This window comes from Arcicella aquatica, from assembly GCF_034928825.1.
Classification (GTDB): domain Bacteria; phylum Bacteroidota; class Bacteroidia; order Cytophagales; family Spirosomataceae; genus Arcicella; species Arcicella aquatica.
On the sequence record NZ_JAYFUL010000017.1, the window covers coordinates 1 to 57,671 of the forward strand.

Annotated in this window: 57 protein-coding genes and 1 riboswitch (1 of these 58 running past the window's edge); of the genes, 26 read left to right on the forward strand and 31 right to left on the reverse strand. The window is 35.2% G+C overall.

Annotation, left to right across the window (positions count from 1 at the left end; translation table 11 throughout):
• The first annotated feature begins 131 nt into the window (after window positions 1–131).
• Window positions 132–590, forward strand: coding sequence for a DoxX family protein (locus VB264_RS11595; RefSeq protein ID WP_323249520.1), 459 nt, complete (start codon window positions 132–134; stop codon window positions 588–590).
• A gap of 260 nt (window positions 591–850) precedes the next feature.
• Here VB264_RS11595 and VB264_RS11600 read toward each other — a convergent pair whose 3' ends face one another.
• From VB264_RS11600 to VB264_RS11655, 12 genes are all read right to left on the reverse strand, one after another.
• Entirely contained in the window at window positions 851–2,194 is a 1,344-nt protein-coding gene (locus tag VB264_RS11600) for a transposase (protein ID WP_323249522.1), read from the reverse strand.
• A 186-nt stretch (window positions 2,195–2,380) separates the two neighbouring features.
• Window positions 2,381–2,890 (reverse strand): NADH-quinone oxidoreductase subunit J family protein, encoded by a 510-nt coding sequence (locus VB264_RS11605; protein WP_323249523.1) that lies wholly within the window; start codon window positions 2,888–2,890, stop codon window positions 2,381–2,383.
• Between the two features lie 51 nt (window positions 2,891–2,941).
• Window positions 2,942–3,460, reverse strand: a complete 519-nt coding sequence (locus VB264_RS11610) for a NuoI/complex I 23 kDa subunit family protein (RefSeq protein ID WP_323249524.1) — start codon at window positions 3,458–3,460, stop codon at window positions 2,942–2,944.
• 66 nt (window positions 3,461–3,526) lie between these two features.
• Entirely contained in the window at window positions 3,527–4,720 is a 1,194-nt protein-coding gene (nuoH, locus tag VB264_RS11615) for an NADH-quinone oxidoreductase subunit NuoH (RefSeq protein ID WP_323249525.1), read from the reverse strand.
• Between the two features lie 38 nt (window positions 4,721–4,758).
• On the reverse strand, window positions 4,759–5,775 hold the full coding sequence (locus tag VB264_RS11620; RefSeq protein ID WP_323249526.1) for a 2Fe-2S iron-sulfur cluster-binding protein: 1,017 nt from the start codon (window positions 5,773–5,775) through the stop codon (window positions 4,759–4,761).
• A gap of 95 nt (window positions 5,776–5,870) precedes the next feature.
• Complete coding sequence (locus VB264_RS11625; protein ID WP_323249527.1) at window positions 5,871–7,061, reverse strand: glycosyltransferase family 4 protein; 1,191 nt, start codon at window positions 7,059–7,061, stop codon at window positions 5,871–5,873.
• Between the two features lie 10 nt (window positions 7,062–7,071).
• Complete coding sequence (nuoF, locus tag VB264_RS11630) at window positions 7,072–8,412, reverse strand: NADH-quinone oxidoreductase subunit NuoF (protein ID WP_323249528.1); 1,341 nt, start codon at window positions 8,410–8,412, stop codon at window positions 7,072–7,074.
• Window positions 8,413–8,566: 154 nt separating this feature from the next.
• Entirely contained in the window at window positions 8,567–9,061 is a 495-nt protein-coding gene (locus VB264_RS11635; RefSeq protein ID WP_323249531.1) for an NADH-quinone oxidoreductase subunit NuoE family protein, read from the reverse strand.
• Between the two features lie 24 nt (window positions 9,062–9,085).
• Window positions 9,086–10,321, reverse strand: a complete 1,236-nt coding sequence (gene nuoD / locus VB264_RS11640) for an NADH dehydrogenase (quinone) subunit D (protein ID WP_323249533.1) — start codon at window positions 10,319–10,321, stop codon at window positions 9,086–9,088.
• Window positions 10,322–10,333: 12 nt separating this feature from the next.
• Window positions 10,334–10,834, reverse strand: coding sequence for an NADH-quinone oxidoreductase subunit C (locus tag VB264_RS11645; protein WP_323249535.1), 501 nt, complete (start codon window positions 10,832–10,834; stop codon window positions 10,334–10,336).
• Between the two features lie 53 nt (window positions 10,835–10,887).
• Complete coding sequence (locus tag VB264_RS11650; RefSeq protein WP_309915287.1) at window positions 10,888–11,436, reverse strand: NADH-quinone oxidoreductase subunit B; 549 nt, start codon at window positions 11,434–11,436, stop codon at window positions 10,888–10,890.
• 152 nt (window positions 11,437–11,588) lie between these two features.
• Window positions 11,589–11,978, reverse strand: coding sequence for an NADH-quinone oxidoreductase subunit A (locus VB264_RS11655; RefSeq protein WP_309915291.1), 390 nt, complete (start codon window positions 11,976–11,978; stop codon window positions 11,589–11,591).
• A 392-nt stretch (window positions 11,979–12,370) separates the two neighbouring features.
• Between VB264_RS11655 and VB264_RS11660 the strand changes: the two genes are divergently transcribed.
• Window positions 12,371–12,847 (forward strand): nucleoside deaminase, encoded by a 477-nt coding sequence (locus VB264_RS11660; protein WP_309915295.1) that lies wholly within the window; start codon window positions 12,371–12,373, stop codon window positions 12,845–12,847.
• A gap of 39 nt (window positions 12,848–12,886) precedes the next feature.
• On the forward strand, window positions 12,887–13,756 hold the full coding sequence (locus VB264_RS11665) for an SMP-30/gluconolactonase/LRE family protein (RefSeq protein ID WP_323249538.1): 870 nt from the start codon (window positions 12,887–12,889) through the stop codon (window positions 13,754–13,756).
• A gap of 129 nt (window positions 13,757–13,885) precedes the next feature.
• On the opposite strand, the gene VB264_RS11670 is transcribed toward VB264_RS11665, so the two are convergent.
• The 4 genes from VB264_RS11670 to VB264_RS11685 form a co-directional block, all read right to left on the reverse strand.
• Window positions 13,886–14,407, reverse strand: a complete 522-nt coding sequence (locus VB264_RS11670) for an acyl-CoA thioesterase (protein ID WP_323249540.1) — start codon at window positions 14,405–14,407, stop codon at window positions 13,886–13,888.
• A gap of 212 nt (window positions 14,408–14,619) precedes the next feature.
• Window positions 14,620–14,931, reverse strand: a complete 312-nt coding sequence (gene nuoK / locus VB264_RS11675) for an NADH-quinone oxidoreductase subunit NuoK (protein ID WP_309915304.1) — start codon at window positions 14,929–14,931, stop codon at window positions 14,620–14,622.
• Between the two features lie 30 nt (window positions 14,932–14,961).
• Window positions 14,962–15,483, reverse strand: a complete 522-nt coding sequence (locus VB264_RS11680; protein WP_323249542.1) for an NADH-quinone oxidoreductase subunit J family protein — start codon at window positions 15,481–15,483, stop codon at window positions 14,962–14,964.
• Window positions 15,480–17,510 (reverse strand): 4Fe-4S dicluster domain-containing protein, encoded by a 2,031-nt coding sequence (locus VB264_RS11685; protein WP_323249544.1) that lies wholly within the window; start codon window positions 17,508–17,510, stop codon window positions 15,480–15,482. The genes VB264_RS11680 and VB264_RS11685 overlap by 4 nt, the downstream gene beginning before the upstream one ends.
• Window positions 17,511–17,994: 484 nt before the next feature.
• Between VB264_RS11685 and rplM the strand changes: the two genes are divergently transcribed.
• The 14 genes from rplM (at window position 17,995) to VB264_RS11755 (ending at window position 32,877) form a co-directional block, all read left to right on the forward strand.
• On the forward strand, window positions 17,995–18,438 hold the full coding sequence (gene rplM, locus VB264_RS11690) for a 50S ribosomal protein L13 (protein ID WP_184129674.1): 444 nt from the start codon (window positions 17,995–17,997) through the stop codon (window positions 18,436–18,438).
• An 84-nt stretch (window positions 18,439–18,522) separates the two neighbouring features.
• Window positions 18,523–18,912: a 30S ribosomal protein S9 gene (gene rpsI / locus VB264_RS11695; RefSeq protein ID WP_184129677.1), complete on the forward strand. Its 390-nt coding sequence runs from the start codon at window positions 18,523–18,525 to the stop codon at window positions 18,910–18,912.
• A gap of 272 nt (window positions 18,913–19,184) precedes the next feature.
• The gene (gene rpsB, locus VB264_RS11700; RefSeq protein ID WP_323249546.1) at window positions 19,185–19,988 is read left to right on the forward strand and encodes a 30S ribosomal protein S2; all 804 of its coding nucleotides are present in this window, start codon (window positions 19,185–19,187) and stop codon (window positions 19,986–19,988) included.
• A 221-nt stretch (window positions 19,989–20,209) separates the two neighbouring features.
• Window positions 20,210–21,043, forward strand: coding sequence for a translation elongation factor Ts (gene tsf, locus VB264_RS11705; protein WP_323249547.1), 834 nt, complete (start codon window positions 20,210–20,212; stop codon window positions 21,041–21,043).
• Between the two features lie 211 nt (window positions 21,044–21,254).
• Window positions 21,255–21,863: a PepSY-like domain-containing protein gene (locus VB264_RS11710; protein WP_323249550.1), complete on the forward strand. Its 609-nt coding sequence runs from the start codon at window positions 21,255–21,257 to the stop codon at window positions 21,861–21,863.
• 347 nt (window positions 21,864–22,210) lie between these two features.
• Window positions 22,211–23,260, forward strand: a complete 1,050-nt coding sequence (locus VB264_RS11715) for a hypothetical protein (RefSeq protein ID WP_323249552.1) — start codon at window positions 22,211–22,213, stop codon at window positions 23,258–23,260.
• The gene (locus VB264_RS11720) at window positions 23,257–23,796 is read left to right on the forward strand and encodes an SdpA family antimicrobial peptide system protein (protein ID WP_323249554.1); all 540 of its coding nucleotides are present in this window, start codon (window positions 23,257–23,259) and stop codon (window positions 23,794–23,796) included. The genes VB264_RS11715 and VB264_RS11720 overlap by 4 nt, the downstream gene beginning before the upstream one ends.
• Complete coding sequence (locus VB264_RS11725; RefSeq protein WP_323249555.1) at window positions 23,781–24,713, forward strand: sporulation-delaying protein SdpB family protein; 933 nt, start codon at window positions 23,781–23,783, stop codon at window positions 24,711–24,713. Before VB264_RS11720 ends, VB264_RS11725 begins: the two co-directional genes overlap by 16 nt.
• A 151-nt stretch (window positions 24,714–24,864) precedes the next feature.
• Window positions 24,865–26,067, forward strand: coding sequence for an exonuclease subunit SbcD (sbcD, locus tag VB264_RS11730; RefSeq protein WP_323249557.1), 1,203 nt, complete (start codon window positions 24,865–24,867; stop codon window positions 26,065–26,067).
• Between the two features lie 3 nt (window positions 26,068–26,070).
• The gene (locus VB264_RS11735; protein ID WP_323249559.1) at window positions 26,071–29,130 is read left to right on the forward strand and encodes an AAA family ATPase; all 3,060 of its coding nucleotides are present in this window, start codon (window positions 26,071–26,073) and stop codon (window positions 29,128–29,130) included.
• A gap of 48 nt (window positions 29,131–29,178) precedes the next feature.
• Window positions 29,179–30,141, forward strand: a complete 963-nt coding sequence (locus VB264_RS11740) for a hypothetical protein (protein ID WP_323249560.1) — start codon at window positions 29,179–29,181, stop codon at window positions 30,139–30,141.
• A gap of 2 nt (window positions 30,142–30,143) precedes the next feature.
• Complete coding sequence (locus tag VB264_RS11745; protein ID WP_323249562.1) at window positions 30,144–31,013, forward strand: hypothetical protein; 870 nt, start codon at window positions 30,144–30,146, stop codon at window positions 31,011–31,013.
• A gap of 9 nt (window positions 31,014–31,022) precedes the next feature.
• Window positions 31,023–32,000: a glycosyltransferase gene (locus VB264_RS11750; RefSeq protein WP_323249563.1), complete on the forward strand. Its 978-nt coding sequence runs from the start codon at window positions 31,023–31,025 to the stop codon at window positions 31,998–32,000.
• Window positions 32,001–32,004: 4 nt separating this feature from the next.
• Complete coding sequence (locus tag VB264_RS11755; RefSeq protein WP_323249565.1) at window positions 32,005–32,877, forward strand: glycosyltransferase family protein; 873 nt, start codon at window positions 32,005–32,007, stop codon at window positions 32,875–32,877.
• Here the strand turns inward: VB264_RS11755 and VB264_RS11760 are convergent, their stop codons facing one another.
• The 8 genes from VB264_RS11760 to VB264_RS11795 form a co-directional block, all read right to left on the reverse strand.
• Window positions 32,878–33,531 (reverse strand): hypothetical protein, encoded by a 654-nt coding sequence (locus VB264_RS11760; protein WP_323249567.1) that lies wholly within the window; start codon window positions 33,529–33,531, stop codon window positions 32,878–32,880.
• Entirely contained in the window at window positions 33,522–34,841 is a 1,320-nt protein-coding gene (locus tag VB264_RS11765) for an AAA family ATPase (RefSeq protein WP_323249569.1), read from the reverse strand. The genes VB264_RS11760 and VB264_RS11765 overlap by 10 nt, the downstream gene beginning before the upstream one ends.
• Window positions 34,842–35,101: 260 nt before the next feature.
• The gene (locus VB264_RS11770) at window positions 35,102–36,037 is read right to left on the reverse strand and encodes an ABC transporter substrate-binding protein (protein ID WP_323249571.1); all 936 of its coding nucleotides are present in this window, start codon (window positions 36,035–36,037) and stop codon (window positions 35,102–35,104) included.
• Window positions 36,038–36,115: 78 nt separating this feature from the next.
• On the reverse strand, window positions 36,116–36,703 hold the full coding sequence (locus VB264_RS11775; RefSeq protein WP_323249573.1) for a DUF6580 family putative transport protein: 588 nt from the start codon (window positions 36,701–36,703) through the stop codon (window positions 36,116–36,118).
• A 60-nt stretch (window positions 36,704–36,763) separates the two neighbouring features.
• The gene (locus tag VB264_RS11780) at window positions 36,764–37,870 is read right to left on the reverse strand and encodes a YncE family protein (RefSeq protein ID WP_323249575.1); all 1,107 of its coding nucleotides are present in this window, start codon (window positions 37,868–37,870) and stop codon (window positions 36,764–36,766) included.
• Between the two features lie 121 nt (window positions 37,871–37,991).
• The gene (locus VB264_RS11785; protein WP_323249577.1) at window positions 37,992–39,941 is read right to left on the reverse strand and encodes a TonB-dependent receptor plug domain-containing protein; all 1,950 of its coding nucleotides are present in this window, start codon (window positions 39,939–39,941) and stop codon (window positions 37,992–37,994) included.
• Window positions 39,942–40,051: 110 nt separating this feature from the next.
• Window positions 40,052–40,368: riboswitch (cobalamin riboswitch) on the reverse strand.
• A gap of 103 nt (window positions 40,369–40,471) precedes the next feature.
• The gene (locus tag VB264_RS11790) at window positions 40,472–40,858 is read right to left on the reverse strand and encodes a response regulator (RefSeq protein WP_323249579.1); all 387 of its coding nucleotides are present in this window, start codon (window positions 40,856–40,858) and stop codon (window positions 40,472–40,474) included.
• Entirely contained in the window at window positions 40,845–43,850 is a 3,006-nt protein-coding gene (locus VB264_RS11795) for a PAS domain-containing sensor histidine kinase (protein ID WP_323249581.1), read from the reverse strand. Before VB264_RS11795 ends, VB264_RS11790 begins: the two co-directional genes overlap by 14 nt.
• Window positions 43,851–44,284: 434 nt before the next feature.
• Between VB264_RS11795 and VB264_RS11800 the strand changes: the two genes are divergently transcribed.
• The 3 genes from VB264_RS11800 (at window position 44,285) to VB264_RS11810 (ending at window position 49,561) form a co-directional block, all read left to right on the forward strand.
• Entirely contained in the window at window positions 44,285–47,134 is a 2,850-nt protein-coding gene (locus VB264_RS11800) for a TonB-dependent receptor (RefSeq protein ID WP_323249583.1), read from the forward strand.
• A 59-nt stretch (window positions 47,135–47,193) separates the two neighbouring features.
• A complete protein-coding gene (locus VB264_RS11805) occupies window positions 47,194–48,927 on the forward strand; it encodes an Ig-like domain repeat protein (protein ID WP_323249585.1) in 1,734 nt (577 codons plus the stop codon).
• A gap of 85 nt (window positions 48,928–49,012) precedes the next feature.
• Window positions 49,013–49,561, forward strand: a complete 549-nt coding sequence (locus VB264_RS11810) for a hypothetical protein (protein ID WP_323249587.1) — start codon at window positions 49,013–49,015, stop codon at window positions 49,559–49,561.
• Between the two features lie 95 nt (window positions 49,562–49,656).
• On the opposite strand, the gene VB264_RS11815 is transcribed toward VB264_RS11810, so the two are convergent.
• Window positions 49,657–50,169, reverse strand: coding sequence for a hypothetical protein (locus VB264_RS11815; RefSeq protein ID WP_323249589.1), 513 nt, complete (start codon window positions 50,167–50,169; stop codon window positions 49,657–49,659).
• A gap of 231 nt (window positions 50,170–50,400) precedes the next feature.
• On the opposite strand from VB264_RS11815, the gene VB264_RS11820 reads away from it, so the two are divergent.
• Entirely contained in the window at window positions 50,401–51,186 is a 786-nt protein-coding gene (locus VB264_RS11820; protein WP_323249591.1) for a DUF3050 domain-containing protein, read from the forward strand.
• A gap of 100 nt (window positions 51,187–51,286) precedes the next feature.
• On the opposite strand, the gene VB264_RS11825 is transcribed toward VB264_RS11820, so the two are convergent.
• On the reverse strand, window positions 51,287–51,733 hold the full coding sequence (locus VB264_RS11825) for a DoxX family protein (RefSeq protein WP_309915391.1): 447 nt from the start codon (window positions 51,731–51,733) through the stop codon (window positions 51,287–51,289).
• 165 nt (window positions 51,734–51,898) lie between these two features.
• Between VB264_RS11825 and VB264_RS11830 the strand changes: the two genes are divergently transcribed.
• From VB264_RS11830 to VB264_RS11840, 3 genes are read left to right on the forward strand one after another with little or no spacing between them, the layout of a single operon-like run.
• Window positions 51,899–52,354, forward strand: coding sequence for a YHS domain-containing (seleno)protein (locus tag VB264_RS11830; protein WP_323249593.1), 456 nt, complete (start codon window positions 51,899–51,901; stop codon window positions 52,352–52,354).
• Between the two features lie 4 nt (window positions 52,355–52,358).
• The gene (locus VB264_RS11835) at window positions 52,359–52,754 is read left to right on the forward strand and encodes a DoxX family protein (protein ID WP_323249595.1); all 396 of its coding nucleotides are present in this window, start codon (window positions 52,359–52,361) and stop codon (window positions 52,752–52,754) included.
• A 9-nt stretch (window positions 52,755–52,763) separates the two neighbouring features.
• The gene (locus tag VB264_RS11840; RefSeq protein WP_323249597.1) at window positions 52,764–53,447 is read left to right on the forward strand and encodes a Crp/Fnr family transcriptional regulator; all 684 of its coding nucleotides are present in this window, start codon (window positions 52,764–52,766) and stop codon (window positions 53,445–53,447) included.
• On the opposite strand, the gene VB264_RS11845 is transcribed toward VB264_RS11840, so the two are convergent.
• Window positions 53,444–54,079: a LysE family translocator gene (locus VB264_RS11845; RefSeq protein WP_323249599.1), complete on the reverse strand. Its 636-nt coding sequence runs from the start codon at window positions 54,077–54,079 to the stop codon at window positions 53,444–53,446. The two genes, VB264_RS11840 and VB264_RS11845, sit on opposite strands and share 4 nt — an antisense overlap.
• Before the next feature lie 180 nt (window positions 54,080–54,259).
• Here VB264_RS11845 and VB264_RS11850 point away from each other — a divergent pair, with 180 nt between their 5' ends.
• Both VB264_RS11850 and VB264_RS11855 read left to right on the forward strand, forming a co-directional pair.
• Window positions 54,260–54,643 carry a RidA family protein gene (locus tag VB264_RS11850; RefSeq protein ID WP_323249601.1) on the forward strand — a complete coding sequence of 128 codons (384 nt, stop codon included), beginning with the start codon at window positions 54,260–54,262 and terminating at the stop codon, window positions 54,641–54,643.
• Window positions 54,644–54,787: 144 nt separating this feature from the next.
• A complete protein-coding gene (locus VB264_RS11855; RefSeq protein WP_323249603.1) occupies window positions 54,788–55,096 on the forward strand; it encodes a hypothetical protein in 309 nt (102 codons plus the stop codon).
• Between the two features lie 125 nt (window positions 55,097–55,221).
• Here the strand turns inward: VB264_RS11855 and VB264_RS11860 are convergent, their stop codons facing one another.
• The 4 genes from VB264_RS11860 to VB264_RS11875 form a co-directional block, all read right to left on the reverse strand.
• Complete coding sequence (locus VB264_RS11860; RefSeq protein WP_323249605.1) at window positions 55,222–55,674, reverse strand: GNAT family N-acetyltransferase; 453 nt, start codon at window positions 55,672–55,674, stop codon at window positions 55,222–55,224.
• An 18-nt stretch (window positions 55,675–55,692) separates the two neighbouring features.
• Window positions 55,693–56,676 (reverse strand): bifunctional heptose 7-phosphate kinase/heptose 1-phosphate adenyltransferase, encoded by a 984-nt coding sequence (locus VB264_RS11865; protein ID WP_323249607.1) that lies wholly within the window; start codon window positions 56,674–56,676, stop codon window positions 55,693–55,695.
• A 93-nt stretch (window positions 56,677–56,769) separates the two neighbouring features.
• Window positions 56,770–57,384, reverse strand: coding sequence for a hypothetical protein (locus tag VB264_RS11870; RefSeq protein ID WP_323249609.1), 615 nt, complete (start codon window positions 57,382–57,384; stop codon window positions 56,770–56,772).
• Window positions 57,384–57,671 carry the end of a DNA-binding transcriptional response regulator gene (locus tag VB264_RS11875; protein WP_323249611.1) on the reverse strand. 312 nt of this gene lie beyond the right edge of the window, so 288 of the gene's 600 nt are visible here — the last part of the coding sequence; its start codon lies off the right edge, out of view — the gene reads right to left on this strand; the stop codon is at window positions 57,384–57,386. Before VB264_RS11875 ends, VB264_RS11870 begins: the two co-directional genes overlap by 1 nt.

Genomic DNA, 57,671 nt, shown 5'->3' on the forward strand with positions numbered 1-57,671 from the left:
CTATAAAACAATAAATTGCAATCGTAAAATCTTTCATTGAGGATAAATTGAGTTGGCAAACCAAATTTAAGCCAATATTGAAAGGTTTTACTTTTTATAATACTACGCAACTTACATTATTTATTATAAAATTGAATAGATGGCAAAAAAGTCAGAAAGAAAATTCAACCATAAACAATTTCAAAAATGCTAAAAAACTACTAAATTCAATTCCACAAACCGATTACGGGTTATTGATTTTACGAATCGGTATTTCATTTTTTATGGCTCGGCATGGCTACGATAAACAGCAGAATTTATTGGCAGATTCAACAGATTTTCCAGACCCACTGCACATAGGAGGGCAATTATCTTTGGCACTAAGGTTTTTTGCAGAATTTTTCTATTCTATCCTATTGGCTCTGGGGCTTTTTACTCGCCTCGCCCTCATTCCGTTGATAATTTGTATGGTAGTGATTGTGTTTGTAGTCAGTGCCAAAGAATCTTTGGATGATAAAGAACACGCTTTACTTTATTTGGTAGCATATCTTGTGTTGTTCTGTACGGGGGCAGGGAAGTTTTCGGGAGATGATTTGATAGCACGCAGATAACACAGATTTTTTTATCAGCCATGGGTACAACTGACTAAAAAAAGTAAAAGCCTTCGGCTTTCCTTGAAAATTGTTTTTCGATATTCATTTATAATAAAATCCACTCATGTTCTGGGTGGATTTTTCATTTCATGCGATTTATTTGAAAAACACAATTTTATTCATATTGTGACTAAGCCGTTGATTTTCCTTAAAGACTGGTCAACGTTTTACCATACCAGCTCGTTGAGTGGTTATTTATTGTCCTTTAATATTTATTGTTAGGTTGCTATTTTCTGAACCTGTTGACTGTGTTCTTGCCTTCGATTGGTAATCCTGACAGCATTGGCTGTATATACGCCGAAGAATAACCAGACGAGTTCCGTCTTTTGATTTCTTGCCTTTATCTTACGAAGCAAATAGTGTTCCTTTTCCGTACCAAAACTGCCCTCTAGACGTGTACTCCTCTCTTTGTTGAGGATACCTTTCATTTGTTTAGTTGCTTTATCATCTTTGCCTCTACCTTTTCTACAAAAGTTATGTTGTATCCTTTGTTCTCTTAAAAATGTACGATTCTCATTGGTGGGATAAATGCCATCTGCGGCTACATGTGTGCATTCTCCAATCATTGTTTCATGTCTTATTACACTCTCTTTCAATCTCTTGCACTCATTGAAAGCATTGTAACTTGCATGCTCAATGATATTAATTCCACCAACTTGATTGATGTGAGCCTTGATTCCGTATTCGACAGGCTTGTTCTCTTTTCCTCTAACAATAGGTCTAATGTAAGGTTTAAAAATACTTACAATTTGGTTGCTAACCTTTACTACAGGAATTTCAAAAAGTTTTTTTTGTTGTTCATAAACTACTTTTATGGTTTGAAAAACTCCTACATCTTTTTCTGAAAATCCCTTAGATTTAACTTTTTCTAAGAGTTCATTAAGTGTTAAAATACCTTTATGTAGTAGCTTTAAAAGCGAGCGTTTTCTGGAGTAGGTCTTTCGATGAATCTTCTTCCTTAGTTTACTGTAAGTCAACTGTTTTATCTTTTGGTCTTTGAATTTAGACCGTGGTAGTTTGATTTTATTGCTTGTACACAATACTGGAATCTGTTTCTCCCAGAGCCAAGTACAAGCTTCCCAAAGTAGCTTCACGTGAGTAGGTATCCTAAGATAAACTTCGTAACAAGTAGCATCCATTAGCAAGATATTTTTATCAGGAATCTCTGCCTTCCAGCTATTAATCATCACACTTTGGAATAGGTTCAAATCTAAATGGGCTCCTAAATAAGACCTAACTCTTGAAACAAATGCATTATCTTTAATTCTTTCATTATCAGCAAGTAAAGTTCCACAGAACATTTGAATTGCCCAATTTGTGTGAAATTGCTCCAATAGTTTTTCATCACTTAAACCAGTATGGTGTTTTAAGAACATGAGAGCAAAAAGACCTCTACTGGGCAACCATGAAGGTGCTCCAACAATTGTAGTTCTATAGGGTAAAAGCTTTTCAAGAGAGTCCCAATCAATAGTTTGGTGAATTTTTCCGAGAACGGTTGTATTCTTAAATAAATACAATTTTGAGAAATTTGGAGAATCTAAGTCTATGAGTGTATATTGCATCTGTATTTATATTTTTTAGCAGAAACAAAATACAGAAAAAACCCGAAAATTGCCAATATTGACACTTTTTCGGGGTTGTTTTATTTGTAATATATTGATAATTAAACTTTTACAACATTCAAGGAAAGCCGCCTTCCTTTTGAAGTTAATTTCACAAGGAAGGCTTTTCTATATAATTATACTAAATCAAAAATTCCTCTCTCCAGCTTCTCTCTTTCCTAACATTACTGCACCTACCATCGCTACAAAAAAGAGTACTGAAACCAATTCGAAAGGAAGTACATAATCACGGTATAATATTTGTCCTAAGCCCTCAACCATTCCAGTTTGAGCATCGTATGCTTTTACTCCTACAGCGTTCTTTAAATCCATTTTACGGGATGCTGCAATGATGATTACCAATATCGTTCCGCCGAGTATCACACCTGCTAGTTTAGTCAATGTATTTTTTGAATCAGGAGCATTTTTACTTAAATCCATCATCATAATTACAAAGAGGAATAAAACCATAATGGCTCCTGCATACACCACAATATTAACTGCCATCAAAAACTGAGCATTCAATAACACATAATGGCCAGAAATACAGAAGAAAGTGAATACCAAATACAATACACTATGTATTGGGTTTTTAGATAATACCACCATCGAAGCACTTAGGAGTGTCAAAGCAGTTAGAAAGTACCAAAAGTTCATATTTTTAATGAATCGTTATCAGATATTACAAATAATTTATTTACAAAATGGTTATTTCCAACCTTCTCTTAAATAGCGGTTATCCATTTTTTCAACCAATTTATCTTTTCCAAAAATCACTTCAGAGCGGTCTTCAAAAACAGGAACCATTTTGTCGTGTTGTAGATAGATAGCTTGTTTAGGACAAGCTTCTTCGCATAAACCACAGAAAATACAACGAAGCATATTGATTTCATACACGCTTGCATATTTTTCTTCACGATATAAATTCTCTTCGCCTTTTTTACGTTCAGAGGCAACCATCGAAATCGCTTCTGCTGGACAAGCTACTGCACATAGTCCGCAGGCAGTACAACGTTCAGCGCCTTCTTCATCACGTTTTAGGATATGATGTCCACGAAAGACAGGACCTAAATAACGTTTTTCTTCTGGATAACGAATGGTTACTTTTTTAGAAAAGAAGTGCTTTAGCGTAGTCAACATACCTCCGGCGATAGCTGGTAGATAAATGCGTTCTGCAAAAGTCATTTCTTCTTGCTCTAAGACTTTGGATTTATTTGATAATTTCATAATAGTCTTCAAACCTTAAAGGAAAGATTTTAAATTTTATTTGAAAGCCTGCTTGTATTAATCAAACTAAGCTGTTGCTAATTTTGCTGATTTCTTTTTCTTGTATTTCATTTCGCTGAAAGCAAATGTTACTATCAGCATAATGAAAACACCTGCCCACGATGCGGCAGCTGTCCACCAGTTTGAACCACCTTCGTTTACAGTAAACAACATCGATGCACCTGTCAATACAACATTGAACATTGATAATGGAATTAAACCTGTCCATCCTAAGCCCATTAATTGGTCATAACGGAAACGAGGTAAAGTCCAACGAACCCACATAAATACAAAAACAAATAATAATGCTTTTCCGATTAATGCACCTACACCTACTAAGGTAGCGATGTTTGCTCCAACAGTAGCACCGAATTTTTCTGAGGCAAAAGAAGCTACGAAGTCATGCCCAGGATAATCATAACCACCAAAATATAAAGTAGCCATTACTGCACCAGAAATAAACATATTGATGTATTCTGCGAATAAATAGAAGCCTAATTTCATTGATGAATATTCAGTGTGGTATCCACCAATCAATTCAGTTTCACATTCAGGTAAATCGAAAGGCGTACGGTTACATTCTGCAAAAGCACAGATGATGAATATTATAAAACCAAGTGGTTGGTAGAAGATGTTCCAATGTCCATTTTGCTGAGTCTCTACAATAGATTTTGTAGACAAAGAACCCGAAAGCATCAAGATAGCGATGATAGAAAGTCCCATTGCCAGTTCATAAGAAATGTTCTGTGAAGCCGCACGTATAGCACCAATCAATGAATACTTATTGTTTGAAGCCCATCCACCAATTAATACACCATAAACGCCTAAAGAAACAATACCAAATACCCAAAGGATACCGACGTTAACATCAATTCCCTGTAGGTCTAAGATGATGCCGTCTCCTAAATCCAATTTATCTCCAAATGGTACTACTGCTGATGTCATCAATGCCGTAAGCATTGAGATACATGGGCCAGCAATAAAGAGCCACTTGTTAGATTGTGCAGGGATGAAATCTTCTTTCATAAACATTTTTACAGCATCAGCAAGAGGCTGTAAAATACCAAATGGACCTGCTCTGTCTGGTCCTACGCGGTCTTGCATAAAAGCAGCAATGATACGCTCAAAGTAAGTAGAATAGGCCGCTACACCAAGGGTGATAGCGAAGATAATTCCTACATAAATGGCTTTGGCCTTAAATAATATTGATGTAATTTCCATATATCTAAATATGTAAATAGTAAACTATCTACAATCAATTAATTTAATTGCTTTTGTGGGGCTAAAAATGAACGATCACGGTTATCGTCAATCTTTTTATACTGTTCTGCTGCTTGTTTCAATGGAAATGCTGGCGTTATTTTGTTCGCACCATATTTATTCGCAGAAATTACTGAATTGTGTGCTATTTGGGTTGGTCCTTCGATAGTCCAATCAGAAGTCTTTTTACGTTCAAAACGGCATGTATTACAGATGAATTCTTTTACTTCACCCCATTCGTTTTTGCGCGCCGTTACCCTGATTACCTCGTCGCCTCTGTACCAAAGTGTTACTTTTCCTGAGCATTTTCCACAATCGCAACTTGCATCTACTGGTTTCGAGAACCACACACGGCTTTTGAAACGATACGTTTTATCAGTTAAAGCTCCTACTGGACAAACATCAATGATGTTTCCAGAGAAATCGTTATCAATTGCTTTTTCAATATAGGTACTAATCTCAGCATGGTCACCACGATTCATTACACCATGCACACGTCCGTCTGTAATTTGGTCAGCTGTGTACACACAACGGTAACACAAAATACAACGATTCATGTTTAGTTTAATATTTGGCCCTAAATCTACAGGGTCAAATGTATTTCTTTCTTCTACCGTACGTGTTTTAGATACACCGTGTTCAAAAGTGAAGTTTTGCAAATCACATTCCCCAGCTTGGTCACAAATTGGGCAATCTAACGGGTGATTTAACAATAAAAACTCTACAATGCCTTTTCTTACCTCTAATACTTGCTCGTTGATTGTATTTTCTACAACCATACCTTCTTGAATTTGAGTAATACAAGCAGGGACTAGTTTTGGCATCGGACGCGGGTCTTTTTCAGAACCAGCTGTTACTTTAACCAAACAACCACGGCATTTACCACCCGAAGCCTTTAGTGGTTCGTAATAACACATGGCAGGAGGTGCTATATGGGGCCCAATTTGACGAGCCGCCTGCATAATGGTTGTACCTGGGGCTACGTCAACGGTGATGTTATCTATTGTAACTTTCATATAAAAGCTTAATATTTAATTTTGTCGATTAAAACACGGTTTTTCCTAAGAGCAACCTAATTATTAACGATTTGAAGAGTACCTTATCTCAACAATTAGGCAATACTTTCATGCTCGTTTATTTCTTCTAAAATTTGTAATATCTGCGGAGTTATCACAGAAGCATCATAATTTAAGGCTTTCTGATACATTTTTTGCCCAATTTCTTCTCTGAGTAATTTATTCTCAATCAGGGTAATCAATTTATTTTTAGCACTCACGATGCTTCCGTAAGGAATGATTACTCTTTCATCTTTATCCACATATTCAGGAGCACCACCAGCTTTGTCAAAACACACGACAGGGATTTTATTCAAACTTGCTTCAATCATCACCAATGGATGAGGGTCTTCTCTTGAAGAAAGAAAGAATATATCAAAACAAGCCATGTAATCGATGTTGTCTCTGGTAGGAGCAATGACATGCACATGATTTTCAATACCCATTTTTTCCAAATCATACAAAATGTTTTGGTGTTCAACAGAGTTTTTTTGAATACCTATCCACAAAAAGTGAACATCTTTCTTTTCACTAAAAACGGCATTGGCTACTGACAAAAATGTATCAACGCCTTTTCTCCATTCAAAATTTCCGCATCCTCCAATCACTAAAGCATCACTAGGAATATTCAAGCGTTTTCTGATACCTGTTCTGTTTGCATAATGCAACTTATTGAGAATACCATTTACTGAGATAAATGGATTCACAACCGTTATTCTATCTTCAGCAATTTGATGGTTTTTAAACAGATTACTTTTAATCTCTTTTGAGGCGGCTAAAAAATGAGTACAGTTTTGTACTTGATATTCCAAATCCTCTGGTAACGTATATTTCTGTATAGAATTTTCAAGTTCATGTACATATACTACAAAGGGACATTTCAAAAACTCTAGACTTCGCAATAAGCCACCATTGGCAATGGTATTCGAAAAAATCAAATCAAACTTTAGCTCGGCTAACTCTTTGTGTTTTTCCTGATAAAAGTTCAGTTTACGGATTTTGTTTAATTTAAAAACTTTATCGTAAATGATTCTTGAATAAGGGTTTCTTCTTGAGGATTCTTCATTATATTCCCAAAGAATCACATTAGCGACTTTATTAAATTCAGCCAATAAAGTCCCACCTTTTGCTAATAAAAGATATATTTCTAACCCTTGATTTTTTAAAGATTTAAGTAAATCAAGTAGTACATATTGTGCACCCGCAACATTGGCGTCGTGACCAATAAATAATATCTTTTTTTGCATATCCTTTAAATTATAAACTCCAACTTGCCCCTTCACGCATAAATACTGCTCCTTTTTGTGTGGCTTTTTCAGGGAATTTAATGTGCCATTCGAACTCATCACGGAAATGACGAATAGCAGCGGCTACTGGCCAAGAGGCAGCTTCACCTAATGGGCAAATCGTATTACCTTCAATTTTCTTAGCTACATCTACTAATAAATCAACATCTTCCTGACGGCCCTTTCCATGTTCTATTCTATAAAGGACTTTGTCCATCCAGCCCGTTCCTTCACGACATGGCGAACATTGTCCGCATGATTCATGGTGATAAAAACGACCAAAAGTAAGTGTATTGTGAACAATGCAAGTAGTTTCGTCCATTACAACAAAACCACCAGACCCTAGCATAGTTCCCGTAACAAAACCACCATCAGAAAGCGATTCGTAAGTCATCAAACGATTTTCACCATTTACTGTTTTTAGAATCAACTCTGCTGGAAGAATAGGTACTGAAGAACCACCCGCTACGACAGCCTTTAATTGATGTCCGTCTCTAATACCTCCGCACCATTCGTCTGCATAGATAAAATCTTCAACGGTAATACCCAATGGAATTTCGTACACACCCGGCTTACGAACATGACCAGAGGCCGATATTAATTTAGTTCCTGTACTTCTACCGATACCAATTTTAGCGTACTCATCGCCACCATTGTTAATAATCCAAGAAGTAGCAGAAATAGATTCCACATTGTTAACCACAGTAGGGCATTGCCACAAACCTTTTACCGCTGGAAATGGAGGCTTGTTACGAGGATTTCCACGTTTACCTTCCAAAGATTCCAACAAGGCAGTTTCTTCTCCACAGATGTATGCACCACCACCAGGCTGAACAAAAAGGTCAAGATCATATCCAGAACCCAAAATGTTTTTACCTAACAATCCTTTGTCATATGCCTCTTGAATAGCTTTTTCTAGGATATTGACAACATACATTAATTCTCCTCTTACATAAATATAAGAAGTATTTGCTCCTAAAGCATACGACGATACAATCATTCCCTCAATTAAAGTATGAGGCGACTTCATCATCAAATAGTGGTCTTTGAAAGTACCGGGTTCTGATTCATCCGCATTACAAACTAAATAACGAGGAACACCCTCTGGTTTAGCCAAAAAGGACCATTTCATACCCATCGGAAAACCAGCACCGCCACGTCCGCGAATACCTGATTTTTTTACCTCTTCAGTAACCTCATCAGGAGTCATCGTTTTCAAAGCTTTCTCTACTGCTCTATATCCACCATTTTTACGAAAAACATCAATAGTGTCAATGCCTTGTACGTCAATATGTTCAGTTAATATTTTCATTTTTCTATTAAATTTGATTAGCGATACTTCGCATCGAATTCAGATAAAGTATATCAATAAATTACTTTTAAAAGTAGGTATAAGTAGCTTATGTGAATTAAAGAGATGTTAAAACTCACAACTCATCATTCACAACGCTTACTTTGTATCATTACTATTTTGACAACTCATCAATGATTTCATCAACCTTCTCGTTGGTCAAATTCATATAATATTTTTCTCGAATTTGAAACACAGGTCCCCAACCACAGGCTGCTAAGCATTCTACTTCTTTGATGGTAAACTTGCCGTCTGGCGTAGTTTCACCAGTTTCAATTCCTAGTTTTTGCTTTAAGTGGTCGTATACTTCAACGCCGCCCATTAAACAACAAGGCCCCGTACGACAATACTCTATTACGTGTTCACCTACTGGCTCAAGGTGAAACATCGTATAAAATGAAGCCACTTCATAAACTTCAACAGGCTTTATTTTTAGCAAATTAGCCACATAATCCATTACTTCTGAACTACACCATCTCCACTCTGCTTGAGCCAAATGTAAAATTGGAAGCAAAGCTGATTTTTGCTTACCTTCTGGGTAACGTTTAATGATTCTATGAACTAACTCCAACGTATCAGCTGGAAACTGTATGGTTTGTGTATTTGTCATGTTTTATTCTGAATTAAGCAAAAATTACGCGTCTAATTCCCCTGCAATCACATTCATTGACGACATCGTAACGATGGCATCAGAAAGTGTTGAACCTTTAATCATTTCAGGGAATGCTTGATAATAAATATAGCAAGGGCGACGGAATTTTAAACGATATGGTGCACGGCCACCATCTGAGACTAAATAAAAACCAAGTTCGCCGTTACCACCTTCTACAGAATGATATACTTCTCCGACAGGAGCATCAATTTCGCCCATTACAATTTTGAAATGGTAAATCAATGCTTCCATATTGTTATAAACCTCTTTTTTCTCAGGTAAATAATAATGCGGAGCATCTGCGTGGAATGGGCCTTCAGGCAAATTATCTAAGGCTTGTTTAATGATTTTTAAACTCTGCCACATTTCTTCACCACGAACCAAGAAACGGTCATAAGTATCTCCTTTGGTTCCTACTGGAACTTCAAAATCAAAATCTTCATACGACGAATATGGATTCATGGCACGAACGTCATAATCAACACCCGCAGCACGTAGGTTCGGACCCGTAAATCCATAATTTAAAGCACGTTCAGCCGAAATAGCCCCTACATCTATGGTTCTATCCATAAAGATACGGTTTCGTTTTACTAGGCTTTCAAATTCACGAAGTACAGGAGGGAAATCATCAAGGAGTACTTGAATTTTACGGATAGCTTCTTTAGAAAGGTCTCTTTCCATACCTCCACAACGACCCATATTGGTCGTTAGTCGAGCACCACACATTTCTTCGTAGATTTCGTAAATGTGCTCTCTCCACTGCATAACATACAAGAAACCTGTTAAAGCACCTGTATCAACAGCAAGGATAGAATTACAAATGATGTGGTCAGCAACACGCGCTAATTCCATCATGATTACACGGATATATTGTGCTCTTTTAGGTACTTCAACACCCAACAGTTTTTCTACCGTCATGTGCCAACCCATATTATTGATTGGTGATGAACAGTAGTTCATACGGTCTGTAAGCGTTGTGATTTGATAAAGAGGACGACGCTCAGCAATTTTCTCGAATGCACGGTGAATATACCCTACTGTCTGTTCTGCATCAATAATGGTTTCTCCGTCCATCGTCAAGATGTTTTGAAAAATACCATGTGTGGCAGGGTGAGTTGGCCCTAAGTTTAGGGTAGTCAACTCATTGACATACTTTTTATCTATTTGTGCTTTCTCTAAGCCTACGAAAGGGCTTGATACTAATGCGATTTCAGACATATTTTTATAAATTTATCTACCAAATAAGGCATCAATTTTGTCTTGACGAGTGGCGTCTTCTAATGGATATTCTTTACGCATCGGATGATAATCCATTTCTTCGTCGTTCAGAACACGTTCCATTTTGGGATGTCCTAAAAACATAATTCCAAAGAAATCAAAGGCTTCTCTTTCCATCCAATTGGCACATGCATACAAGCCTGTGAGGGTTGGTACTACGATGTTTTCTCTAGTAACGTACAATTTAATAATCAATCTTACATTGTTTTCTAAACTATGTAGGTGATAAATAACGCCAAATTCATGGCTCGGAACGTCTGGAAAATGGATACCGCCTAAATCTGTTAAAAATTGGAATTTGAAGGTCGGATGTTGATATAAGTAATGCATCAACGGCACAATGGTGTCGGTTGTAGTTGTTACGTTCAATAAACCGTAATTTTCTACAATTCCAAAAATATTATCTTCGCCAAATTGTGCGACTAAATCTTGTGCTATTTGTTCGTTTGTCATTGTTAGCTTATCTGTTAATCGTCGTTACTAAAACTTAGTAAAACGGATAACTGTTACTCTATTCCGTAAGATGCTAAAAGTGCTTTGTATTCAGGAGATTCTCTACGACGGCGTTGCTCTGACTTCGCAATTTCTTGAATTTGCATAAAGCCATCCAATATTTGTTCAGGACGAGGTGGGCAGCCTGGTACATAAACATCAACAGGAATGATGCGGTCTATACCTTGTAAAACAGAGTAAGTATCAAAAATTCCACCCGAACATGCACATGCACCTACTGAAAGCACCCAACGAGGCTCTGCCATTTGAAGATACACTTGTTTAAGAACTGGCCCCATTTTTTTAGAGATAGTTCCCATAACCATTAAGATGTCGGCTTGACGGGCTGAAAAAGACATACGTTCAGACCCAAATCTTGAGATGTCGTAGTGTGAGGCCATTGTAGCCATGAACTCGATACCGCAACATGAAGTAGCGAAGGGAAGTGGCCAAAGTGAATTTGCACGAGCAAGACCCACGAGATCATCTAATTTGCCAGCGAAGAAACCTTGTCCTTCAATTCCTTCTGGAGCATCAACTGTTTTTATTATTCTATCGCTCATTGTATCTATTTGTGAATCCAATTACCAGAAAAGTCATTCGAGACCATCTATTCAATAGTCAGAAACACAATATATTATATATTCAACTTATGTGATAACACTGTGAATGAGGAAAGGTTTGTTTATAGAAAAACCTATTCTATTCAACGATACTATTTCTCCCAAGTCAAAACACCCTTCTTGATAACATAGATAAAGCCTACTAATAATAATCCCATAAATACTAACATTTCAAGAAACATAGTAATGGCTACATCAGAAGACGATTTTACCCATCCCATAAAGTTTACAGCCCAAGGATACATAAAAATAATCTCTACATCAAATAACACAAAAAGAATGGCTACAAGGAAGTATTTAACAGAGATAGGCGTGCGGGCATCACCAACTGATTCGATACCACATTCAAACGCATCATCTTTAAGTACACTATGACGTTTAGGTCCTAGCCAGTGTGTTGCAAGCATTGTTGCAACAATAAATGCTAAAGCAGCCCCTAATTGAACAAGTATTGGAAGGTAATCTGACGGTTGATAGTTCATTGTTGATTTTTTGAGTTTTAGGTTTTGATTTTCAGATGTTTACATCTTCTTCTCCAAACCGATACGTTATTTGACTAGTATCTTTTCAAAATTTATCTGCAATTTACTGATAAAATTTTGTTTGCGACATTTTTTTAATGCTAAAATTAGAGGGAAATGCCAAAGAGAATACAGAAAGCCATGTTATAATCTGTTATATGGATTCATACTAAATAAGACATCCGTGTTTTAACATTTAATAGCTTTATATGAATCAGTATCAGAAGCATATCTGCTCGTTAATTTCTGATTTTTTACGCCTAAAAATTTTATTGAAAAACAAATGCAAGGCTAAGATGATGTTAGTCGTTAGAGTTTTGATTGTGTTTATTAACTTGCTAAAAATATTCATCATGGAACAAGACAACATAAAATTTATGAAGAGAGCCATCGAATTATCTATCAAAGGAAGTTCGGATGGAAAAGGAGGGCCTTTTGGAGCAGTGATTGTGAAAAATGGAGAAATTGTGGGGGAAGGTTATAATCAAGTGACCTCTACGAACGACCCAACGGCTCATGCGGAGGTAATGGCTATCAGAGATGCTTGCAAAAACTTGAATACTTTCCAATTGGCAGATTGTGAGCTGTATACTTCATGCGAGCCATGTCCGATGTGTCTGGGAGCAATCTACTGGGCACGTCCTTCAAAAGTATATTTTGGCAACACGCGCGACGATGCCGCTAAAGTGGGTTTTGATGATGCCTTTATTTATGACGAAATTCCCTTGCCCATTTCTGAACGCCAAATCCAGATGATTCCTTTGGGAAGAGAGGAAGCTCAACAAGCTTTTGATTTGTGGCAAAACATGAATAACAAGATTGATTACTGAATCCAATTTAATTTTATATACTATTTCCAATTAATATTCATGAAAAAAACAATGACACGCTACTCGTTGAATCTTGTAGCCCTTTCCTTACTCTCGTATCAAATTTCTGCTCAGCAAAAAACTAAAGTAGAAGATTTTACGGCAGAGAACCTATTTACCAATAATATCGAAGGCCCTAATTTTGACAAAGCAGGGAATTTATATGTAGTTAACTTTAAAGAAGATGGCACAATTGGTAAAGTGAAACCTGATGGTACTTGTGAATTGTTCCTGACTTTGCCGAAAGGGAGTACCGCCAATGCCATTCAGTTTGATAAAGCAGGTAATATGTTATTAGCCGATTTTTCTGGTCATAATATATTAAAGGTGAATATGAAGAATAAGGCAATCTCTACGTATTGCCATAATGATGCCTTCAATCAGCCCAATGATATTTGTATTACCCAAAAAGATGTCATTTTCGCCTCAGACCCTAATTGGAAAAACTCAACGGGAAAAATTTGGCGTATTGATAAAGGTGGAAAAGAAACTTTATTAACAGACCAAATGGGGACTACTAATGGTATTTGTTTGAGTCCAAATGAAAAAATATTGTATGTCAATGAAAGTGTTCAGAAAAAAGTTTGGGCTTTTGATGTTGACCTTGCAGGGAATATTTCCAATAAAAGACTATTTACTTCTTTTGAAGATGGAGGTTTGGATGGAATGAAGTGTGATACTAAGGGAAATTTGTATGTTTGTCGCTGGGGACTAGGTAAAATACTCGTATTTGCTAAAACAGGTAAATTGGAGAAAGAAGTACAACTGAAAGGCTTACAAAGCAGTAATATCGTATTTAGCCCAGATAAAAAATATGCTTACGTAACCTTACAGGATAGAAAAGGGATGGAGCGTTTTAATTTGAAGTAAGGGGTGAGCTGTTAGCTATGAGCCTTGAGTTGTGAGGAATGAGCCTTGAGCTATAAGCTGTCATTGCCTAAATCATAAACTAATGGCTTAAAGCTGACAACTCAAAGCTCAAAGCTCATAGCTCAACATCTATTCCCCCGCATTTAAAAACGATTTTAATTCAGTCGCATCTGAAGGCTTCATTCTGCCTGCTAAAACCAAACGAAGTTGACGTCTGCGTAAAGCACCATCATAAAGTGCTTTTTCCTCTTCGGTTTCTGTTAATGAAATAGGCACATCTATCGGGCGACCACTTTGGTCAACTGCTACGAAAGTAAAAAAAGCTTTATTCGTACTTACTCTTTGTTGAGCAGGAATATCTTCTGCCCATACATCTATTACCACTTCCATAGAAGAACTAAAAGCACGGGTAACTTTTGCTTGTAGCGTAACTACACTACCTAGTGGAATAGACTCTTTAAAAGATACATTATCTACAGAAGCAGTAACTACAATACGGTTTGAATGTTTCTGAGCACAAATAGCACCCACAACATCCATCATACGCATAAGGTTACCACCCATCAAATTTCCTAAAGTATTGGTATCGTTCGGAAATATCATTTCCGTCATAGTAGTAAGAGATTCTGAAACGTATTTAGTTTTTGTCATTTTAATTGGATGAAGGTTATATTTTTTGGTTTTTTGGAGGGATCGGTCGTCGGTTTTCGGACTTCGGATTTCAGCTTTTGGGCTTCGGTTATTGGTTTTCAGGAGTTAGCTTTTAGAATTTTCATGCTTTTGGAATATTTAGCTTTCAACGTAATCAAGAAATAAAATAATGACCGAAAGCTGATGTCTGACAGCCGAAATCCGAAAGCCATCTACTCTTCCGAATTAGTACTTATTTCATCAAGATTGATGGTATTGAAATGTTCATGCGCTTTTAAAACAATTGCCAAAGCAACAACGGCTTCACAAACGGCTACTACAATTACAAAGAGCGCAAACATTTGTCCTTGCAAGTCAGGGTCGTTTTTACTGAATGCTACAAGGTTTAGGTTTACAGCATTGAGCATCAATTCTATTCCCATCAACACAACGATAACATTTCGTTTAGTAACTACAACAGCCAAGCCTATGCTGAATAATAAAGCACCTGTGAGTAAATAATATGAAAGAAAACTATTGTCCATGTTGAAAATATCTACAGCGTTTATCAATATTTATACTTTAGATTTATTACTTAGATATGCCGCACCAATTAACGTTGCCATTAATAAAATACCTGAAACCTCAAAAGGTAGGACAAAGTCCGTCATTAATAAAATACCAATATTTTGAGTAGTAGAAAAAGTCTCGGTGGTTTCGAATAAATAAGATTGTATTTTAATGAAATCAGCCCTTGCAAAAGAGTAGAAAAGTAGCCCGAATAATCCGATGGCGACAACAAATCCAATTAATCGGTTAGTATTTGTACCAATAATATCATTCTTGCCATTCTCCTTACTTCCTTTTTGATTGGTAAGCATTACCCCAAAAATCAATAAAACTAAAATTCCTCCTACATATACTAAAAGTTGAGTAATAGCCAGAAAGTCTGCACCAATCAATACATATAGTGCCGCAATACCAAAGAAGGTAAGCAAAAGGCTGAATGCAGCATATAATACATTTTTACTCCACAAAACAACACTTGCAGAGACGGCTATTAATAAGATAAATGCTATAAAAATAAAAGGTATCAATTGTCAGTTTTTGGTTTAGGTTTAAACGAAGGTTTAAAAACTGGCTTTGGTCTTGGAGCAGGAACAACTTCCTCAGCTTTTATCTCTTCAACTTCCTTTTTTACTTCTAGTCCAGCGTCTTCTAGTCCTGTGTCTTGCTTCTTAAACGAAGGTTTAAAAACAGGTTTTGGTCTTGTAGTAGGAGTGACATCTTCTACTTTAATTTCTTCTAGTCTAGCGTCTTGTGTCTTAAGTCCTTCTGGTACAGTATCTTCCAGTGCTTCTTCCTTTTTCTTAAACGAAGGCTTAAACACAGGCTTCGGTCTTGGAGCAGGAGTAGCTTCTTCTACTTTAGTTTCTTCTAGTCTAGCGTCTTGTGTCTTAAGTCCTTCTGGTACAGTATCTTCCAGTGCTTCTTCCTTTTTCTTAAATGAAGGTTTAAAAACAGGTTTTGGTCTTGGGGCAGGGGAAACTTCTTCTAGTCTAGCGTCTTGTGTCTTAAGCCCTTCTAGTGCAGTATCTTCCAGTGCTTCTTCCTTTTTCTTAAACGAAGGTTTAAAAACAGGTTTTGGTCTTGGGGTAGGAGTGACATCTTCTACTTTAGTTTCTTCTAGTCTAGCGTCTTGTGTCTTAAGCTCTTCCTGTCCATTGTCTTCCAGCCCTGTATCTTTTTTCTTAAACGCAGGCTTAAAGGCTGGTTTCGGTCTTGGGGCAGGGGAAACATCTTCTACTTTAGTTTCTTCTAGTCTAGCGTCTTGAGTCTTAAGTCCTTCTAGTGCAGTGTCTTCCAGTGCTTCTTCCTTTTTCTTAAATGAAGGTTTAAAAACAGGTTTTGGTCTTGGGGCAGGGGAAACATCTTCTACTTTAGTTTCTTCCAGTCTAGCGTCTTGTGTCTTAAGCCCTTCTAGTCCAGTATCTTCCAGTGCTTCTTCCTTTTTCTTAAACGAAGGTTTAAAAACAGGGTTTGGTCTTGGGGTAGGAGTGACATCTTCTACTTTAGTTTCTTCTAGTCTAGCGTCTTGTGTCTTAAGCTCTTCCTGTCCATTGTCTTCCAGCCCTGTATCTTTTTTCTTAAACGCAGGCTTAAAGGCTGGTTTCGGTCTTGGGGCAGGGGAAACATCTTCTACTTTAGTTTCTTCCAGTCTAGCGTCTTGTGTCTTAAGTCCTTCTAGTCCAGTATCTTCCAGTCCTTCCTCTTTTTTCTTAAACGAAGGCTTGAAGGCTGGTTTCGGTCTTGGGGCAGGGGAAACATCTTCTACTTTAGTTTCTTCCAGTCTAGCGTCTTGTGTCTTAAGTCCTTCCAGTCCATTGTCTTCCAGTCCTGTATCTTTTTTCTTAAATGCAGGCTTAAAGGCTGGTTTTGGTCTTGGAGCAGGAGCAATCTCTTCGGGTTTAGTATCCTCCAATCTAGCGTCTTCTAGTCTAGTGTCTAGCGTCTTAAATTCACCTTCAGTCTTCTTGGTTTTCAACCCTTTCATGGCTTCTTTTTCAAGCATGAATTGGTCATAAAGCTCACGTTTCTCTTGGGCTTGTTCAGGAGAAAGATTTCCGAATGCAAAATTATGTTTGGTAATATCAAATACAGAAAAATCGTACTCGTGTGTCATTGTCAAACATTCAGTCGGACAAACAGTAGTACACAACCCACAGAAACAGCATTTTGCCATATCTATATCAAACTTTGCTGCATACAAACGAATCGCAGAACCATCAGAAGCATACCCAGCAATGCCCGTAGCCTTGATAGGCTCTATTTCGATACAATCAACAGGGCATACCTTCGCACATTTATCACAGACGATACAATCGTCCATCTCATTATGTAGTTGATAACGACCATTGTCAGGCAATGGAAGCTTCTCATGGGGATACTGTAATGTAACAATGCCTGTTTCTTGTTTGAAGTAATCAGGATTATTTACAAAAATTGGTTTTCGGCTTTGGCGTGCTTCTTTCAAGTGTCTCCACGATAGCGAGAGCCCTTTCAACGAAGATTTTATACCTTCTTTGATATTGCCGAAGTATGTATTGTTTGCTCCTTTATGCACAGTGTTAATAAATTTTCAATTATTGGGTCACCGAATGAATCCTATACTTAACTATGTTTTGCCAATAATTAAACACAAAGGTACGTTCTGGTGATTAACAAAAGAAAGAACAATTGGCTTTTCTCTTGGTTACTTTGTTCAATTGACCTTATTGTCTGAGATTCTGAGGGTTATTTTTTAGAAATACTTTTTATTTAAGAGAAAAAAGATAAAAATATTTAAGAAAATCAGCGAAAACAATGTAAAACTTTTTGCATATACCAAAACAACTCCGTAATTTTGCGTTCCCAATTTTTAACTGGATGCCCGTTCAGAAAGAAAATAAGGCAAAATCATTGAAAATCAGAGTCGTTCCAACTTTGATTTACCGAAAATACTTTCACAGCAATTAATAAGAGTCCACCGTGAATATATTTTTTGTAACACCTTATGGCAAAGGTGCTTTCTTTGAGAAAACATTTAGGACTTTTAAAATCTTAATAAAGTGGATACTTTAAGTTATAAAACCATCTCAGCCAACAAGGCTACCACAGAAAAGGGATGGGTTATTGTAGATGCAGAAAATCAGATTGTAGGTCGTTTGACTTCTGAAATTGCAAAAATTTTACGTGGAAAGCACAAGCCTTCTTTCACTCCGCATGTTGATTGTGGTGATAACGTTATCGTTATTAATGCTGATAAAATTCGTTTTACTGGCAAGAAAATGACTGATAAAGTTTATATCCGTCACACAGGGTATCCAGGTGGACAGCGTTTTGCAACGCCAAGAGAAGTGTTAGCGAAAAACCCAAGAGGAGTTGTAGAAGCTGCCGTTAAAGGTATGTTGCCTAAAAACCGTTTGGGAAGCCGTTTGTTCACTAACTTGTATGTATATGCAGGTACAGAACATCCACACGCAGCTCAACAACCAACTGAAATTAAATTCTAATAATCGTTATTTGTTATTCGTTATCCGTTATTCGTCTTTACGAATTAACCATTAACAGATAGCTGATAACTTCTCTATAAAAAAATGGCAGAAGTAACTAATACATTAGGAAGAAGAAAAACAGCTGTTGCCCGTCTTTATATGACTCCAGGTAACGGTACAATTCTTGTGAATGGTCGTGCTTTGAATGAGTACTTTCCATCTGAAATTTTACAAATTATCGTTAATCAACCATTTGCATTGACTAAGACTGAAGGTTCTTATGATATCAAAGCAAATCTTGATGGCGGTGGAATCAAAGGACAAGCAGAAGCGCTTCGTTTAGCTATTTCTCGTGCTTTACAAGAAATTGACCCTGAGCGTCGTCCAGCTTTGAAAAAAGAAGGATTCTTAACGCGTGACCCTCGTATGGTAGAACGTAAGAAACCAGGTCGTAAGAAAGCTCGTCGTAAATTCCAGTTCTCGAAACGTTAATATTCGTTGTAATTTGGAAATCTGGCAATTTGAAAGTCAAAAAATATCATTTTCAAATTTTCAAATCTCCAGATTTTCAAATTACTTCTTCACTAATACTTACAGTGACCGATGTGTTAGTGATATATTTTTCATATTTTTTCATTTAAAAAATTGGTCGTTCAGCTCTTAATACGAGAAAAAATGAGGTTTTATAGTTTGAAGTGTTAAACCATTTTCAAATTTTCAAATCCCCAAATTTTCAAATCACAAAGGCTGATGACTGTCAGAAAATGGCACAATTAGAATACAAAAACCTTTTGGATGCTGGTGTTCACTTTGGACACATGACACGTAAGTGGGATCCAAGAATGGCTCCATACATCTTTATGGAGAAGAATGGTATCCACATTCTTGATTTGAACAAAACTTTAGCTTGTTTAGACGAAGCTTGTACTGCTATCAAAGCAGTAGTTCGTTCAGGTCGTAAAGTAATGTTTGTTGCTACAAAGAAACAAGCACAAGAAATTGTTTCTGAAGAAGCTCGTCGTTTGAAAATGCCATACGTAACTGACCGTTGGTTAGGTGGTATGCTTACAAACTTCGCTACTGTACGTAAATCAATCAAAAAAATGTCAACTATCGACAGATTATTGAAAGATGAAGTAACAGTAAAAGCTTTAGCAAAACGTGAGCGTTTGATGATGTCTCGTGATAAAGAGAAAATGGAAAGAGTATTAGGCGGTATTACTGACCTTACTCGTTTGCCAGCAGCTCTTTTCATTGTTGACGTTAAGCGTGAACACATTGCAGTAGCAGAAGCAAAAAGATTAGGTATTCCAGTTTTCGCAATGTGCGACACTAACTCGAACCCTGATTTAGTTGACTATCCAGTACCAGCTAATGATGATGCTTACAAATCAATCGCTTTGATTACTTTAGCAATTGGTAAAGCTATCGAAGAAGGCTTAATGGAGCGTAAACAAGATAAAGATGATGCTCGTTTAGCAGAGGAGGAAGAAGCGAAACGTTTAGCTGACGAAGAGGCAGCTAAAGAAGCAGCGAAAGTTGCGGCTAAATACGAGAAAGAAGATTAATAATAATTTGAAGATATGATAATCTGAGAAAGCCATAGGAACTATCTTTTTGTCATAACTTTATCATTATAATTTATCAAAATTGAGCAGCCCATGGAATTCTATGGGCTGTTCCTTTAAAAATTAACATTGAATTAGCGAATGCGGATTGCGATTTTAACGTAATAAATGCCAGTTCAATTTAGCAATCCGTAAATCCAAAATCTAAAATCAATAAAACGATGGCTATTTCAGCAGCAGACGTTAATAAGTTAAGACAAATGACCGGTGCGGGCATGATGGATTGTAAGAAAGCCCTTACTGAAGCAGGTGGTGATTTTGAAGCCGCTATTGATATTCTTCGTAAAGCAGGCCAAAAAGTGGCAGCTAAACGTGCAGACAATGCTACTAACGAAGGTGTAGTATTAGTTGCTATTAGCGAAGATGGAACAAATGGTAAATTAGTTGCTTTAGCTTGCGAAACTGAACCAGTTTCTAAAGTAGCAGATTTCAATGAATTAGCTGCTGCTTTATTAGCATCAGCAGTTGCTACAGATGCAGCAGATAAAGATGCTTTATTAGCTTCTACTTTAGCTGACGGACGTAACGCTCAAGAAGCAATGGTTGAATTAACTGGTAAAATTGGTGAGAAAATCAATGTAGCTGGTTATGAAAATATCACTGCTGATAAGGTTGTTTCTTATATCCACTCTAACAACAAAATCGGTGTTTTAGTAGCATTTACAAACGTAACAGGAACTGATGTTACTGAAGTTGGTAAAGATATCGCTATGCAAATCACTGCAATGAAACCAGTTGCTTTAGATAAAGACGGTGTTGATGCAGCTACTATCGAACGTGAAATCGAAATCGGTAAAGACCAAGCTCGTCAAGAAGGAAAACCAGAAGCAATGTTAGAAAAAATTGCAACAGGTAAATTAGAGAAATTCTACAAAGAAAACACTTTGTTGAACCAACAATTTGTAAAAGACGGTTCTATCAATATCAAACAATTGTTAGAGCAAACTCAAAAAGGATTAACTATCAGTACTTTCAAACGTATTGCTTTAGCATAATTTACTTTCGAGTAATAATATTAAGAAAAGGCTTCCAGCAATGGAAGCCTTTTTTGTTGCTATAATTTTAATATAATTATGTTTTTTCATGATAAGATTATATTTAAGTAGAATAATAAGTATTTTTACCTGCTATGCAACGCTTATGAAAATAGAGCTGTCTATGTAATTGTTAAGGTCAAATTTATTTAAACGTAAAAACCATTACACAATGAAAAAATTAATGTTTCTAATGACAGCTTTTATTGGTGTCATGTTAGCGAGTTGTTCAAAGCAAGAGGATTTAACGGCTTCGGATGATAATTATTCAGCGTTAGAAGTATCTGCTGCCCGTACGGCTGCTGTGACTGATACGGTTACCAAACAAAAATGTAAAGGAAATATCACAAGTATTGACCCAGCGGCTTTGCCAACTACTATCACTACTTATATTTCTACTAATTATGCAGGAGCAAGTATCAAGTTTGCTGGTAAGGATGCCCAAGGGCAGTATGTAGTAGGTGTTTCTTTAAATAATGTTGAAACAGGGCTATTGTTTGATGCCAATGGTGTATTTGTAAAAACACTTCAGCATTATGCTAAAAAAGCGAAACTAACAGAAGTAGATATTACTACATTGCCAGCTACGCTAACAAGTTATATTACTACTAATTACGCAAGTTATACTGTAAAACGTGCTGGTAAAGATGCTGATGGAAATATTTATGTAGCTATAAGTGATGGAACAAACCGTAAAGTACTTTTATTTGATGCGACTGGTGCGTTCAAACAAGCGTTAGAAACGCCACTACATAAAATTGTGAAACTTAAAAAACACTAGGATTTTAGTAAGACAAAATCCCTTATAATCATTGACTATTTCGATGTTATAAGAAGACTAATAATTCGACAGAAGAGGCTTTCAGCAATGGAAGCCTCTTCTGTTTTTATATGATAATTCAATAATAAAATCATGATTATGTGCTTAAGAAGTACATCTAAAATTATCATCATTAAATTATTAAAGATGAATAAAAGAATTAAAAGCGTAATAATTTATTCTAAATAATGTACCGTTAAATAAATTTAGATACCGCTCAATAATTTTCAGATTGTTCTAAATTCATTTATTTACAATTTTATGCCTAGTAATTATTGCTAAACAACATTATCAAAATCAATTAAATGATGAAAACAATCAAATCTGTAGTCCTTTATTGGGCGCTAGTCACATCGCTTGCGATAGTTAGCGGTTGTGAAAACAAAGGAAACTCCAATAATACCACCAAAGTGGATGGAGCAAAACTCTTTTCTGATATCATGTTTATCGAAGGAGACGCGAGTGTGAATATTCCTGAATTGAAAAAGATTCGAGATTATGCCGGTATCGACAAGTTTAACGCTGCTCAAAAGAAAACGTATGCTAAATACAAAGAATTTGTCATCGCAGATATTAAGAAGCAATCTCCCGAGTTTTTTGAGGAATTTAGAGCAATGGTACAAAGTGGCGACCCTGTATTAGTTCAAACAGCATTAAAATATGCAGGCGAGAAAATACTTGGCTCTACAAGTACCCTGATGCCTTTGCTTATTTTAAAAAGAAATCCCGAGCTAATAGATAGCCTTTATTCAAAAGAAGATAAAAAGAAATTAAGAGAATTGGCTGAAGTGTCTGATTTTGCCAAGTTAAAAGAGCTTCTTAATGTGCCCGACCCTGAAGGTAGGTTATTAAAAGGACTTATGACCAATAGGGTTACAAATCTCCAGATTAATCAGAACAGAATGGTGAATTTATTTCCAGGACCGAATACAAATAGTATGTTGGCTGTGAATAAAAACAGAAACTTTGATTTGAATTTTGATAGAGATATCAATTTCAATTTGAACACCAATAAAAACTTAAACTTACAGCTTGACAGAAATCTCAATCGTCTTCAAAATCTCAATTTTAATAGAAACATAGATGTAAATTTTAACAGATTAGCAGATATTGGAGCAGGCAGTTGGTTTAACGTGAACGAAAATGTGAATGAAAACAAGAATGTAAACGTAAACCAGAATGTAAATATCAATCAAAATGTGAATGTGCACGAAGCTGTTAATATAGCAGTAGCGGTAAATGTTGTGTTGTTTGCCATTGATAATACCCCTATGCCATCTGATCTTTTTGGAAAAGAGGTTTTATTTCAAGAGCAATTAGTGAAATCAATCACAAAACAATATCAATTCAGAATATGAGAGCCTTATATATCGTGGGGCAACTATTCGTGGTAATGTTTGTGATTCTGACAATGACAATCTCTTTGCCCCATAATCCATTGTCGATTTACAACACGGAGGTAACAAGTACTTTCCAGTCTTTTTTACCCGAAGGATGGGCATTTTTTACCCGTAATCCTAAAGAAGATGAAGTGATAATTTATTATAAAGAAAATGGTAAGTGGATACAAAATCCACTTACCCCACTTTCAAAACCGGGTAACTCATTTGGATTAAATAGACTTGTAAGAGCTCAATCTGTTGAAATGGCTATGATTATTCCTCAGCCATCTGAAAACGACTGGCAGCATTGTAAGGGAAATTTTGTTGATTGTATCAAAAAAGATACGACCAAAATAATAGAGGTTAGAAATATCTCTCCAATGCCTATTTTGAAAGATACAATAGCAATAGTAAGTTATTCTCCCGTTCCTTGGGCATGGTCTGAACTTAAAAAGAGTGAAGAGATGCCAGCTAAATATGTAATTCTAAAAGTGTTATGTGGCAAGAAATAGATAATCAAATCGAAAGAAAACTAAGCCTAAATATTTGGAGCAATGTTTATGGCTTAGGCAGGTCGCTTATTGCGTTGAGTGTTTTACTTACCTTATTAATGAATGATGTAAGTACGCTATTCAGACCAATATTGGGCGTTGATGATATACCAATGTGTAATGGATTAAGTGGGAAAATTAGTCTTTTTTGCCTATTATCCAATAACCTTGAATTAGCAAGATGGATTAGTATCGTCATTTTATTTGTAGTAACAATCGGTTGGAGACCTAGAATCATGGGGGTGTTACATTGGTGGATAAATTATAGTTTAATTTCATCAGCTCCATTGGTAGATGGTGGTGAACACGCCGCTACAGTAATTAGTTTTTTATTAATTCCAATTACTTTAACAGATAGTCGTTTATGGCATTGGGAAACTGCCGAGAATCCGAAGGTTGGTGCTAAATATAGATATAAGCACTTAGTGGCTTCTATTTTTTATGATTTAGTGAGAATACAAGTAGCAGTTATTTATTTACACTCGGCCGTTGGCAAATGTAGTGTATTAGAATGGCAAAACGGAACAGCGCTTTATTATTGGTTTACAGACCCAATGTTTGGAATGGCGAATTGGCTTAAACCTATCGTACTACCAGTGTTACAAAATCCGTTCTCATTAACGATTATCAATTGGTGGGTAATTATCCTAGAATTTTTGCTTTTTGCAGGATTATTCATGAGTAAAAATAATAGAGGTACGATATTATTTTTAGGAATATTATTTCATGTTTTAATAGGCTTTGTACATGGCTTAGTAAGTTTTGCTTTAATCATGATTGGTGCGCTAATCTTATTTTTACGACCTTTTGAGTATGAGTTTTCATTTAAGTTTAGCAAAATTAGCTTTTTCAAGCTCTTTAATTTGAGTAATACATAAGGTTTTTAAGGCAAACTGATTTTTATAAACCCCACAACTATTGAACATTTCAATATCGTGGGGTTTATGCTTTTATAAAGCCTATTGATTTTTAAGCTATAATTCAATTAAGAGGCGTATTTTTGCATTCTTTAAATAAGAATGACATTCCATGAAAATTCTGCATACTGCCGATTGGCATTTGGGTAAAAAACTCCATAAATACGACCTTCACGAAGACCATCAACTGTTTTTGGACTGGCTGATAGCCACTATCCAAGAACGAGAGATTGATGTCTTATTAATTGCTGGGGATATTTTCGACCTTGCCAATCCTCCTGCCGAAGCCAGAATGCTATATTATTGGTTTTTACGACAAATGATTGTACAGAAATGCAAAATCATTATTACGGGTGGAAACCACGACTCTGTGTCAATGCTAAATGCACCAAAGGATATTCTGGCGATGTTGGATGTTATCGTTATTGGCGGTGTTACGCCCAATATTGAAGACCAAATAATTGATTTAAAGGAGGTAATTGTTTGTGCTATTCCTTATTTGCGGGATGCGGATTTGCGTCAGCCAGTGGAGGGAGAAACGCCCTCAGGACGTATTGAAGCAGTACGGAATGGTATTAAAAATCATTATGACCAATTAGCTAATATATGTCATGAACGTTTCCCAGGGATACCTGTTATCGCTATGGGGCATTTATATGCAAATGGTTCTATCGGGTCTGAATCTGAACGAGAAATCCAGATAGGTAATCTGGCTTCTTTTGAAGGAAGTGATTTTTCTGAGCTACTTGATTATGTAGCATTAGGACACATACATCGACCACAGAGAGTGTCAGGGAAAGAACATATTCGTTATTCTGGGTCGCCGATAGCGTTGAGTTTTAGTGAAAAAAGTGATTTGAAGGTTATTACTGAATTGGAAGTGAAACATGGTAAAATTACGCGGATAGAAGATATTCTTATTCCTAAAAACAGGTTATTAAAGAAAATAAGCGGAGATTTTGAAAAGGTGAAAAGTCAACTGAGTAGTTTTCAAAATGAATGCCTTTTGAAAGCATTTTTAGAAATAGAAGTAATTGAAGAATTGCATAACCCGCTTTTAACAAGAGAGTTGAATGACATCATAGCCGTTTTTGAAGACGACAATGCCATTGTGCTGAAACATAGAATTACGTTTAAAAATGAAGTACAAAGTACCGAAGAGCTTTTTTATGAAGGAGAACACATTGATGATATCAATGAAACCGAGATTTTAAAAAGAAGATTGGAAAAAGAAAGCGGACTTTCAGAAGAACATCAGGCTTTATTGATGGAAGCTTTTACGGAATTATTACAAAAAGTTAAGGAGGAGAATTAGGCGATGAAAATCAATAAAATATATTTAAAAAATATCAACTCTTTTAAAGGAGAGCATAGTATTGATTTTACGGCAAGTCCACTATCAACAGCTGGGCTTTTTGCCATTGTTGGCCCAACGGGAGCGGGGAAATCTACCTTGCTTGATGCCATCACTTTGGCATTGTTCAACCGAGTACCAAGATTTGATAAAAAGATTTCTAAGGATTTAGTGGGTTCTGGCGGGTCAATTCTGACTCGTGGGGAAAAAGAATGTGTCGTTGAAGTAGAATATGTTTGTAAGTCGGGGGTATATGTGTCTAAATGGTGGATAAATGTCAATAGAAACAATAATCTGAATGATTATGGCATGGAGCTAATTGATAAAGCCAAAGACCAGATTATTACCAATAAAAAAACAGATGTACCTGATAAAAACCAAAGCCTGATAGGGTTGAATTATGATCAATTTGTAAAATCAATTTTGCTTTCGCAAGGTGAATTTTCAAAGTTTTTGAAGTCGGGGAAAGACGAGCGTGGAAAATTGCTGGAAGATATCACGGGTATGCAAATTTATCGCTTATTAGGTAAAAAAGCTTTTGAAATTAATAATGAAAAAGGTGGAGAATTAAAGCTTAAGCGTAATCAAATAAAAAGTGTTTCAGATAAATTAGTAGCCAAAGAGATTGCTGAAAACTGGGAAAAAGATTTACTTGAAAAAGAATTATTGATTAGTCAGGCGAATGAAAATATTGAAAAAACTTCAGAAAGTATTCGAGTAAAAAATGCCTTGGCAATCATCAATCAAGAAATATTTCAGAAGGAAAAAGATTTTGTTAGTACGAAGGCTATTTGGCAACAATTTGAAACGGAGAAGCTACCAATATTACAGCAACACCAACTTGTTGAACCTTTCAGAGAGCAGATTGCACAGGTAAAGAATGATGAAAAAGAACTTGTAAATCTGCAAAATAGGCAAGAAACTCAAACGAAGGATTTACTTAATAATCAAGAGGCATTTAAACAAAACCTAGAAGCCATTGCAGCGCTGACTAAACAAGAAGTAGGAGCAGAGAATGCACGTGAGGTATTGTTAGAGTATCGTAGAAAAGTAACGGAATTAATGCGTGAGTTGAGCGAACAAGAAGGTACATTGAAGGCTAAGCAACAGCAAATTAACGAGTCAATATCCTTCCTGAGAATTCCTCAATTAAGTAGTTTGTCAGTCAATCAATTGGCTGATAGTTCTTTAGTACTTATTCAATCGGTCGCACAGGCACAGAAAGTACAGATGGAAAAATGGTATGAAATTGCTGAGATTTCATCACCAGAAGAAATAGAAGAAAAAGGATATCGGTTAGAGTTTGAGGTGAAATTGTACCATCAACTAAACCAATTGATTAGTGAGTATAGTAACCTAAAGACGCTTTTTAATGAAGCTGAAAAAGAGGAGAAAAACCAGCTTGAAAGCCAAAATTTAAACACGCTTGTTCTTGAAAAAAAACAAACCTTACTAGCTACACTTATTAAGAAAATAGAGCAGTTAGAAAGTGAAAAAGAACGTTTAGGAAAGTCTTACAATTTTGAAAAAGATAGAGCTACGTTGTTGAAAAAAGACGAAGCTTGTCCGCTTTGCGGTTCGTTGGAACATCCTTTTCTGAGCCACTATGCTAATAATTATGTGGAGATAGACCAAGACTTAAAAGCTCAGAAAATAGCAGAAAAAGGATTAAGCAATGAAGTGAATATTTTGACAACACAAATAGCTTCAGCACGACAAATTGAAATAAAAGAACAACAGAAAAAGCAAGGATTTCAGGATAAACTAACTGAAAAGCATGTAGAAATAACGGATATAAAACAGAATTTACAGCTAGATAAAGTAGGGAACAGGACGTGGGTGCAAGACCAAATAAAATTGAAAGAAGGGCAAACAGAAGCTTTGAACCTATTGGTAAAGTCTGCTAAAGTATTAGAAGATTTAAGGACTTTACACAAAATTGTAAAAGAAACAAAAGGTTTTCAAGAACAGAAAAATACCCTTCTTGATACCATTAAAGGTTTATATGCTGGCAAGAATATCAATAATGATTGTGATATACTACAACAACAATTCTCTGAATTACAAACAAAAATCACTGCTAATCAACATATAATTCAGCAACTTCGTACAGAAATTAAAGAAAAGAGTGAAGCGGTAAAAGAAGTACAAGATGAATTGTTGAAGGCTTTGCAGAGTTTAGGTTTTACCGGTGTAGAGGAAGCTCAAAAACAATTGCTTTCTGTAGAACAAAGTAAAAGCTTGCGTGATGAACAAGAAAAACTCAGAACAAGAATAACAGTTTTAGAAAACGAATTGAAGAGTAAAAGAATAGAGTTTGAACAAAAACAGCAAGAAGATAACCCAAGAATAGGCTTGGAAGAGCTTATAGCATTTAGTAAAACTTTGCAAGAACAGCGAAAAGCAGTGGCTGATGAAGTGGTAGATTTAAGGGTAAAAATACAGTCTCAGAACACGCTTTTCAACGAAGTGTCAGTTTTAACACAAGAAATTGTGTTCTTAGAAAAATCTAATTTGAAGTGGGAATTATTAAACCGATATATTGGAGATGCAGAAGGGAAAAAATTTAGTACATTTGCACAAGGCTTGACATTAACGAGACTGGTGGCTTTATCTAATCGACGATTAGCGGAGCTGTCAGATAGGTACTTATTGGACAAACCCGCTGAGAATGAGGATGATGAACTCATGATTGTTGACCAGTATATGGGAAATGAGCGTCGTTCGGTAAAAACACTTTCGGGTGGAGAGACCTTTATGGTGAGTTTATCATTGGCATTAGCCTTATCAGATTTGGCCTCTAAGAATGTAAAACTTGAAAGTCTTTTTATTGATGAGGGTTTTGGTACCCTCGACCCCGAAACGCTTGATTTGGCGTTGAGTACTTTAGAAAAACTACAGCAAGAAGGACAAAAGAATATAGGGATTATTTCACACGTAGAATCAATCAAAGAAAGAATTTCAACCCAAATAAAATTGGAGAGAAATAATAGAGGTTTTAGTAAAATAGAAATAAAAAGTTAGCTTTTTGTAAACTTAAATATTTGATAATCAACATTCATTTACAGAAAGATGAAACATATACTTTTTATTTCACCTACTACGGCAGCCAATATTTATCAAGTTATATTAGACGAATTCAATTTATATCAGAATAGTATAAAAACGGATTTTTTATCCAATGTTTCGCCAAGATATAGATATCGAAATAAAGGACAACGGATAATAAATTTTCTGTCAAAAATATTTTTAAACAGAAATATTAAAGAAGTTTATCATCGTAAAATAATGCAAAAAAGGTTTGATAGACTTGAAAATCACTATGATTTGATTTTTGTGATAAGGCCTGATTTACTAACCAATGCAGAATTGTCAATTTTAAAGCGTAAAACCACCAAGCTGATAGCTTATTATTGGGATACGATGTCTTTTTTCCCAAGAAAAAAAGATATTATGACATATTTTGATAAAGTCTATTCTTTTGACCTTGAAGATTGCAAAACATATAACCTAGAATTGCTTACTAATTTTTACTATTTTGAGCCTCAACCCGTACCTATAGATAAAACAGTATTTTGTATTTCACATCTTGAAAAAAAACGATTTGAAATGTTTAATGCTATGGGTAAATATTTGGAAGCAAAGAAGATTAGCTATCGTTTCCTAACTAGACAATCGAAGGAAAAATTGAAAAGCCCCTATATAGAGTATTTAAAAGAATCTATACCTTATCAAGAAATGTTGAAATTGCTGAATCATTACGAAATAATTCTAGATATAGCAAAGCCAAATCAACATGGGCTTTCTTTTAGGATATTTGAAAGTTTAGGAATGAATAAAAAAATTATTACAAATAATCAATCAGTGAAGGCCTATGATTTTTATCATCCTAACAATATTATGGTAATAGATTTTAATAAGTTAGATATTCCAGAGGCATTTTTCAAGACACCCTACAAGCATATTTCTGATGAAATAAAACTGAAATATCATTTAAAGTTTTTTGTAAAAAAAGTCCTGAGTAATCTTAACTAATTATGAATATTTTATACTTGGTTTTCGGTGAAGAGCAACGAAACCATACCCAAGCATATTTTTCTATTTGTTCATTTCTGAGCCAGATGAGCACTTCAGATAGAATTTATATTCTAACTGATGCTCCAAGGTATTATCAGCGCGTATCAGCGCGAGTGAATATTGTAGAAATCAGCAAGGGCTTGTTGGAAGAATGGGAGGGAGAGTATAGTTTTTTTTGGAGGGTAAAAATTAAAGCGATTGAATATATCTGTTCTATTCATCCTGATGAAGATGTACTTTACTTAGATACAGATACTTTTTTATATGCTGATATAAGGCAATTAAAGGCTAGCTTAAAGCATCCTCTGATGCACTTGAATGAAGGGAAACTTTCGACCCTCAAAAGTAAAACTGAGAGGCTTATGTGGAGACAAGTAGGCAAAAAATCTTTTGGAGGAGTAGTTATTCATTCAGAACATTGTATGTGGAATGCAGGTGTTGTAGCTTTACCAGCACCAATAGGGATGAATATTGTAAAAATGGCGTTGATTATATGTGATAATATGCTTTTAGCAAAAGTCAGTAGAAGATTGATAGAGCAATTTGCTATATCTGTAGCAATGTCTGAATTTGGAGAAATTAAGCCAGCTAGTAGCAGTATTGGACATTATTGGGCAAATAAATTTGAATGGAATGAAGTAATTCAAAGATTTTTAGCCGATTCATTTCTATCTTCTCGTTCTTTTGAACAAGATATAGAGGTTGTTAGTAAATGGGATTTTGCTAAAATACCCATTCAAAAAAGAATACCTAATACGCAAATTCGTTTAAAAAAAATAATAGAAAAATTGTTTCCTACTGAAGATATTCAGCGTGTGAAAACTCGATAATAGCTTAGCATGAATATACTTATTCAACATAATGCCTTATTGCCAGTTAGTCAATATGGAGGGACAGAGCGGATGGTTTGGTGGTTAGGTAAATACTTAAATGAATTAGGACACAAGGTTACTTTTTTAGTAAAAGAGGGTTCTAGTTGCCCTTTTGCCAAAGTATTACCATATGATGAGAATAAGAGCATCAATGAACAAATTCCTAATGATATTGATATCGTACACCTAAATTCTACTTATGAAGCCACTCAAAAGCCTCAAATAGTTACTGTTCATGGTAATCCCCATAATTCCGAAAAATTAGCAATTAATACCGTTTTTGTATCTAAAAACCATGCAGAACGCCATGGTGGAGAAGCCTTTGTATATAACGGAATCGACTTTGATGAATATGGAAAGCCAGATTTTAACCTTCCACGAAAACATCTTCATTTTTTAGCAAAAGCTGCTTGGCGTGTGAAAAATGTAAAAGGGGCAATTGAGATTGCCAAACGGAGTCATCATAAATTAGTGGTAATGGGTGGCAGTCGCTTAAATTTCAAAATGGGTTTTCGTTTCACGCCCGACCTCAATGTACGGTTTCATGGGATGATAGGAGGACAAGAAAAATTACAAATATTGAACCAATCCAAAGCCTTGCTTTTCCCAGTTTTATGGCACGAGCCATTTGGTTTGGCCATTGTTGAGAGCCTTTATATGGGTTCAGCGGTGTTTGGTACCACTTATGGGTCATTACCTGAATTGATTCATCCAGAAGTAGGATTTCTGTCAAATCATCAACATGAATTGGTAGAACAACTCAAGAATGTTGACCATTTTTCGCCTAAACTTTGTCATGAATATGCGCAAGATGTATTTTCGGCAAAGGCAATGACCGAGAAGTATATTACTTATTATGAAACAGTTTTAGCTGGAAAACCACTTAATTCACAAACACCAAAGGCTTTGGAGAGCTATCCAAAATTTCTGCCTTTTTCTGAATAACGTTATGAAAATATCTGGATTTACTTTTGTTAGGAATGCTATAAAATTTGATTATCCCATTGTGGAAGCCATTACTTCAATATTGCCAATTTGCGATGAAGTAGTAGTAGCCGTGGGAAATTCAGAAGATGCCACATTAGCGTTGATACAAAGTATAGATTCGCCAAAAATAAAAATAATAGAAACCGTTTGGGATGATTCGCTTCGCAAAGGTGGACAAGTACTTGCCGTTGAAACAGATAAAGCCTTAGCTGCTGTTTCGCCTGATGCTGATTGGTGTTTTTATATACAAGGGGATGAAGTAGTACATGAAAAATACCTGCCTGTTATTAAAAAAGCCATGCAGGATAATTTGCATAAAACTGAAGTAGAAGGTTTGCTGTTTAACTATACACATTTTTATGGTTCATACCGTTATGTAGGTAATGCACATCGCTGGTATCGACGAGAAATCAGGGTGATTAGAAATACAGGTAAAGTACATTCCTATAAGGATGCACAAGGTTTTAGAACGGTAGATAATCAGAAATTAAAAGTAAAATTAATTGATGCTTATATCTATCATTATGGTTGGGTAAAACCCCCAGAAATCCAGCGTGAAAAAATGAAAAGTTCGATTAATTTTTGGGGAGAGGGGCACGATGTTGATAAAATCAAGGAGGTGCTCGAAGCATTTGATTATTCAGAAATAGATTCATTAACACTATTTGATGGCACACATCCTGCCGTTATGCAAGCCAGAATTGATAGTGTAAATTGGATGTTTGATTATGATATTCACGAAAAAAAACTTAGCTTAAAAAACCAACTAAAAATGACAATTGAAAAGCTAACAGGCTATAGAATTGGCGAGTACAGGAACTATAAGATGGTTTGATTAAGGCTTGAGTCGTTCATAAAACTCATCAAGGTTTTCACAAGGAATAAGTATGGTATCTTTAAAATTGGCAAAAACATCTTTTCTTATATTCTGTACGTTGTCACTGAACATTTCAAAGATTTGATATTCAATTGGGGTAGAATAATTAGCTAAAAAATCGAGTGAAACGGCAATTGATTCGATGGAATTTTTTTTTGGAGATATATCCGTTACTACTATAAAATATTTATGGACATCTATGTATTTTATTCTTTCGGTTGGGGAATATTGAAACTCCTTACTTGAAATAATCAAATTCATAATGGTATCAGCACTATCATAAATTTTAGTCAATAAATCATACTTCTCAATTTGTTGTTGAGCTTTTCTAATATCTGATGGGGGATTAAAACGTAGAAATTGCTTAAACCCTTTCAGCTCAATAAAATCTATTCTTTCAAGGCGAGGAATTATTTTTATTGCATCACAAGATTTGACTGTGACTAAGCCTTTTACTTTTACGATATACTCTTTCGTTCTATCGAAGTCAATCACTTCTGTGATTGATGAAGAGCAGCATGATTTGTCTAATTGAGCGATTGTAGAAGAATGAAAGAAATTATATTTGTATCCATCCTCATATAATTTGTTTAAAAATACTTCTATTGCCATAGTAATTCTTGTAGAGGTTCTGATAGTTTTTGGAACAACTTATTCAAATCTTTACTTACGTCCACTATTTCAGAATTATTAGTTTCAGGATTTTTTTCAGCGAGATAGAATGAGGTATTGCCCTGAATATCATTTTTTTTGCTAAATGTATTTAAAGCCTGAATCATATAAGGGCTATGAGATGTCACTAATATTGATATATCATTTTTGACGAGTTCAATAATTAGGTTTGCGTATTCTACTTGCCATTTTGGGTGAAGGTGTGTTTCAGGTTCATCTAAAATTAAAAGACTTCGATTATTTAAAATATTTGATTTTAGCAAGAGTTGTATTACTCCAAATGACCTTATGCCAGATGCAGTATTTACCGGCCTAATGGCATCATTCTTTTGAGTTAAATATTTGAAATCACTTTGTTCTTTTTCAAAAGAAAACTCTCCACCAATAGTTTGCGAAATAGTATCAATTATTGAGTTTGAAGAAAATAAATTAGGGGCATAATATTCAGCTGTTTTAATCTTTGACACTAAATCTTTTAAGTGCAGTGATACTTTGTTGGACGAATAGTTTATATTACTTAAATCGTCAATATAATCAAATAGTGTTTGAGCTGAATTTATAATGTCGTGCAATTGTAAAACAATAGACGTCTCTATGAAAGTGACCTCATTGAAGAAAAATTCATCATAAAGGTCAAACCGTTTAATAGAATTATTCTCTATCTCTATTTCAAAAATTTTATTGCTAGATTCTTCCAAATATAAGCGAGATTTGTAAGAATTATTTTTAGGTGAGATCTCAGCATAAAACTCTGAAAAAAATGCTTGGCTAAGAGCTTTTTTTATCGTTTCACTTCTATCTTCTTCACGAAGAAACTCTTCTTTTATTAGTAAGAGTTTCTTTATTAAGCTTTTCTGGTCATCTTTTGATACATCAAAACTATAAATGATATATTCTTTTGCGAGAAATAAATCGTCTAACTCTTTATTGATAAGAGTAATACTAAAACCATTTGAAAATACTTTTAGCTCTCTTAGAAACCTTGGTGGATAAAATGCGATTCTGATTTCTTCATTAACTTTAGTAATTCGTCTTATTGAAAAGTAAAGGTTTTCAATAAGACGAGTGATATTCTGCTCCTTACCAACATAAAGGTCTTGTTCAAATCTACTAATACCTTTAACGATAGCGAATAGAAGCTTTCCTACGGTACTCTTTCCTGTATCATTTTCCCCTCCGATTACTGTCAAGCCATTGAGATTAATGGATGCTTTATGAATCGAACTCGTATTTTCTATATGGAATTGCATAGTTATAAAAAAATGTTTAAGTCAAAGATAAATAAAAAAATAATACCTAGAAGGTTTCATGAGATGGAACGCGTAAATCATTTAGCTTTGCTAAGCTTTTGTTCTAATCTAAAACGACTTAAGTAAAATACAATGTATTTACCCAAATTATTCTTCATAATAGACAATTTAATACTGCACAAAAAAAGCCTGAAACTTTCGTTCCAGACTTTAGATAGATTAGAGGGAGTTTTCTTAGATGAAGAAACATAATTCAAAAATTATGTAACTAGAGTTTGATTAAAAATAGGGTAAACTTTATGAACTAGGTGTTGGGGAATTGTGAAAAGTGTAGGATGAAATAATGCTGCCAAAATTTCAATACCATTTACTAAGGTCGATGCACTGGGCTGGGTAAACAAATCATAATCAAGTACAAAAACGGCTTTATTTTGAACTGCCCTTAGGTTTTCCCAACCGCTTTTTATGGTTAATAAATGCAATTCTTCTATACTTCTTTGCGTATCAAAACCGCAAGGAGCAATGATTAATACTTCGGGGTCGTACTTCAATATTTTTTCCCATTGGGTTACAATACTGTCTCCCGAAGGATTACTTAACATATCCACTCCACCTGCATAAGCAATTTGATGAGGAATCCAGTGTCCGCAATTATATATTGGTTCTATCCATTCCAACAACATTACTCTTTTGGGTAAAGCTCTATGTTCTCTGAGTTTGTCAATAACATTATCAATTCTCATTTGAAGCTTCGCCAAGTGCTGATACGCAGCTTCTTCTCTACCCAACGCTGTAGCAATGGTAATTACTGTCTGAAAAACATCTTCTAAGCTTTGTGGGGTAAGGGTAACAACCAGAGGCGTTTTCTCAAGATTATCAATTACTGCTTGCGTACATTTTGTATCAATCTGGCATACTTCACAAACATCTTGCGTAATTACTACATCGGGAGCTATGGCTTGTAATTTATCTTCTTCTACATAATACAAGCTTTTCCCTTGAGCTTTAGACGCTGAAAAAATTTTATCAATTTCAGTACTCGAATAGTCTTTCCCTTCTAGCACACAACGCACCAAAATTTCATTTTCAGTTCTTGAAGTTGGCGGACATTCAAAGGTTACGCCATAGAGTAAGTCTTGCAAACCCATGTCGTAAATCATTTGCGTTGCGGCTGGAAGAAAAGAGACGACTTTCATAATGAGTGATTTGTGATTGGTAATTTAGTGATTAGAAGTAGAGATAATTGCCAAATGAAATACGAAATTCCACATCTATTAGGCTTTTGCCAAGCTTGGAAAACGAACTTGTAACAATTCAAAACTGCCAAAAAGCAAGGCTGAGTAGGCAAGTGTTCCTACCAAAAAGTTTTTCATAAATGGAAAACCTTGTATAAGGCATTGTTGTAAGCCTGCCCAATCCCGCGTTAATGGTAGGTTTGTTCTCAAGTCTGTACCTCCGCCAATCCAAACGGTTAAATCTGCCAAAACCCAATGTGAAACCGAAGCAATCACCGCTGCTAATACAATATTCTGCACATTGATTTTCTGGAGTATTATTCTGCCGAACAATACAACGATTGCAAAAATGCCGTAAATCCAATACCAACCCTCATACATCATTCCATATTTACCTTGAAAAATTACCTTATTGATTACAATATCGCTTACTAATATTGTAAGAAGAGGAAATGCAAATGCCTTCCATCGACTAGTAAAATATGCTCCACCAAAAAGCCCCATAGCACCTAGTGGTGTATAGTTAGCAACAGGCGTAAGCTGTGCCGAGTTGGCAATTCTTAACAAGGCAATGGCTAGTATGAAGCAAAGCAAGGTTAAAAAGCGAGGGTTGATAGTTTGTTTCATACTTGGATAGTTGTTTCATACATTGGTCAACTTTTAAAGGTTGACCAATCTGAAGATGAATTATTTTAAAATAAATCCTACAGGATTTATTTCAGCTTTTAAAGAATCAATTAATGTTCCATTTGGTTGGTATCTGAATACATACCCCGCTTGCTTATAAGAAGGGGTAAAACCAGCGTAAATGTTACCCGTAGCAGGGTCAGTTGTTAAACCTGTAAATAGTTTATTGATGAATGGCTTTGCTGTAGAAATACTAGCATCATTAATATTAAAACTATAAGTTTCTCCTTTAGCTTTCCAGTCATCAGCAGGGTCTTCATAAGAATATACAAATAGAATAGTATTTTTATCTTTATTGAAAGTAAAACTTTTAGCCGATTGATCAAGAGTACTCTCTGTAGCAAAAGCAGTACGACTTTCGACTGTCTTAGTACTTAGGTTGAATTTTACAAATTTTTCACCTGCATAGAACCATAATTTACCATTTGCATCTGTACCAATCAAGCGAGGGTTAGAACCTATTTCTACTGTTTGAGAAACAGCATCTGTTTGAGTATTGATAATAGAAATATTTTTTGTCCCACTGTAAGTAGTTGACGAAACAATCACCTCATTGCCAATAGCAACCATTTTGTCTGCACCTTGTTGAACCGTAATTTTTTTGGTTATTTTATTTTTAGTTAAATCAATTACTAATACAGTACCAGGCTTATAAGAATAATCAGCATTAAAAGTATCCCAACAAGAAATATATGCTTTATTAGTCCCAGCCTTTATCACAGCACTAGGGTTTTCAACCATATTAGAATCTATTTTTGCTATAGCTTTGAAAGTACGAGCATTTACGATTTGGATATAGTCTTTTCCAGCAGTTTGATTATCTACTAAGATTACCCCTGAACCATCAACATCTGCGTAGTCAGCTACTCCACCAGCCACTGAATTAAGATTTTCCTTCTGGAAAATATCAAAACTACTAACTTTGGTAGTGGGGTTGATGAACGTGATTGAGCCATTGTTATCCGTGAAATTGCCTCTATTTACTACAAAAATACCAGTATCATAAGGTTGAGAAGGTTCAGGTTCTGAGGTTGAATTACAAGCATTTAATGACAAGAACAACGTGCTTGCCACTAATGAGCGAATGATAATAGAATTAAATTGCATTGTTTTAATGGATTAAAATTGAAAAAAATATTTTTTTGGACTTCAGCTTTCGGTCGTCGGCTTTAAGTATTAATGCTTTCATCTGAAAGCTGATAGCCGATGACCGAAAGCCTATCAGATGCTAAATATTAAAAACTAACCCCAGTGAAAAGCCTCGCCCGGGCATGGCTTTTTTCTTCACACTTGGATACACAGTATCTGTTAGATTATTCATTTGAAAGAGTAAATTAGCTTGTGTTTTCCCTACGTATATTTTCCCTGAAATAGTAGCATTCAATATAAAATATGGAGGAAAAGGACGACCAGAATGATCAAAAGTGATATAACGTTCGGAGTTATATAAGCCTTGAAAATTTAATGTCCAGTTTCCTTTACCTACATAGGCAGTCCCCGAAACGGTATGCAGAGGCACATAAATCATTTGCTTGCCGATAATGTCTTCGGTATAAGCAGCATACATTTTTTGTTGAGAAACATGGGTATAAGCATAAGTAGTGGTAATACCCGCTAGCATTTTCCCTTTGAGGTATTTTATATTGCCCGTAACCTCAAATCCTTTTGTTAGTACCTGCTGTAGGTTTTCCACACGATATCCTTTGTCAGGGTTCCAGTAGGTCCAATTATCAATTAAATTATGATAGGCATTTACGCCTAGTGAGGTATTAAGTTCTTCGGAAATTACTTGTTTCCAATTAATACCTACTTCTTTGTTGAAACCACTTTCGGGTTGAATATTTGGATTCCCAAGTGTTTTCCAGTAACGCTCATTAAGGGTCGGTAAACGATAACTTCTCGCTACATTACCTGTGACCGCCATTTGGCTTTTCTTGGCAGAAAGCAATAAGTATTCAATCCCTAACGAGGGCGTAAAGGGAGCTTGATAACGATTTGAAAAAGCTTGACGAAGATTAAGTGAAGCCGTTAGCTTGTCAGTGAATTGATTACGGATGAGTGCAAATATATCTTGACGGTTTTCGCTAATGGCACCACTGTCATAGCCATCTACATGGGCAACATAATGCACAAACTCTCCACCTATTTTGATATTAGTATTCCATCGTGAATTTGCCTTTTTATAGCTAATTTCATGTTCGGCACGAGCAATGTAACGATCTGTTTCAGAATGACTAGGTGCTGAAAAATCGCCAGTGCCATAGTCAATAATGTCTTTTACAAAGCTCATTTTTACATTCGTATTACCGAATTGATAGGAAGATAGAAACCGAGAAGCTTTGGTTTGGGTAATTTCTCGGTAGTCAATTATATCAGGTTGAATACTTAGTTTGTTGTCGGTCAACCAAATATTCAACGAGAGCAGGTTTCCGTTCTGTTGTTTTAGGTACAAATCTTGAATTAACCCCTTCTGTGCAGTTTCAGATGGTTCAATCTGATAAGTTCTTCCTATATTATCTGTTCTTTCTGTTTCTGAAAAATGGTTATTGTACATACTACCATATAGCAACGTTTTGCCTGAAAGTTGTAAGCCATTTTTAGTGTTGCTGACAAATCTTAATCCTATTTGACCATTATAATTATCAAAACTTCCGTATTGACCACCTACTGTAAGATTTACGCCAGGTTTTTTCCATTGTGGAACAGAACCCAATAATATACTCCCACCCACAGCATCAGAACCTACACAAGAAGCCGCCGAACCGTATTGGATAGCCATTTGGTCGAAGCCTAAGAGTGGCACAGTAGAAAAATCTGTTTGCCCAGCCATAGGGTTATTGATGTTCAGACCGTTCCAAAGTACGGCTGTGTGCATGGCAGAAGTGCCTCTGAAAGAAATACTAGTTAACTGACCATTTCCATAACTTTTGAAAGTAATGGGCGATTGGTATTGCAGGAAATCTGCTAAGGTTTGGTATTGAAAACGAGCTAAAGTAGTTGAATCTATTTTTTTAACTTTCAAGCCAGCCATAAAATGCTCGTTTGAGAAGCCTGTTACTTTTACTTCATCAATCTGTCTGTTAGAAATTTCTTGGGCATAGCAATGTAAGGATACAAATATCCAGATGAGCGAAAATATAGGCTTACAACGTAACAAATACGTGAAAATAGCAGACATAACCTGAATAGTTAGGTCTTGACCTACGGAAATAAACCGAAAAAATTGACCAAGAAAGTTTAAAAGAAATAATCGAACGCTCAATGATGCTTATCCTCCGTAAGCAAACAATTAAGAATGATTTAATGGCAGGTCTCCTGACTTGTTTCATCATTACCTTGACCTTCCCAATTCATTTAGTGATTTAGTGATTTAGCGATTTTAGTGATTAATAAGCCAATTGATTTTAGGATTATTGTTGAATTTCTTCATTCACTCAATCATTCATTCACTCAATCACCATTAAACCAGTGGTTATCGAAGTGTGGTAATAATTTTATTGAAACTTACAGTTGCGGGGACAGTTCAGGACTTAAAACCTGATTCCCTATTAAGCTTTAAACTCATATAGAAACGAGCCTAATGCACCATAAACTGTTGCAAAGGTAGTAGAAAATTTATTTGTATGATATAAAAAATAGATTTAAACTGTAAAAAATTTTACTTTGTAAATGGTTAAGTGTTTGAAAACCAATTGTTTGATGTTTAGTTTATTCCATTAATTTTTTGAGATCCTCCATCTTAATAGGTTTAACCAAATAATTACTAACGATTTCATACGATTCTGCTTTTTTAATATCTTCAGGGTCCACAGAGCTTGTTACAATGTAGATTGTAATTGATTTTTCATTAGGAATCTGGATAAACTCATCTAAAAACTGCCAACCATCCCATATAGGCATATTCAAATCTAATAAAATTAAATCTGGAAGTTTTTCACCAGTAATAATAATAGCCTTTAGTTTATCATAAGCTTCTTTGCCATTGTGAAATATTAAAAACCCCTCGCAAAAGTTAGCTAATTGCATGATTCTTTTTGTACCAAAAATAAAAATTGGGTCATCATCAATGATGCAGGCAATATCAAATTTTCTCATGTTTAAAATATATACTAAATGTCGTTCCTTTGTTTACTTCACTTATCACTTCTATTTTTCCTCCCATTGCTTCTATTTGGTTCTTTGTAATGAATAAACCAATACCACGTGCATCTTTATGCGCATGAAAGGTCTTATACATACCAAATAATTTTGCACCATGGCGTTTTAAATCAATGCCCAGTCCGTTATCTTCTACTTTTAAAACAACATATCCTTTATCTACAAAGGTCGATAATTTAACATAACTATCTCTCTCTTCTGTGCTGTACTTTATTGAATTTGTCAAAAAATTTAAAATGATACTATCTAAATAAGCAGGAACAGCCAAAACTCGTTCATCTTTACCAATTGTGTTTTTAATATTTACATTTGAATCTTTTGCAAAAGCTGAAACATTTTGAATAGCATTTTCTATCGCATTGTACAGATTGACACTCTTCAAATTGTCAATAATAGTGGTATTCATCAACACGACTTCATTTAAATGAATGATAGTTTCTTTAAGATTTGTAGATGCCGCTTTTAATAAAGTGATGTATTCGTTATCCAATAATGCTGGGTATTCTTCCAATAATATATCCATCATCATTGAAATATTCCCAGAATGCGACCTCAGGTTATGCGAAACTATATGTGCAAAGTTTTTCAGCCTTTCGTTTTGGTCTTTTGTAACATCCAAAAGAGTCTGAATTTCTTCCTCTGCCTTCTTTTGCTGAGTAATATCTATTATTTGAGAAATAAAATAAAGCGGTTTACCAGCCTGATCTCTTGCTAACGATGCTGCCAGGATAGCATGCACTACATTCCCTTTTTTATGGAAATATCGTTTTTGCATGTGATAAAATGCCCGTTCGCCATTTACTAATTCATTCAGTAAATGTAAATCTGCTTCAAGGTCTTCTGGATGAGTAATATCCTGAAAAGTTAATGAGAATAATTCGTCCTCTGTATAACCTACAATATTACAAAGTGTTTGATTAACCTTCTTCCATCGTCCATCGGGCTCTAGTAAGGCCATCCCAATAGCAGCATTTTCAAAATTCCCTCTAAAAGATTCTTCACTAATTTGTAGTTGTTCTAGTGCTTTTTTTCTTTCAGTAATATCGTGCATGGCTATTACAGCACCAAACAATTCACCATTAGGTCCTTTCAGTTGAGAGCCAGAAGTAGATACAATATGGCTTGGTTCATTGTTGGGAGCAATAATAATTTCCATATTATGAATACTTCCTGACTTTAAAGTTCTAATTATCGGTATTTCTTCTGTAGAAAGTTGAGTTACACCATCTAATTGATAAAGTCCATAATAACTGGAATATTCTGTTGGAGAAATATTGTTGATGGGTAAGCCATGCCATCGTTTAGTAGTATTGTTAAACAACGTGAGACTACCATGTTGGTCGCAAGCCACAATTCCTACATCTATACTTTCAAGTATAGTTTGCAAAAGAGTATGATTTTCCAGAAGGGCTTGTTCAATTTTTTTGCGTTCTGTAATGTCGTCAGTATACATAATAATGCCACCAACTTTGTCATCATCTTCAGTGTACCAAGGTTTCACTTCCCATTTCAGCCATTGAACAGAACCATCTTGTCTAACAAATTTATCTTCATCACATTTAATAGATTTTCCTTCTAAACACTCTTGATGTATTTTTTTCCATTCATCACCGATTTCTGGGAAAATCTCGTAATGCGATTTCCCGATTAAATCAATACCTTCTAAATGATAATCTGTTCTCCATTTTTCTGATACTGCCAAATACTTCACCTCAATATCAAACATTGCAATGGCGGTAGGTGTATGTTCAATGAATATTATATTACGTTCATTTTTTTTCTTTTGTTCGCTAATATCAAAATGCGTTCCATACATCATCAAAGGCTTGCCTTCCTTTGTCCAACTTACGACTTTCCCTCTATCAAATACCCAAACCCAATGACCCGCTTTGTGTTTCATTCGGCATTCGCATTGATAATATTCAGTTTGTTTTTCAAAACAAGCTTGAATTTTCAGTTCAGATAATTTTAAATCGTCTGGATTGACCAAATTTAACCAAGTATCTATACTGATTGGCGCTAATTCATCTAAAGAATAGCCCACTATTTCTGCCCAACGCTTATTAAAAAGGGTTTCACCTGTTTGCACGTTCCATTCCCAGGTACCTGCATTGGTACCTTCAATAACACTTTGCAGTTTTTGTTTTTCTTTAATGAGGTCTTCTTGCGCTAGTTTATGTTTATGAATATCCTGAAAAGTACCATAAACTCTAATACAAGTTCCTTCATGAAATTCCGCCTGTCCGATTGCCCTAACCCATTTGATATTCCCTTTAGCAGTTACAATTTTTAAATCAATATCATAGTGCTGTCCAGTTGAGATGACTAATTCTACCGCTTTTGTGATTTGCTCTCTGCTTTCTCCTTCTTCAAAAAAATGGATGGCAGTTGATAAATTAGGCTGATAGTCATTAGGAACTTCATGAATCAGTTTAGTGATTTTACTCCAGTATGGCATTTGGGTTTTCATGTCAATTTCCCAGTAACCTACCATCGCAGCTACATTGCATCGTTCCAAGAACTCATCCTTTCTCATTAATTCCGTTACATCGGTAAAAGAAATGATGGTATTAATTGCCTGTCCTTCGCTATTTCTTATCACCATGCTACGGCAACGAAACCAAACAGTTGAACCGTTTTGATGTTTAAATCGAATAATTTCGTTATAAGGCTTATGAGGGTTTTTATAGTGTTCAAAGAAATTTTCAGTATCTTCAGTGTGAATCAAGATTCTCCAAGTAGCTTGATTGCCTATAATTTTATTTTCACTATAACCTAATGTATTCCAAAATTTAGGATTCATCCAATCGTTTGTAGGATTTTCAATATCAAGATACCCAAAACCATCTAATGCTGATTCTTGGATAAAATCAAAAATCGAGAAATCACTCTTGATAAGGCTATATAATTCTTCTTTAGGGTTGCTCATGAATGTTGGCGGAGATTTACTTAATGTTTTAAGGCAAGCAATGAACCTAACTTATGAATGTTGTTTGAATGCAAAAAATTATGATTGCTTTTAAAATACTTATTTTGAGATGTGTTTTACAAAAATAGTAAAATGTCCAAATTTAATGCTGAATATCGTTGAGGAAATTTTATAAAAGAAAATTAAACAAAACATTCAGATGCACAGGGGATAAATCAGGAAATCTTACTAATTGTTGTCAAGTTCCATTTCTGGCAAGATTATTAAATTAAAAGTAAAAAGTAGTGATAGTATCCTAGTTTTTGCGAATAAATAGCTCCAAATTTTAATTTACATAACATTACGGTAACATAAACATAACCTAAGCATAATACAAGCGTAATACTGTGGTTAAATAGCCAACCTAATTTTGTGCCATCAAAAAACAAACCAGTATGATGAGGCACAAATTACTTTACACATTAATTATTCTATTTTCTTCACTTTCATTCACTTTCGCTCAAGGCGGAACTGTTCGTGGTACAATCAAAGATGCAGTAACTAAAGAAGACTTAGTAGGAGCAACCGTTTTTATTGAAGGAATCAATAAAGGTGCTGCCGCAGATATTAACGGATTCTTTTCAATTGCTAACGTACCAGTAGGAACTTACAAACTTAAGATTTCATTTGTTGGCTACAAAGTAAAATTTATTGAAAACGTTAAGGTTGTTGATGGTAGCGTTACAGAAATCAACACTTTTGTAGAAGAAGACCAAGCCACAACACTTTCTGAAGTAAGGGTAGTAGCACAGAAACTTACTAATACTGAAGTTTCAGTTATCTCAGAAATTAAAGCTGCTCAACAAATTGTTAGTGGTATTTCAGCCGCTCAAATCGGAAAAACATTAGACCGTACTGCTGCTGAGGTAGTTAAACGTGTTCCTGGTGTAACTATCTTTGGTGATCGTTTTATCAATATTCGTGGTTTGAACGAACGTTACAACACTGTAATGTTAAATAACGTATTTACACCAAGTATGGAGTCGGACGTGCGTTCGTTTTCATTTGATGTAATTCCTTCAGGACAAATAGACCGTATTCTTGTATATAAATCACCGGCGGCAGAATTACCTGGTGAATTTGCAGGAGGGGTTGTGAAAATTTTTACTAAAAGTATCCCAGACGAAAACTATTTAACAATTGATGTAAGTGGTGCATACCGTGATGGTACAACTGGAAAAGAATTTTTTAGTCCGCAAACAGGAAAATATGCTTACACAGGCTTCAATAACGGTTATTCAGATTTACCTAAGTTTTTCCCTAGTACTGCCGAATTAAAACAAATAGCGGTATCTAATCAAGCAGCATTAGCACAAGCTGGACAAATGTTAAGAAATACTTGGACGCCAGAATCTTCGACAGCTATTCCTGATTTACGTTTCTCAATCACAGGTGCTTATAAGTTTATTGATAGAGAGGATTTGAAGTTAGCAAACATTACAGCTGTTAACTATAGTAATACACGTACAATATTTGAAATGGCTAGAAGTGATTTTGGTTATTCAATTAATCAAAATAATGTAGAGACTATCAATGAAGATACTAAATTCAGGGATTTACAATATAATAATTCAATCAGAGCAGGTTTCTTACACAACTGGGCTTTGAGATTGAACGAAAACCATACGTTTGAATTCAAAAACTTGTATAACCAAATGAGCAACGCTCAGTATGTGAATAGAAATGGTTTAGAAAACGGTGGAACTTGGAATATTCGTTCTTTAGATCAGGTATATCGTGGAATTTATACAGGACAAGTGTTAGGTCGTCATAGTTTCAATGATAATAAAACAAAATTAGACTGGGTTGTTGGATATAATAAATCAAATAGTGACCGACCTGATTATAAGCGTTTTAGGTATTCAATTGATGGAGGTAATACGCCAGTACTATTAGTGCCTTTTGGTGCAGCACAAACTGTAAACTTAGGTAGAACAAATATTGTATTAGACGAACACGCTATTTTAGGAGGAATTAATTTAGTACAAAAATTAACGTTAGTAAAAGGTACAACACCAGAAGGAAATAAAGAACTAGAATTGAAGGCGGGAGCTTTCTATGAAAAGAAAGAACGTACCTTTACCGCTCGTAACCTTGGTTATGTGCGTGCTAATAGTTCATTGTTTGATATTGGTAGCTTACCAATTGAGCAAATTTTTGCTCTTCAAAATATCAATAGTACAAACGGTGTAAAAATTGATGAGCAAACTAACGCTTCAGATTCATACGATGCAAGCAATAATCAAATAGCAGGATATGTTTCTGGAAACTATTCTTTCACGAAAAAATTGAACTTAATTGCTGGTGTACGTGTAGAGAAGAACGTTCAGAAATTGAACAGCTACGACATCAGTAGAAATGTGCCAGTAAATTATAAGCGTGATTTGACAAACATCTTACCATCTGCGAATTTAACCTACAATTTCTCAGAAAAAGCGCTTTTACGACTTGCTTATGGTAAAACATTAAATCGCCCTGAATTCCGTGAAGTAGCTCCATTCTCTTTCTACGATTTTGTAAATAACAGAGTAATTACTGGTAGTCCAGATTTGAATAATGCAGAGATTGATAATTATGATTTCCGTTATGAATTCTATCCAACACCAGCAGAAGTAATTTCGATTGCGGCTTTCTACAAGAACTTTAAAAACCCAATTGAAGTAATATTTGACGGGGTTACTAATGCAAACCTAAGCTTTGGTAATGCTGAAAGTGCTTATAGTGCAGGTTTTGAAGTAGAAATTAAAAAATCTTTAGATAAACTAACAGCATCAGCATTATTAAGTAAAATGAATGTTGTATTCAACGCTGCTTTTATTTACAGCCGAGTAAAGATTGGTTCTTCTGCTCAAAACCAGTCGGATAATCGTCCATTACAAGGGCAGTCTCCATATATTATCAATGCTGGTCTTAACTACAACGATGCCAAAAAGAATACACAAATTAGCTTGTTGTTCAACGTAATCGGTAAGCGTATCTACGCAGTAGGTAACTCATTTGCAGCAGGTTATCCAGATTGGTACGAAATGCCACGTAATGTAGTTGACCTTACTTTCTCTAAAGAAATAGCAAAAAATCTTATGCTGAAAGGTGGTATTACAGACATCTTAAATCAAAGAAATTTAATTATTCAGGACGGAAATAAGGATAATACTTTCGACAGTAATGTTGACCAGATTATTCAGTCTTATTCACCTGGAAGAACTTACTCTTTGGGAGTGGTTTACACACTTAGAAAAAATTAATAACCCATAAATAAGTTTCAATTTCTAAAACATTTTTTCTTAATCTAAAAATTAAATCAATGAAATTTTTAAACATGAAAGCTATTAGAATTATTGCTTTGTTGCTATCAATGGCAACGGTATTTCAGGCTTGTAAAGACGATACGGCTGAAGTTGTTCCTTTACCGACTATTTCAGTGTCAGGAACTTTGGCTGGTATTCCAGGTGCAACAGTTCAATTAAAAGCTTCAATCAATGCTCCAGGTGGTGTTAAATCTGTGGTAGTATTGAAAAATGGAGCTGCTTTTGATACAAAAACTGGTACAGGTGAAAAAACACTTGATTATACCAAAGACTATGTGATTGAGAATGTTGCAGCTGGTACTGTAGTTAACTTTACAGTTCAAGTAACGGATCAATCAAATCAAGTTTCAGCTTTAACAACTATTCCTGTTACAGTTTCGGCAGTTCCTGCTCCAACTGTAGTAACGGTTCAAGGTATTATTGAAGGAAACGTAACTTGGACAGCAGACAAAATCTACAAATTAGTTGGTTTTGTTCGTGTTGGTCAAGAATCAGTATTTGGAACAGTAACTAAAACTGGTACTTTAACGATTCAACCAGGTACTATTATTATTGGTGACCGTGTTTCAAAAGGAACTTTGGTTGTGCAAAGAGGAAGTAAAATCATTGCGGAAGGTACAGCTGCAAAGCCTATTATTATGACTTCTGAACGTGCAGTAGGTGAGCGTGAACCAGGTGACTGGGGCGGTTTAGTAATCTGTGGTCGTGCTGTAAACAACTTGCCAGATTTACAATTAAATCGTGAACTTGAAGGTGGTTATGGTGCATTCCACGGAGGAACTGATAATGCTGATAACTCAGGTTCATTAAAATATGTACGTATTGAATATGCAGGTATTCCAATCAATCCAAACCAAGAGGTTAACTCATTCACATTTGGTTCAGTAGGTTCAGGTACAACATTAGAATATCTTCAAGCTTCATTTGGTTTGGATGATTCATTCGAATGGTTCGGTGGTAATGTAAACGCTAAATATTTAGTTGCTTACAAAGGTTTAGATGATGATTTTGATATGGATAATGGTTTTTCTGGAAACATTCAGTTCGGTATTGGTGTTCGTGGAGCAACTCAGGCTGATATCTCAGGATCAAATGGATTTGAAGTTGATAACGATAGCAAAGGGACAAGCAGTACTCCATATACATCAGCTACATTGGCTAACATGAGTATCATCGGACCAAAAGGAAGCTTAACTACAACTATCAGTTCTCAATTCCAAAATGGTATGCAGTTACGTCGTAACAACAAATTGAAAGTTTACAATACAGTTGTTACAGGTTATCCTTACGGTGTTTATATCGATAGCCAATTAGGTGATGCAAAAGGTAATGCAGAAAGAGGTGAGTTAGTACTTAACAACGTCGTATTAGCTGGATTAGAAGGATGGGGAACAGGTGGTTTCGGTACTAGTGCTGTTTCTGAAAAAGAACAAGGTGGTGCTTTAGCTGAAATTTTGATTGGTGGAGTGAAGCCTTCAGCTTGGTTTGCTGCTCAAACAGGAAACAAAATATTAGCTACTTCTTCAACTGTTGGTTTAAGTCCTTCTTTATTCTTAACTGGTCGTCCTACATTTACTTTAGCTACTGGTTCTAGTTTATTAGGTGTTAATCTACCAACTACTCTACCTGCATTCTTTGTTAAAACTGACTACGTTGGTGCATTCAAAGATACAGACTGGACAGCTGGCTGGACAGAGTTTAACCCACAAGGTATTACTTACGTTAAATAAAAATACTTAGTACAATTCAATACTTCAGTCTGTATATTTTTTAAATATCAGACTGAAGTATATTAAGATTGCATCAACTACCAATATGAAAAACATACTTATCATTCTTTCTGTTTTCGTGTTACTTTTTTCTTGTAACTCAAAAAAATACCAAACCAGTGAATACTTTTCTAGTATCGAACAAGATACACTTTTAACAAACATTATTACTTATATCTACTTACCTGCACCAGGTGCTAATAATACCACAAAATTTGAAACACGTTTCAGAAGTTTCTACGTTAAAGCCTTACCTTTTTTTAAAATCCAAAATTATTATCAAACAGAGGATGGTTGGAATTACGTTTTCTTAATTCGTCCTGTATCTTCTAGTCCTGTATTCAGAAGAGGAGTATTGGCAAAATTTAAGTTGAAAGAAGGGTCATTAATGCCCGAATCTTTTGAAGAAATCATTAACACACCACATTTAAGAGAAGAACAAGTGAAAGAGCGAGGTGGCTTTTTATTCAGAGAATTAATTAAAAATGGGAACATAGATAAATATATGCCCATGAAACAATATATAGAGTGGCCAGACGAACACTTGCAATACAACAAAGTTACTCATGAGTGGGTAACAGTCAAGCCTTACTAAGGTTTTCTCTCCGTTGAGAAACGGGGAGAAAGTCCGAAATGGATTTTCATATTGGTGTAATTATGCAAAAGCCGAAGCGTATCGCTTCGGCTTTTCTATTGTTTAGCCAAGGTATAATTATAAAGTTCTGCAACCCTAACTACATGGAAAGGAGGAATCTCTTCTTCCAAACTCAATCGCCAATTGATACTGTTTAGTAACGCTATGAAATTGGCATTATCAGCATATACCTTCTTTAAATTCCTTCTAGACAAAGTTATTAACTCTCCGTCTGCTTCTTTACTAAAGTAATAGAGTTGCGTAGAGATGTCGTTACTAATGTCTAAGCGATAAATGTATATACCCTCACTGTTTATTATTTCATAGGATTTATTTCCTACGAAACGCCAATCTTTATCACCTTTGTGGTAACCAAACGCATTTTTAAAATTATAAATACAGCTAGTATCATTTTGTACTTTAACGCTGCTATATCTTTCCTTCAAAATTCCCACATTGGTCACACTAAGTTTATGGGTTGCAAAGTCGTGAGCAGTTAGATAAATACCATCTTGTGCGGTGCTTTCCAGATAGCAGAAACAACATAAAATACAGTATATCTTTTTCATTTTGTAATAGTTTTGTACTATACAAAAATCAGATATAGATATTAATACATGATTAATGGTATGTTAAATGAAAGTTAACATTATTAAGTTTGTGGTTTGTATTCTTGAAAATCAAATGGACACCTGAAAACATAATGGGATAAACTAAACTTTATGCTTTAATTTTGAGTTGCAATAAAACTGATAGCGCCATAAAATCCGTAAATATTAAAACCATTAAAAAAATAGCGAATGAACCCCAATATTATAAAGATTCAATCAGCAATAGACCCCATCCGTCAACAAATTACTTCACATTCAGTTTATAAACATATTCATGAATTAGAAGATTTACAGCTTTTTATGCAAAACCATGTTTTTGCAGTATGGGATTTTATGTCTTTACTAAAAGGCTTGCAACGTCATCTTACTTGTGTAGATATTCCTTGGGTTCCCGTAGGGAATGCAAGTACTCGTTTTTTAATCAATGAAATTGTGATTGGTGAAGAAAGCGATACTGATACCGAAGGTAATACCATGAGCCATTTTGAGCTTTATTTAAAAGCAATGCAACAGGCAGGGGCAAACACTGAACAAATCAATCAATTTATTCAGTTAATCACTCAGAAAACGCCAGTATTAGAAGCATTGACGGAGGTAGGAGTATCTGATAGCATTCGTCAATTCGTAGCCTTTACGTTTGAAGTAATCAACACACAAAAACCACACATTATGGCAGCTGTATTTACTTTTGGTCGTGAAGATTTAATCCCTGATATGTTCGTATCGATGGTGAAAGACTTGAATCAAAGTATGCCCGAAAGGATTTCGATATTCAATTATTATTTAGAAAGACATATTGAAGTAGATGGCGACCATCACAGTCATTTGGCATTGAAAATGGTTGAAGAACTTTGTGGAGATGATGCTGAAAAATGGCAAGAAGCCGAAGCATATTCACTAAAATCATTAGAAGTAAGAAACCAGCTTTGGAGTGGGGTAGAAGCCAAGGTAAAAGAGTTAACTGAAAGTGTTTAGCGATATTGAGTATTAATGTTAAGAAGAGGAGTCTCAGTGTTATTCATGCTGGTACCCCTCTTTTTTATTTTCAAATTCATACCTCTTCCAATTCAACAATCTACTTCATTTTATAAGCAGGATGATTTTTTACGTATTCATCAAACGAAAATTTACCAGAACCAATTAACCAAAAAAGACATAGAAGTAGTAATACAACGACCGATAACCAAAGCTCAGAATTGACGAAAGTAAAGCCATTGCTGATATTGGCAAAAAACACTGCTACAAACAAAATCGGTACTTGGAAAGCCGCCGCTAATCGAGTAAGGCATCCTAAAGTAATCAGCAAGCCACCAACCAAATGGGCGAAGGCCACATAATGCACCGCTACGAAAGTCCATGCATTAAAATGCAGTCCTTCAACAAGCGTTGATAAATAGGAAGTATCGCCTATGAAGCTCATTCCTTTGAAAAATAGCAACAATCCCAACCCAATCCGAATAATGTCAAGCCATGCTGGATGATGTCTATCACCCCAATTTTCTATGCTTTCAATTGTAGTCATATTGATAATCGTTTAGTTTATTGAATTTATAATAAAAATATAATATTGTCAATATTATATAGAATTATTTTGCGTAATAGCTAAAAAATATAAATAGGTAAGTTAGCTGACAATTTGTGAGAGTAAGAATTGCCAAATTTGTAAGGTAATCAAACAAAAAGCACAATGAAATTTCTAGTTATTCTATTCAGTATCATTAGTTTAAATGTTTTTTCGCAAGATATTGCTACTCGAAAAAAACATTATTTAACAGACAAAGGCATCGCCATTAATGGGTATGACCCAGTGGCTTATTTTCAAGGAAAACCTCAGCAAGGGAAAAAAGAGTTTTCGTATAATCAAGAAGGGATTATCTACCAGTTTGTTAATGCTAGTAATCTTGAAAACTTCAAAAAAAATCCTGTAAAATACGAACCGCAGTATGGAGGTTGGTGTGCTTTCGCTATGGGAAGTAAGGGGGAGAAAGTAGTAGTTGACCCAGAAACATATAAAATTATCAATGGCAAATTATACCTGTTTTATCATACCTTTTTTAATAATACCCTAACAGATTGGAACAAAGATGAGGCTAATTTGAAAGCCAAAGCAGATATTAATTGGGAGAAAACCTTAAAAAAATAAAAACATGACTAGTCAGAAAAAATATATTAGTTGGATAGCTCAAATCATTGCAGCAGTGATTTTATTCCAAACACTTTTCTTCAAATTCTCAGGTGCAACCGAAAGCGTACATCTTTTCACCAAACTAGGGGTTGAACCTTTTGGGCGTTATGGTGCTGGCATTGTAGAGCTAATAACGGTTGTTTTATTGTTGACTCCAAGAAAGGCATGGTTAGGAGCCTTTTTAGGGATAGGAGTAATGTCTGGTGCAATTTTGGCCCATCTTACAGTATTAGGTATAGAAAGCGACGGAGATGGTGGATATTTGTTTATCTTAGCATTGATTACGTTGCTTTGTTGTTCTGTAGTAGCATACATCCGAAAAGGTGATTTTTTCGCCTTTTTCTATACATTAATCTAATTAATAACCATGCAAGAGGAAGCAAAATATTGGTATCTCCACGACCATCAGTTGTTCTCAGTATTAAGCAGAGAAGAAAACCGTGCTTTGTGTTTGATTCCAAATTTTAAGACGGTTAAGAAAAACGAAATCATCTATTTTTCGCATGATGATGAGCAAAGACTTTATACCATCAAAAGCGGAACATTAAAGATTGTTTCAGTAGATGCTGAAGGAAATGAAACAGTAAAGGAAATTTTAAGGTCTGGTGATTTATTTGGGCAATATACTTTTGATGAAGTAGATGAAAACGAAGATGAATATGCAATAGCAATTTCAGAAAAGGTAGTAATATGTAGTTTTAAAATAAATGATTTTGAGAACATTGTGAAGAGTAACCCACAATTGGCCATTCGTTATACCAAACTGGTAGGTTTTAAACTCAAACGCATTACTAATAATTATACGAATCTAATGTTTAAAGATGTACGGACAAGGTTTGTCTTATTTTTAAAAGATTGGGTGATGAAAGAAGGCAATGGACAAACCAAGGATATTGTTGTAAAGAATTATCTTACCCACAGCGACATCGCAGGCTTAATTTGTAGTACCCGTCAAACCGTAACAATGCTATTTAATGAATTAAAGAATGCGGGCTTAATAGATTATACACGCAGCGAAATCATCGTAAAGGATGTTCATCAACTAGCTTAAAGACTCATTAGTAGGTTGGTCAATTGCAAAAGAGCAAGACCAATAAAAATACAGGCAATCAGTTTATTGAGGCGTTCGTCGGTTATGTATTTAAATATCAAATCTCGTTTCCAATTGGCCAAAAAAGCATAGGTGTACACCAATAAAAAAGTACCAGTACCAGCACCCAATACGAAACTAATTTTTTGTATTGGGGAAACAATCTTCAACCATTCGTACTTATCAAAAGCAAGCAGTATTACAACCCAAAATGGCAATAAAGCAGGATTGAACAATGAAAGCGATATACCTTTGATGAATGAAAAGAAAGGGTTTTTCAATGATACGCTTTGGTATTCAATCTCCTGTTTTTGCTGAAAAAAAGTAAACAAACCTACTGTAAATAAAAGTACTATAATAGCCCATTGCATCCAATGTGCTAGCATGGGGTATTTATCAAAAATCACTAACCCTTTTATCGCCAAATAGGCATAGGTGCTTTCGCATAAAACTCCACCTACGGCTACTGTAATGGCAACACTGATATTTTTCTGTAAAGTACTATGTACTACATAAACACTGAGTGGACCAGGTGGAATAGTAGCCACGTAACTTATTAGCGTAGTAATGAAATAAATGATGACTGTTTTCAATGTGTGGTGATTTGGAGATTTCTTAGCTAAGTTATCCTTTAAATAGATAGTAGTTGGCAATCTTTACGACAAATGTTGTAATGAAATCAAATATGGTCTTTTATAAAATTGAGTACAAAAGCATTAGTATTTTGAGGAGCTAAAATTATCTTTGTAGCTTAACCAAAAATAATACAAAAAATGTCAAGACAAAATATCCTTACAGGGTCACCTTGGGAAGATAAAATGGGCTATTGCCGTGCCGTAAGAATCGGAAATATTATTGAAGTATCAGGAACGGTAGCTATCGTTGATGGCGAAAATGTAAAGGCTGACGACGCTTATGCACAAACCAATAATATCATTGAAAGAATTGCAAAGGTATTAGAAGAAGCAGGGTCAAGTTTGAGCGATGTAGTAAGAACAAGAATTTTTACGACAGACATTACTCAGTTTGATAATATTGCGAAAGCACACGGAGCTTATTTCAAAGACATTAAACCAACTACAGGTATATATGAAATCAGCAAATTGGTTTCATCAGATTACTTAGTAGAGATTGAATTTACAGCTATTGCCCAATAATAACTTGGGTGAAATGGACATAAAAAAAGCCTCGATAATAATCGGGGCTTTTTGCTTTATTGAAGCGTATGATAGTAAAACGCTGAACGTTTATGAAAAGTTTTACGTTTGAAAAATAGTCTGATTATTTTTCATTAAAATTTTATGAAACAACAAACTATTTATGAAGTAGCCGTAATCCCGATTGGGTCGTTGAATGCTATTAGAGAAAAAGAGACTGTTGTAAGCTATTTCTCGAACCTCAGTAAATGTTTAGACCAAGTGATAACATCACTAGTGATTAATGGATGGGAAAGTAAAATAAATTATACAGCTGTATATAGAAGTTTGAAAGAGAAGGGCAAATACACCACAGAGTTTAGAATAGCCAACAATAAGGTTTTTAAAATAGTAATTACGCCCAGAACCATAAATCCATCTTTGACGATGTTGGGGATAGAAGAGAAACCTTAGGTAATTTAGTGATTGAGTGAATTGTGATTGAGTGATTATTTTTAATTGTGAATGAGTGAGTGAGTGATTGAGTGATTATTTTTTTTCCAGTACTAAAATCACTCAATCACTCACTCACTCATTCACTAAATATTATACGGGTTTACGGCTTTTATTTGCATGAAATTTTCTGGTTTGTCTAGGGCTTCAAAACCATATTGTGCATAAAGGCCGTGGGCATCCCAAGTAGCCAATATCCATCTGCGTAGTCCTTGTAAATCAGGATGTTTCAACACAGTTTCAACCAAGAACTTAGATAGCCCATTGCCACGGTATGCTTCCAATACAAAAACGTCGGCTAGGTAAGCAAACGTTGCCAAATCGCTAGTGACTCTACAAAACCCTACTTGCACCAACTGATTCTCTGTTTGATGATAAATGCCAAAAGCCATTGAATGGTCTATAGAACGTTGAACGATTTCGACAGGAATACCTTTAGCCCAATATGAGTGGTTGTTCAGGTAGTCATGAATGACATTGATTTGCAATTTTGATTTATCCGTAGAAATCAAAAAGTTATCCTTTTGTACTTCAAACATGATTGGAAAATGCTAAAATTAGTTTTCAAAATTTAAACTAGCTTCCTTTTGTAACAAAGCTTTGTCAATCGGCACCACGCCTAATGATTCGCAGACTAACCCGCCGCCTAGATTAGACAAACCTGCCACTAGCTGTGGAGTTAACCCCAACGCTATACAACAAGCTGCAATGGAAATAACGGTATCGCCCGCCCCAGAAACATCGGCAATTTTACGGAAGTAGGCAGGGTAATGTTTTTTCTCGTCTTCAAAATCAATATAAACACCTCTTTCGGAAAGCGTGATAAACGCACCTTTTAACTGCAAAGTATCCTTTAGTTTACTCACAGCATTTTCTAGCTCTTCGGTTTTCTTTACATCAAAAGTGATATCTAAGCCCTCGCGCAATTCTTTTAAATTGGGCTTGAAAAGAGTCGCCTGTTGATAATGAAGAAAATTGCGTTTTTTAGGGTCGACTACGGTAGGAATATTGTGACTATTGGCAAAATCAATGATGTCGGCAATGAGCCCTTTGGATAAGACTCCCTTGTCGTAATCTTCAAAGATGATTACGTCGGCATCTTTGGCCAATTCTTTTATTTTCTCTGTGAGTAATTCGTTCTCAGTGTCATTAATCAAAGCATCCGTTTCAGTATCAATGCGCACAATTTGTTGCGAACCTGCTATGATTCTTTCTTTTACAGTAGTAATTCTGGTGTCAGATTGAATAATCCCTTCTGTTGATAAACCTTGTTCTTTCAAAAGATGGATTAAATCGTTGCCATAAGCATCCTTGCCAACTACGGAACAAATAATCGCTTCAGCACCCAGACTTTGTACATTCATTACAACATTACCGGCTCCACCTAAGCGGACTTCACGATTCAATACATTTACTACTGGTACGGGAGCTTCTGGTGAAATACGTTCTACTTTTCCCCACGTGTAAGAATCAAGCATTACGTCGCCAATAATAAGAACTTTTAATTGATTAAATTGATTGAATATCTCAGAGATTGTCATTATTTGATTTAATATTATCACGAAACAATATACCTTTTACTTTTAGTGGAATCAAATATATAATTGTCGTGATAGATCATTATGAATTAATGTTTAATGAAAGTGTGTTATGTCCCAATTACTTTGATGCCCTCTCATAATTAAGGCATCTCTATTTTTTCTAATTGTAGAAGCCACAAGTGAATTTTTGCTATAAATATTGTCTATTTCTTGATTGTGTCTTTCTTTCATTTTTTGGAATGCCAATTTGATATTATCGCCACTTAAAAAATGTTTCATTCCTTCATTAGCACATTCCGCAAATATCTGTTGATAGGTAGTGATTATGTGTATTTCTTTATTGTAACCAATAAATACTCTTGCTCCATTTTGAATAAGATGATTTCCTAAAGTATGTCCAGATGAACAAGAGAAGGTATAAATAAAAGAGTTGCTAAATGGTTTTAGATTACTACTTATTCCTAAATATTCTTCATCAGATATTAATGAAACATTTGTTCCATGGGAGTAAGCTATAAATATAAATGGAATTTCTTCATATTTGGCTAACTCAAAATCAATGTATGCTGAATTTAATATTCTACCTTTTATTTCAACTATTCCATGTTGTAGTCCATCAAAATACTGTGAAATATCAGAATAACAATAGGCAAAGTATTGACCTAATGTATAATTATCTTCATCATAAGCTAATATAACCTTTACCATTATAATTTTTCTTTTTGGCGTAAAAGTAAATCAATTGTTAGCATAATTAAATCTTTTTCAATTTCTTTTCCAATAGGGTCTTCCAATCTAATTAACCTTAAAAGGTCGTTCAATGTATATTGTTCTCCATTTGCAGTTATCATATAAGGTTGGTCTTGATTTTCCTCTTGTATTAAAATCCATTCTTCTAAAGCTCCTTCAATACTTGAGTTTAGTAGAATTTCAGCCTCTTTTATTTTTTCAAGAAGAGGCTCGTATGGAGCTTTTGCCATAACTGCAAAGACCTG

Excerpts from the sequence above, each read along its gene's own strand:
- VB264_RS11600 (WP_323249522.1), bottom strand. The coding sequence starts at position 2,194 with ATGCAATATACACTCATAGACTTAGATTCTCCAAATTTCTCAAAATTG.
- VB264_RS11605 (WP_323249523.1), bottom strand. The coding sequence starts at position 2,890 with ATGAACTTTTGGTACTTTCTAACTGCTTTGACACTCCTAAGTGCTTCG.
- VB264_RS11610 (WP_323249524.1), bottom strand. The coding sequence starts at position 3,460 with ATGAAATTATCAAATAAATCCAAAGTCTTAGAGCAAGAAGAAATGACT.
- nuoH (WP_323249525.1), bottom strand. The coding sequence starts at position 4,720 with ATGGAAATTACATCAATATTATTTAAGGCCAAAGCCATTTATGTAGGA.
- VB264_RS11620 (WP_323249526.1), bottom strand. The coding sequence starts at position 5,775 with ATGAAAGTTACAATAGATAACATCACCGTTGACGTAGCCCCAGGTACA.
- VB264_RS11625 (WP_323249527.1), bottom strand. The coding sequence starts at position 7,061 with ATGCAAAAAAAGATATTATTTATTGGTCACGACGCCAATGTTGCGGGT.
- nuoF (WP_323249528.1), bottom strand. The coding sequence starts at position 8,412 with ATGAAAATATTAACTGAACATATTGACGTACAAGGCATTGACACTATT.
- VB264_RS11635 (WP_323249531.1), bottom strand. The coding sequence starts at position 9,061 with ATGACAAATACACAAACCATACAGTTTCCAGCTGATACGTTGGAGTTA.
- nuoD (WP_323249533.1), bottom strand. The coding sequence starts at position 10,321 with ATGTCTGAAATCGCATTAGTATCAAGCCCTTTCGTAGGCTTAGAGAAA.
- VB264_RS11645 (WP_323249535.1), bottom strand. The coding sequence starts at position 10,834 with ATGACAAACGAACAAATAGCACAAGATTTAGTCGCACAATTTGGCGAA.
- VB264_RS11650 (WP_309915287.1), bottom strand. The coding sequence starts at position 11,436 with ATGAGCGATAGAATAATAAAAACAGTTGATGCTCCAGAAGGAATTGAA.
- VB264_RS11655 (WP_309915291.1), bottom strand. The coding sequence starts at position 11,978 with ATGAACTATCAACCGTCAGATTACCTTCCAATACTTGTTCAATTAGGG.
- VB264_RS11660 (WP_309915295.1), top strand. The coding sequence starts at position 12,371 with ATGGAACAAGACAACATAAAATTTATGAAGAGAGCCATCGAATTATCT.
- VB264_RS11665 (WP_323249538.1), top strand. The coding sequence starts at position 12,887 with ATGAAAAAAACAATGACACGCTACTCGTTGAATCTTGTAGCCCTTTCC.
- VB264_RS11670 (WP_323249540.1), bottom strand. The coding sequence starts at position 14,407 with ATGACAAAAACTAAATACGTTTCAGAATCTCTTACTACTATGACGGAA.
- nuoK (WP_309915304.1), bottom strand. The coding sequence starts at position 14,931 with ATGGACAATAGTTTTCTTTCATATTATTTACTCACAGGTGCTTTATTA.
- rpsI (WP_184129677.1), top strand. The coding sequence starts at position 18,523 with ATGGCAGAAGTAACTAATACATTAGGAAGAAGAAAAACAGCTGTTGCC.
- rpsB (WP_323249546.1), top strand. The coding sequence starts at position 19,185 with ATGGCACAATTAGAATACAAAAACCTTTTGGATGCTGGTGTTCACTTT.
- tsf (WP_323249547.1), top strand. The coding sequence starts at position 20,210 with ATGGCTATTTCAGCAGCAGACGTTAATAAGTTAAGACAAATGACCGGT.
- VB264_RS11710 (WP_323249550.1), top strand. The coding sequence starts at position 21,255 with ATGAAAAAATTAATGTTTCTAATGACAGCTTTTATTGGTGTCATGTTA.
- VB264_RS11715 (WP_323249552.1), top strand. The coding sequence starts at position 22,211 with ATGAAAACAATCAAATCTGTAGTCCTTTATTGGGCGCTAGTCACATCG.
- VB264_RS11720 (WP_323249554.1), top strand. The coding sequence starts at position 23,257 with ATGAGAGCCTTATATATCGTGGGGCAACTATTCGTGGTAATGTTTGTG.
- VB264_RS11725 (WP_323249555.1), top strand. The coding sequence starts at position 23,781 with ATGTGGCAAGAAATAGATAATCAAATCGAAAGAAAACTAAGCCTAAAT.
- sbcD (WP_323249557.1), top strand. The coding sequence starts at position 24,865 with ATGAAAATTCTGCATACTGCCGATTGGCATTTGGGTAAAAAACTCCAT.
- VB264_RS11735 (WP_323249559.1), top strand. The coding sequence starts at position 26,071 with ATGAAAATCAATAAAATATATTTAAAAAATATCAACTCTTTTAAAGGA.
- VB264_RS11740 (WP_323249560.1), top strand. The coding sequence starts at position 29,179 with ATGAAACATATACTTTTTATTTCACCTACTACGGCAGCCAATATTTAT.
- VB264_RS11745 (WP_323249562.1), top strand. The coding sequence starts at position 30,144 with ATGAATATTTTATACTTGGTTTTCGGTGAAGAGCAACGAAACCATACC.
- VB264_RS11750 (WP_323249563.1), top strand. The coding sequence starts at position 31,023 with ATGAATATACTTATTCAACATAATGCCTTATTGCCAGTTAGTCAATAT.
- VB264_RS11755 (WP_323249565.1), top strand. The coding sequence starts at position 32,005 with ATGAAAATATCTGGATTTACTTTTGTTAGGAATGCTATAAAATTTGAT.
- VB264_RS11760 (WP_323249567.1), bottom strand. The coding sequence starts at position 33,531 with ATGGCAATAGAAGTATTTTTAAACAAATTATATGAGGATGGATACAAA.
- VB264_RS11765 (WP_323249569.1), bottom strand. The coding sequence starts at position 34,841 with ATGCAATTCCATATAGAAAATACGAGTTCGATTCATAAAGCATCCATT.
- VB264_RS11770 (WP_323249571.1), bottom strand. The coding sequence starts at position 36,037 with ATGAAAGTCGTCTCTTTTCTTCCAGCCGCAACGCAAATGATTTACGAC.
- VB264_RS11775 (WP_323249573.1), bottom strand. The coding sequence starts at position 36,703 with ATGAAACAAACTATCAACCCTCGCTTTTTAACCTTGCTTTGCTTCATA.
- VB264_RS11780 (WP_323249575.1), bottom strand. The coding sequence starts at position 37,870 with ATGCAATTTAATTCTATTATCATTCGCTCATTAGTGGCAAGCACGTTG.
- VB264_RS11785 (WP_323249577.1), bottom strand. The coding sequence starts at position 39,941 with ATGTCTGCTATTTTCACGTATTTGTTACGTTGTAAGCCTATATTTTCG.
- VB264_RS11790 (WP_323249579.1), bottom strand. The coding sequence starts at position 40,858 with ATGAGAAAATTTGATATTGCCTGCATCATTGATGATGACCCAATTTTT.
- VB264_RS11795 (WP_323249581.1), bottom strand. The coding sequence starts at position 43,850 with ATGAGCAACCCTAAAGAAGAATTATATAGCCTTATCAAGAGTGATTTC.
- VB264_RS11800 (WP_323249583.1), top strand. The coding sequence starts at position 44,285 with ATGATGAGGCACAAATTACTTTACACATTAATTATTCTATTTTCTTCA.
- VB264_RS11805 (WP_323249585.1), top strand. The coding sequence starts at position 47,194 with ATGAAATTTTTAAACATGAAAGCTATTAGAATTATTGCTTTGTTGCTA.
- VB264_RS11810 (WP_323249587.1), top strand. The coding sequence starts at position 49,013 with ATGAAAAACATACTTATCATTCTTTCTGTTTTCGTGTTACTTTTTTCT.
- VB264_RS11815 (WP_323249589.1), bottom strand. The coding sequence starts at position 50,169 with ATGAAAAAGATATACTGTATTTTATGTTGTTTCTGCTATCTGGAAAGC.
- VB264_RS11820 (WP_323249591.1), top strand. The coding sequence starts at position 50,401 with ATGAACCCCAATATTATAAAGATTCAATCAGCAATAGACCCCATCCGT.
- VB264_RS11825 (WP_309915391.1), bottom strand. The coding sequence starts at position 51,733 with ATGACTACAATTGAAAGCATAGAAAATTGGGGTGATAGACATCATCCA.
- VB264_RS11830 (WP_323249593.1), top strand. The coding sequence starts at position 51,899 with ATGAAATTTCTAGTTATTCTATTCAGTATCATTAGTTTAAATGTTTTT.
- VB264_RS11835 (WP_323249595.1), top strand. The coding sequence starts at position 52,359 with ATGACTAGTCAGAAAAAATATATTAGTTGGATAGCTCAAATCATTGCA.
- VB264_RS11840 (WP_323249597.1), top strand. The coding sequence starts at position 52,764 with ATGCAAGAGGAAGCAAAATATTGGTATCTCCACGACCATCAGTTGTTC.
- VB264_RS11850 (WP_323249601.1), top strand. The coding sequence starts at position 54,260 with ATGTCAAGACAAAATATCCTTACAGGGTCACCTTGGGAAGATAAAATG.
- VB264_RS11855 (WP_323249603.1), top strand. The coding sequence starts at position 54,788 with ATGAAACAACAAACTATTTATGAAGTAGCCGTAATCCCGATTGGGTCG.
- VB264_RS11860 (WP_323249605.1), bottom strand. The coding sequence starts at position 55,674 with ATGTTTGAAGTACAAAAGGATAACTTTTTGATTTCTACGGATAAATCA.
- VB264_RS11865 (WP_323249607.1), bottom strand. The coding sequence starts at position 56,676 with ATGACAATCTCTGAGATATTCAATCAATTTAATCAATTAAAAGTTCTT.
- VB264_RS11870 (WP_323249609.1), bottom strand. The coding sequence starts at position 57,384 with ATGGTAAAGGTTATATTAGCTTATGATGAAGATAATTATACATTAGGT.